The sequence below is a fragment of the Candidatus Chloroploca mongolica genome (assembly GCF_004762035.2).
In the GTDB taxonomy this organism is placed as follows: Bacteria; Chloroflexota; Chloroflexia; order Chloroflexales; family Chloroflexaceae; genus Chloroploca; species Chloroploca mongolica.
Window position 1 is genome coordinate 1 of the sequence record NZ_SIJK02000043.1, and the last position, 42,825, is coordinate 42,825.

A 42,825-nucleotide genomic window follows, 5' to 3' on the forward strand; every position below is an offset into this window, starting at 1 on the left:
TCGTAGCAGAAATGGTCATGACCCGCACATTATCTGAAAAACCTACCCCCAAAAGGGGCGCTTGCCCCATGCACATCTTTTCATAGTATACCATTTGCAGCAGCTGTGCGGTAGGGCGTTTTGCACCCTGAGGGTTGACAAAAGCGTCAAAAACGTGTACACTTTATAGTAGTTCGGGTTTGAACTACTATAAAAGATACGTAGAAGAGAATCTCCCATATGGCAACTGTACAGCTTCTGGATCAACTTGCAGCGCTCGGGTTGACTGAATATGAGTCGAAAGTCTACCTGGCGCTACTGAGTGAAAACCCGGCCACGGGCTATCAAATCAGCAAGCGTTCGGGCGTCCCGCGTTCGATGGTCTACGAGGCCTTGGGGCGGCTCGAGGCACGTGGGGCGGCGCTCAAATCTGAAGAGGAGAAGGCAACGCTGTACCGACCGGTTTCGCCGGCGCTGTTGCTTGACCGCTACGAGCGTGAAGCCCGCGAGCGTGCGGCCAATCTGCGTACTGAACTTTTGCCCCTGTACCATCAAGAAAAGACCGGGCGGCTCTGGAATTTCAGTGGGCGTAACGAGGCCTTGGCCTATGCCGGCGATCTGATTGATCGGGCCAAACGCGAACTGATGCTTGTCTTTACGGATGCCGACATTGAGGCTTTGCGTCATCGTCTCGAAGAAGCGCATGCCCGTGGGGTTGCGCTGGGGGTCATTCTCACCGGTGACATCTCTTTTGAGCTTGGTCAGGTGGTACGTCATCCCAAACGGGAAACTGAATTGCACCGCATGGAAGAGACGCTGATTGTGGTTGCCGACGAGTGTGAATTTCTCATTGCTAGCGGTCATATGGTCACCTCGGCCACCGTCACAACCAACCCGAATATGGTCTTGATTGCCCGTCAGTTTATCTGGATGGAACTCTTTGCCCAGCGCATTTTTGCTCGTCTGGGTCCTGAATTGCTTGAATTGCTGTCACCTGAAGATCGTCAGGTGTTACGTTAACGTGCTGGGCAGCAGGCCTGCGGCCCGTTGCGCAGCACGGTAGCCTCTGGTTGGGGGGCACACGCCTCCTAAAGGAACACCATATGATTACGTTATCAACCTCACGTCCTGAAACAAAGCCTGAACGTCGTCTTCAGTTTGATGCGACTTTTGTTGAACAATTGTTTGTTGTATTGACCCTGGTCGGCATTGTTGTCGGTGTTCTGCTAGAACGCGTAGAGGCGGCCCCCGGCCTGCTTTTGACGGTGCGGATGGCTACCTATTTTGTCGGTGGTTTCTTTGCCGTCATTGCGATCATCAAAGCCCTGCGCGAGCGCACGATTGAGGTCGATCTGCTGATGGTGCTCGCAGCGCTTGGAGCGGCCTATGTGGACGCCTGGACCGAGGGGGCGATCCTGCTTTTCCTCTTCTCGCTGAGCAATGTGTTGCAGAACTATGCGATGAATCGCACCCGCAGCGCGATCTCGTCACTGCTCGAGTTGCGCCCTGATACGGTGACGATCCGGCGTGATGGCGAGCTTGAAGAGGTGCCGCTTGAGGCAATTGTGCCTGGCGACCTGGTTGTGCTGCGCCCCGGTGATCGGGTGCCGCTTGATGGCGTGATTATGCAGGGTACCGGCAATTTCGATGAGTCGGCCATTACCGGTGAGTCAATGCCGGTGCAAAAGGGTGTCGGTGCGACGATCCTGGCCGGTACGCTCAATCAGAGTGGTGCCATTGATATGCAGGTTGCGAAGACAGCCGAAGAGAGCACCCTGGCCCGCATTATTGGTATGGTCAGCGATGCCCAGGCCCGCAAGGCGCAGACGCAGAGCTTTCTCGACCGCGCCGAGCAGTGGTATGCAATGGGTGTCATTGCAACTGTGGCCCTCTTTATTCTGCTGGTGCCACCAATCTTTGGGGTGAACTTCAGCGATAATTTCTATCGTGGCATGGTTTTGCTGACCGTCGCTTCACCGTGCGCCCTGGTGATCAGCGTGCCCGCTGCGCTGCTCAGCGCCATCGCCAACGCTGCGCGCAAAGGGGTACTCTTTAAGGGCGGTGCCCATCTTGAAGAGTTGAGCCGCGTGAAGGTCATTGCCTTTGATAAGACCGGGACGCTCACCTATGGTCGCCCTGAAGTGACTGATATCTTGCCCCAACCCGGCGTAACAGCGCATGCGTTGCTCGTGGCGGTGGCCCGCGCCGAGTACCAAAGCGAGCATCCGATCGCCAGGGCGATTCTGGCCTATGCCGAGGCGCAAGGTCTGGAGACCGACGAACCCGAAGCTTTCGAGGCGGTGACAGGGATGGGTGTGCGTGCAACCTGGGATGGCGAAGAGACCCTCGTTGGTGCGCCTAAACTCTTTGCGCATGCCGGTTTGTCGGTGCCCCAGGAACTGCTCGACGAAGTGGATCGTCTGGCGCTCGAAGGCCGTGGCACGGTGCTGCTGGCAGCCCGTGGTGGGCACTGGTTGGGTTTGATCACCGTGATGGATCGCGAGCGCCCCGATGCTGCCGCGCAACTGGCTGAGTTGCGCGCCGCAGGCATCGAACGCATTGTGATGCTCACCGGGGACAATGAGCGTGTCGCTGAAGCGTTGGGGCGTCGCCTTGGCATTGACGAAGTTCACGCCAGCCTGATGCCCGAAGATAAGCTGCGCATTGTTGAGGATCTGGGCCGTCGCTATGGCCCAACGGCAATGGTTGGCGACGGGGTCAACGATGCTCCGGCGCTGGCAGCTGCCGCCAGTGGCATTGCGATGGGCGCGGCGGGCACCGATGCGGCCCTCGAAACGGCTGATATCGTCTTGATGCGTGATGACCTCAGTGCCATTGCTTATGCCGTCAAGCTGAGCAAACGTACCCAGCGCATTGTCTGGCAGAATATCAGCTTTGCCCTCACTGTTGTTGTGGTGCTTGTGATCGCGACGCTCACCATCGGCATCCCGTTGCCCCTTGGCGTCGTCGGGCACGAGGGGAGTACGATTATCGTTGTGCTCAACGGCTTGCGCCTGTTAGCACATCGGTAGAATGAATGAGAGCTTTGCCTGGCTCATACTTGGGTGATGGATGGCGCTGCGTAGCAGCGCCATCCATCACCCAAATTCTGCTATAATCAGGGAGGTTTGCTCGCGTTGTGTCGTATGCGGAGAATGCCCGGGATGAAGAAGCCTCGCGTTGTTGTCGTGATGCCTGCCTATAATGCCGCTCGTACGCTCGAACGGACGTATCATGATATTCCGCCTGGTGTGGTTGACCACGTCATCCTGGTTGATGATGTTTCCCGCGATGAGACGGTTGAGATTGCACGGCAGCTCGGGATCGAGGTGGTGATCCATATCCAGAATCGGGGGTATGGGGGCAATCAAAAGACCTGCTACCTTGAGGCTCTGCGCGATGGAGCCGATATTGTGGTGATGCTGCACCCCGATTATCAGTATGATTCGACGCGCATTGTTGAGCTGATTCGTCCGATTGTTGCCGGTGAATACGATATGATGCTTGGTTCGCGTTTGAAGCGCCAGCCGGGCCAACGCGGCGTTCCTGCGCTCGCCGGCGGGATGCCGGTCTGGAAGTATGTCTCGAACCGGTTTCTGACGATCTGCGAAAATGTTGTGCTTGGCCTCAACCTCTCCGAGTTTCATACCGGGTTTCGTGCCTACAATCGTCGTTTGCTCGAGACCGTACCGTTTCTGCTCAACTCGGATGATTTTGTCTTTGATACCGAGATGATTGTGCAGGCGGTGCAGTACGGCTTTCGCATTGGCGAGATTGCGGTGCCAACCCGCTATTTTGAAGAGGCGTCGTCGGTGAATTTTCAGCGCTCGGTGGTCTATGGGCTCGCAACGCTCAATGTGCTGCGCCGCATGATGCTCCATCGCTCTGGAATGCGCCGTTATCCCCAGTTTAGCGCCCGTCTGGCTGATGTGATCAGTCCACATCATAGCGAAGCTATTCTTGGTGAGCGTCAGTAGTGGTGGCTGGCCGCGCTCTTCGCCAGGGTTTCGTTCATTCGCTCGTTCCTCTGCTGTTGCTCGGGCTTACCGTCCTGCTCCTGGTGCTGGCTCTCCGCACGGCCCCGCCGCTCCAGGTTGATGTTGGCGATACGGGCGATCTTCGTTTTCTCACCGGTTTTTACACACCTGAAACCGGCTTTGGCGAAAGCTTTCGCTGGAGTGGCCCCGAGGCGCGGTTTGTGTTGCACGGTGCCCCTGCGGCTCCTACGGTATTCTTGCTCCAGTTGAGTGGCGAACGCCTCCTTGCCCAGGGCGAACCCGAGGTGGCACTTGTCCAGGGTGCCAGCGAGGTGGCGCGCTTTGCGGTGCAGGCTGGCTGGCGCAGCTATGAGGTGCTGCTGCCCTCGGGGGCAGTGGCGACACCCGGCGGGAGTGCGCTTCCGCTCGCGCTAGTGACAGCGGTGAGCACGCCTGGAGCCAGCGATGCGGCACGTGATTTTCGCCCCCTTGGGCTGCCAGTATCGCATGTTGGCGTCGCTGCCCTTGAAGGGCCACACACGCCCGCGCTTATCCGGTCGCTCTGGCTCACCTGGTTGCTGGCGCTGGTTGCTGGCAGCCTGGCCTTGCTTGATGCACTGCTCTTGCCGCGCCGACGAGCAAGCCTGTGGCTACGGGCGAGTCTGGTGATCGGGTTTGGTGGAACAATCCTGATCCTCTGGGCCGCACGCGATCCCTTCGGGCTTGCCTGGGTCTTGCCGCCCACGCCGTGGATCCTGGGGACAGGCACGCTCTTGCTGGGGGTTGGGTTGGTTTTTGCGCTTGCGGGGGACGCGGAGCGAGATGATGCGCAAGCACCTGATGGTGGTGCGGGAAAACGCCCCTCCCCCCTCGTGGGAGCGGAGCGAGATGATGCGCAAGCACCTGAAGGCGGTGCGGGAAAACGCCCCTCTCCCCTCGTGGGAGCGGAGCGAGGTGATGCGCAAACGCCTAATGGCGGTGCGGGAAAACGCCCCTCCCCCCTCGTGGGAGCGGGGTTGGGGGTGGGGGGAGCGTCGGGGTTCGCACTGGTGGCGGGGATGGCGCTGCTTGCTGTGGCCGTTGGCTTGCTCAATACGCAAACGAGTGTGGCTGGTGGATTGATCCTGGCGCTCGTGGCCCTTATGCTAGTGGCCGGTGGCCCGTATGGGCTCGGCAAAGATGGGTGGGTACGCGGCGGCCCCGATCTTTCCCAGAAACATGCGCTGCTGCTGCTCGGCTTGATCCTGGTGCTCGCCGTCGGCTTGCGGCTCTTTCGACTTGATGAGATGCCGTTTGGCCTGTGGCGCGACGAAGCGCGTCACGGTCTTTTTGCCCAGCGCATTCGTGATTACCCTGATTACCGACCGATCTATATCGCCAACGAGAACCTTGATGCATCGCAACTCGACCTAAATGCCGCACCGCTCTCGATCCACTTGCCTGCGCTCGGACTCTACCCCTTTGCGCTCGCCTTGCACCTCTGGGGCGAAAATCTCTGGTCGATGCGCGTGATGAGTGGCCTCGGCGGGGCGCTGACGGTCGTGCCGCTCTACGGCTTCGCGACATGGCTCAGCGGGCGGCGGAGCATCGGGCTTGTTGCGGCTTTCTTGCTGGCGGTCTCAAGTTGGCATATTACCGTCAGTCGGCTCGTCTTTCCTACGATCTTTGACCCACTGCTGACCCTCAGTGGCCTCTGGTTGCTCGGGTTGGGGCTGAGCGGAGGGGGGCGAACAGCGCACGTGTACCCACCGATCCTGTCGCACACGACGGGCAGCCCGTTGGCGAGGGGAACTGATGCTCGCCCGGGGCACCACCGGTTCTTCTGGATGGCGTATTGTCTGCTCGGGGGCGCGAGCATTGGTCTGGCGATGCAGACGTATCACACGGGACGGCTGGCCCCTGTGGCGGCGGCGTGGCTGGCGCTGGTGCTCTTGTTGCGCGAGCCACGGGCGTGGCGCGGCTGGTTGCGTGGCAGTCTTGTGGCAAGCCTGGGGTTGTTGCTGACCGTGACACCGCTGCTGCTCTTTGCGCTCAACCAACCCGAAGCCTTCAACGACCGGGTGGGCCAGGTTTTTCTTTTGAGTGACGAGGCGCGGCAAGGCGCGGCGCCGCTAGAAATGCTTGATCAATCACTCCACCAGCACCTGCTGATGTTTCACGTGCAGGGCGACCTGAATGGGCGGCACCACGCCCCTGGACGACCGATGTTTGACTATGTCACTGGCATTGGCCTGCTGCTCGGCAGCGTCGTCTTGCTCCGATCGGCGCGTGATTGGCGCACCCTGATCGTGGCAGGCTTGTTTCTGCTGGGCCTGGCCCCGAGTGCGCTGGCGGTCGATGCCCCCCACGGCATGCGAAGCCTCAACGCCGCTGCGTATGGCGTGATCATTGCGGCCCTGGGCTGGAACGCACTGGGGTGGAGCCTGCGCCAGCGCGGGGTGCAGCTTGCGCGGGGCATGCGCCGCAGCATCGTGGCAATGCTGGCGAGCCTGGTGATCGTGCTCAACGCAACGGTCTATTTTGTGGTGATGCCACCGCAGCGCGAAGTCTTTCTCGTCTTCTACCCAGTGCAGAGCCAGATGGGGGCGTACATTCGTGCCGTCGCAAACGAAAACGGCGGCGAACTACCAAGGCAGATCTACGTCGCTGAAGGCCTGAAAAATGATCAGATCTTCATGTTTCTGACCTCAGGCCTGCACATCGAAACCTTTCGCGGGGCAAGCCTATCGGCGCCGCCGGAACCAGGGGCACTCTTTCTCTTTGGGGGCTACTTTGCCGACGAAGAGGCCGCTCTACTCGCTCCGATCCTTGGCCTCGACGCCGCACCGACGGGCAGTGGACCAGCGTTTCCTGACGGGCAAGGGGTGACGTTTTATATGTATGAGGTGGGTGTATTGCCGTGATGAGTAGTCTGTGAAGTGTATGTGCTGATGATTTGACGCAAAGACGCAAAAGCTGTGGGCCAGCAGCAGGATCTACCGGTTTTAGGCTTCTCTCCGACAGGATGCTAGGAGGCTATGAAGCTCCAGTTGGTGTAGATGCTGAAACCGCCCAGATCTCGTAACGGTCGTAGCCGTACTTAGCTTGAGCAATTTCAAGGATTCGCTTCAGGCGTTCGTCGCGGGTGACTAAACGCAAGTCATATTGCACAGCAACACTTACGATCCAAAGATCGTTTTCCTGGATACCAAGTTCGCGAGCACTCGTCGTATCACGCAACTCTTCAGGGCGCTTGGCTTTTATTCGTCCGCGCATATCGCGTGGCGCGTATCGCCGAAAAAGTTCGCCACGCAGGACGCTGTAGTACTGACTTGTATCTTTATCTACGGGCCAGACAAAATAGGTCTCCATGGCATCACGTACAGCTTGGTGCCGACTTGGATCGGCACCATCAGTGATGTTAAGGCCATAGGCTACTTCGCCAATGGAGATAGCGCAAACCGCAATGGTGCTTTCTCCGAGAGCGCTTAATCTCCCTCGAATCAGCGCATGATCCTTGTTGCCGCCATCCCACGCGATACTGGCAACGGAGGTATCGAGTAAGTAGGCGTCAGGCGTCGATGTCATAATCATCATCCGATGAGTCGTCGAGCTCGCGTACAGCAACTGAGATAACCGGATCGTTCAGCACTGGTAGACGGCTGATTGTAGAGCGGGCACCGGCATTTTGAAAACCTTGGGAAATGAAGATGCGCCACGGAATAGCTGGACGAAAATCGGTTGGATAGTAGCCTGTGAAATGCACTGGACCGGGGCGTTGATAACCGGCAAACGTGTCTAGCAGCTGTTTCTCTAATCGTGGAGGCAGTTCGTAAGCCGAGAGAACCTCAGCATCAATTTGTGCCAGTAGTTGCCGACATGTTTCTTCAAGTTCTTCAGCTTGGTCAGGATTTTGTAGCCACTGAGAGCGATATAACCTATATTGATTTACAAGAATGACAAGCGTTTGAGTTTGTGCCGTCGTGAAATCTGGAAAGGGTATGTCTTCAATAGCACGTATTTGATTGTCCCGCCCTCCTGCCGCCGGATTGGTATAAAGAAAAGCATTAGCTAGAGGGCTGTTGAGTACGGATGCGATTTCCTCCAGAGAGGTGTTTGCCTTGGCCCAAATTCCGTGAAACCTTTGATAACAAACTAGACCCTGATGATCTATAACTGCTGCAATTCGCCAGGGGCCGCGACTCAGGCGAGCCGCATTGACGATTACTTTTGGCCGATCCCACGGTAATTTGTAGGCCTCATACAGCATAACCGAAGCATCGGTATTTAAAAATGCGAATTTGCCCGTAAAGAACGGCTCAAAGTTGTCTTTTGCACTGACAAGACCAGCAGCAAATCCCGATCTCGGCTCACTGCTCACTAGTTCTGCTTTATGAGAGCTCATTGGAACGCGGTATTCGATACCGCGATGCACCTCCGCAACATCACCAAGCCGAGGTAGTCGACTAAGAGCTTCCCATACGCGCCAAAGCGGTGTACGCCAGAAGACCGGATAGTCAGCGGCATTTATCGACTCAGATGGCAACTCTTCCTGCCAAGTAGGAATGCCGGTCTGCAGGAAGCGATCATAATCCTGTTTGTTGACCGAAGCGGTACGGCGACGTGGACTACGCGTGCGTGGACTATGTGCAGTTAGTAGAACCGTCTCAACATCAGAATATTGAAAAACGGTATCAGGGAGTGTGACGACCGCTATCTCCTGATATGATGCTGCCAATTGTTTTCGCGCGTTGCGGTATTCCTGACCGCTCACAAAAGCCTTTGGCAAGACAAAACCAAGCTGTGCAGGCGGGTAGCGCATGACACGATTCAGTGCCTCAACCGCCCGTTTGGCCGCACCTGCTCGCAGGCGCGTTTGTGTTCCACGTGTTGGTACATCGCTGAAGGGCGGATTGCAGAGTACAATCCTGGCCTGTTGGAGGTACGTGTCGGTGTGTGGCGACGAAAAGACATCAGCCTGCCGGATATCCCAGCCATCAGGATTAGGGTAGTCAGCAAGGATCAGCGAATAGCGGGCCACTTCACGAGCAAACGCATCGAGTTCCATCCCACGTAACATGCGCACGAAATAGTCATGCCGCTGGTTCGTATCCATTGTGGAGGGAAGGAGGGTGCGAAGCCGTCCAAGCGCAGCAATGAGAAATGGCGCGTGTCCAGTGAAGGGCTCAAAGACACGCCGCTCATCTTGTGGCAATTCGTCAAAAGGCAGTTGTTGGACAATGTACTCGGCAAGTTGTGGCGGTGTGGCATGGGTGTCAAAGAGTTCGCGGTTACGCTCGCTGACGAGGGTGTTCTCGTACACGTATGCCAATGCTTCAACAGAGAGATTCTGAAAGAGGAACGCGGTGCGGATTGTATCCCAGGCGACACGTTGCACAAGTGGATCCTGCAACAACCCCTCATCGGGAGCCTGCCGAAAGTAAAATGCGTCGACGGCAGCAATTACCCGTTGGGGATCAGGGTGCAACCAGTCGTCACCGGGATAGCCACGATCCGCAAGCATTTTCGATGCGATAAAGCGGAAAATCAGTCGGAAGAGCGCCTGGTAATCAGGCTCGCTGTCGTGGTGTTCAGCATAAACCGCTTTGCAGGTAGCGAGCACATCGCGGAGCAGTTGGTCAAGTTTTTTGTGAGTTGTTCCCTCCAACGTGGGAAGCAATCCGGTATCAAAAAAGTCAAGTTGAACAGGTCCCCGAGCGAAACCGATGGACTTAGCTCGCAGAACTGCGTCAGGATTCCATTCGTTGCGATTCGCGTGAAAAGCAGTGCTGAGATGTTCCGGTGCAATCTCTTCGATAAACGTCGGCGCACCACTGGCGGTCATGCGCCACCGCCGCACAATGCCCTGTTCAGGGGAGAGCACCAGGATCTGGGGCGCACCCAGTGCGCGATACTGTTGGAGTGTGTCTGGGCCGTACTGATCAAGAATAGCCACCCCAAAGCATGCGCTCCGGTATGATGGTGGCTCTTGAGCGAAGGCAGCTAAATCGATCGTACGTGTCGGAGAAGAGTCGATGAGCACGTCAGCAAAAGAGTAGCGATGTCGGAGCAAGTCGTCACGATAGCCTAACTCCTGTAGGCCATTGTGCGTCAAGTCCAGCAATTGTGTCGCTGAAAAACGTGCTTCCACGGCGCCCCCTTCTCTTCATGCTGCATCGCCAAGAGTGCAGAGCGCTGGTTTTGCCTACCGCTCCTTCGCGAGAAAGATGGTCATCTTTAAATAATGTAAGCAGGCTCGGCGAATGATTTTCTGCCGTTCTGACGCCCAAAACGACTTATGTAGTATAGAACGCTTGGTTCATGGTGTCAATCTGATCAGAGGCATAAGCACGGCAAACGCACGTGCCCCATATTCCACGGCACCCAGGTCGCAGACACCCACACGTGAGGCATCACGTTGATCGGTGGCCTGGCAAGACGTTGGATCGCCGGCGTCAATCAGCGGGCTGCCAGGTTGTGGCAGTATGGTCTGCATCGGGAAGCGTCCGCCGTTATAGGTCAGATTGCCGAGCAACAGATCACCGGTGAAGGCATCCCGATCGGTGGCACCGCTTAATGACGCGCAACTGCCCTGGCTCAGGTTGTGACCGAGCGATTGAAACAGCCCGCCATCGCAGTTGACCGGATAGCCAAAGATGACCGTGTTCACAAGCTGCACTACGCCCGGATTGGCCGGGGTCTGCGGGGAATCTTCGTAGATCGCATTGCCGGCGATGGCGGCCTGGTTATTCGCCAGGGTAGCATTGGTCAACACGGCATAGCGCCCGTAGTGATAGAACCCTCCGCCCAGCCCGGAGGCCACATTGCCGGCAATCGTGACATTCGTCAAGGTCAGGTTGTCGTCGGAAGCTTGATAGATGCCACCACCGTTGTTGCCGGCAAAGTTGCCCTGGATGGTGGCATTAGTGACAAAGGCTGTGCCGCCCGCGTGGTACAGGCCGCCGCCATTCGGCGTGCCGCTGACCGCGTTGGCGTAATTGCTCACCAGATTGACCTCGCGCATCTCCAGCACGGTGCCATACGAATTGACACCACCGCCCTCATAGGCAAAATTATTGGAAAAGGTCGTCTTTTCGATGACGGCTGTACCATTAAGATTCCAGAGCCCGCCGCCACTGCCGGTTGTTTCGTTGCCATCAAACAGGCTGCTTGTCACGGTCAGCGCACCACTGTTTTCGATGCCGCCGCCGTAACCCGCCGTATTCTTGGCGAAGGTGACGGTTGCCAGATCGGCGCTGGCACCGCTGGCGTTGTAGAGGCCGCCACCATCCAGGGCGTAGTTGGTTGTGAAAGAGGTATTGCGCGCGATGATCGCACCGGTAATGGCGTTTTCGATCGCGCCGCCGCGCCCGGTTGCACCATTCGCCCGATTGTTGGCAAAGCTGGTATTGGCAATGTCCAGCCTACAGCCGTCGTTGTAGATCGCCCCGCCCGTTACGGCCTGGTTGCCTGCAATGACGCTGTCGCGGATGGTGAGTGAACCGTCGTAACAGTAGATTGCCCCGCCCGAGACAGCCGAGCGATTATTCCGTAGCTGCACGTTTTCTACTATCACCTGCGCCCCTGAGGCTTCGATTGCGCCGCCGCTGACGAGCGAGTCGCCGCCTTGCAGAATGATCTGTTGCAGGCGGAACGTGATTGGCCCGACAAAGAAGATCCGCTCGTTCGGCCCGCCGTTGAGGATGATCCGCCCGCCGCCGTTGATCGTCACATTGGCCAGATTCACCACTTTAGCCAGGCTAAGCTGGATGGTATGCACGGACGGGCCGCAGTTGAAGGTCATCACCCCACCGCCACTGCTGACCGTGGTGAGCGCCACGTCAAAGGCGGCCTCGGTGCAACTGGCTGGAGACCCATCACCCACTACCGCATCAGCGGCGCGGGCCGTCTGGTGAGTGCTAGCCAGAAGCACCACCACTGCGAACAACCATAGCGCAATACCACTTATTTTCTTCATCATCGGCATGCTTATTGCTCCTGGCAAATCCACTGCATCGTCAGATCCACTCGTGCGTTGGGGTCTGGCGCACTGACTTGCACCGAGGCAATTTCGACCAGGCCTGTTGCCTCAAGCATACCCGACCCATCGGCAGCGACCGTCACGCGGGCAGTCGAGCCTTCGCCAATGCCAAAGCTACGCGCGCCAACGTTCATTGCCGGGAACATGTCGGGAATGGCTCCACCTGTGGCAACCGACTGCAAGACATATTCGCCCGGCCCCGTATATGCGGCGATGCGCGTTAGGGCAACGGTAATCGGTGGTTCGCCTGAGTTCAACATCATCGGCACTTCGAGAATTCGTGCTGGCCCCTCTTCCGCCCACGCAGTACAATTATCTATATTGCCCCCCACTCCGCCTGTTGCCGAGGCGTTGACTGCCCCGCTGACAGTAGATGTGACGCAGAAGCGGAAATACTCCTCGCAGGCGACAGCTTGTGCGCTGCCTGGGTCAGGGCTTTCTGCGTTGCTCGTTGCCGCATCAGGGGGTTGTTCGCTCGATGTGCCCACCGCCGAGGGCACCATCGTCGGCGGATTGACCGTTGGCGCTGCTGGCGTGGTTGTGCCACACCCTACGCTCACCAGCAACAGCAGACCTAGCAAAGCCATGCGGAAGGATTTGGACGTCTTCATCATTTGGTCTGTCCTTTGTCGAGAACCGTTACGCTTGTCGTTTCAGGCAGTTCGATGGTCAGAATCAGGCATCGGATCTGCTTGGATGTAAAGGGTACTGGTTTTGCCGTGAGTAAAGGTGACATTTTGTGACAAAGTTGCCAACTCTACCCGCTTCGTTTGGCCCGGCCTTACGTTTTTTACGCAAGCGTGCCCACCTGACCCAGGACGAACTGGGGCGGCGCGTTGGCTACAGCCGGGAACAGATCGCCCGCCTGGAAAATGGCTCGCGCTTCCCCGACCTGACGGTGGTGGCGGCGCTCTTTGTGCCGGCGCTTTTGATGGAAGATGAAACGCCCCTGGTTGAACAATTGCTCAAGCTTGCGGGCAACACGCGTGCCACGCAGGTGACGCCTACCCGCACGCGGCACATGCGCGGGCAGCAGATCAGCAACCCCATAGTTACCCCCAGGCTGCGCGTCCACACCCCACCAACCCCGCTGCTCCCGTTGATTGGGCGTGAAGCCGAGGTCAGCGCTCTGCTTGACCTGCTTGCAAGCGAGCGTCTTGTCACCGTGCTTGGCGCGCCGGGCATCGGCAAGACGCGTCTGGCGCTGGAAGTAGCCCGAGCGGCGCGGCCCATCTTTGCGCATGGCGTGGCGTTTGTCTCACTGGTCGATGTCGTCAACCCTGCCGATGTACCGTATGCGGTCTTGCGCACTCTATCGCTCACCCCGGTAGCGCACCAGTCGGTTGACGATGCCATCGCCGATTATCTCGCCACTCGTCATCTGCTGCTCGTGCTGGATAACTGCGAACACATTCTCGATGGTGCCTCGTTCTTCACGGCCTGGCTCGAGTGCGCACCGCATCTCAAACTGCTCTGTACCAGTCGCGTACCGCTTGATGTGTACGGCGAACAGGAATGGCCGCTCGGTCCACTGGGTACCCCCGATCTCGCGCAACCACCTGATCTCGAAGTCTGGCGCAGCCGACCTGCCCTGCAATTGCTCTGTGCCCGTATTCGTGCCGCCGACCCCGCGTTCACCCTGACGCAAGCGAACCTGTTACCACTGGCAACGCTGTGCATCGCGTTGGATGGCTTGCCACTTGCGCTCGAATTGGCCGCTGTGCGCCTGCGCGATCTCGCCCCCGATGTGCTGGTGCAGCAACTATTGACACTGCGCAGCAACGGGCAACCTGCTTCGACCTGGTTGCAGCAAACCCGGCGCAACGTCGCCGAACGCCACCGTACCCTGCAAGCCGCCATCGCCTGGAGTGTGAAGCGACTGACGCCCGCCGAGCAGATTGCCTTTGCACGCCTGGGGATCTTTATTGGCGGTTGCAGCCTGGATGCCGCCCTGCAGGTTGCTGCTGCCGAACCAGAAATACTGGTATGCCTGGAGCGTACGAGCTTGATCAAGCTTCAGGACGAGCGCATCACGCTCCTGGAGACCTTACGCACCTACGCCTTCGAGCAACTCACGGCCAGTGGCAACCTGGCTGACTGCCAGGCTACCCATGCCGCGTATTACACCGCTTTTGCTCAGGATGTGTTCAACGGCCTTCAGGGCGAACAGCAGGCCTTCTGGATGGAACGCGCCCTGGCTGACCACGAAAATTGCCTGGTGGCGCTACGCTGGGCCCTGGCGAATAAACGTGGTGAAACTGCGATCACCATCGCCGACAGCCTGTGGTGGTTTTGGTATCGGCGCGGCTTGTTTACCCTGGCCCTAGAGTTGCTCACCGCTGCCCTGGGCCTTGCCACCTCGGATCAATCGACCCGGGCCTCCGCCCTCAACGGCCTCGCCTCGATCTACCTGGCGTTAGACGACTATACGGCAAGCCTGGACTGTCACCGCGAGGGGTTGAGCCTGCGTCGGCAGCTTGGCGATCACCGTGGTACGGCTACTGTGCTGCACAACATGGCCCTGACGGCCTATATGATGGGCGATTATACGCATGCCCTGGCCTGGCTTGATGAAAGCATCGCCGCTGACCCAACCGCCGACCCGATGCAAGCCTGGGCGCACAAGGGCATCATTGCCCTCCACATGCTCGACCTCGAACAGAGGCCCGTTCTTGGTTCGTGATCTAGCCCCAATAGCTTGCAAAGAAGGACGCGCAGCGACCTCACTGGTCTTGATGAAGGCATTCCAATGCCGACGCGCCGACCTGTGAGGTCTCGCCTTGTCTTGCCTTGCCGATCAAGGATTGCAAGGACGAGACCTAGGGCGATGGCATCATACGAAACCGGACACAAAAAGACGCGCGATCAGGGCACCCGCAAGGGGTGCCCCTACCGGCCGGGGCCCGGATCCGGTGTACGGGCACCCGCAAGGGGTGCCCTGGTACCGGCCGGGGGCCGGATCCGGTGTACGGGCACCCCTTGCGGGTGCCCTGATACCGGCCGGGGGCCGGATCCGGTGTACGGGCACCCCTTGCGGGTGCCCTGGCGGGGTGCATACACGGAAGATGCCATCGCCCTTGGACGAGACCTCACCGGTCTTCTCGCCCTGATGAGGTCTTCTTGGCAAAGTATTGGATGTAACACTACATGCCCGATCCGCAACTGGTGCGGCTGAACATCTTGCCCAGACTCAGACCAGGCGCCAGACCGTTAAACGCCCCCTGACTCCTCGTGAACAAGTGCGTTATACTACCTTGACGCAAGCCTTGTCGGGTAAGGAGCTAAATCTATGTCACAAACCAGTGAGCACCTCTTGCGACAGATGTTCAAACGGCTAAATCCTTTGATGCTATGGCATTGGCGCGTAGGCATGGGAGCGTACCTTAATTTTTGGCCGTCAGGAATCGGGCGTTTTCTTATCTTGATCCATACGGGTCGCAAAAGCGGGCGCCTCTATCGCACGCCAGTCAATTACGCCGAACGCGATGGTGACGTGTATGTTACGTCAGGATTTGGCCGCAGCGCCGATTGGTATCACAATCTTATGGCCCAGCCGCGCACTGAGGTGTGGCTCCCCGACGGACGCTGGCTCGTTGAGGTGGAGGATGTCACCGAGAGCGCGGGCAAGACGGTGATCATGCGTGATGTGCTCCAGGGAAGTGGCTTTGCCGCCTATCTGGCCGGGATAAACCCCGACCGGTTGAGCGATGCGGACCTGGATGCTGCCACTGCCTCTTACCGGCTGCTGCGTTTGCGTCGCGTTGCTCCTCTCGCTGGATCTGGTGGGCCAGGCGACTTGATTTGGCTCTGGCCGCTGCTGTTGCTCATAGCTTTCCTGCTGGGACGTGGTTGGCCCCGTCGCTAAACGAGAGAACAACTATGATAGCTTTGCCTCGTTTTCGTTTGCCGCAGGGCGTACACCTAGTGCCTTTGCTCGTATTGGTGCTGGTCGCCCTGCTGCTTGGACTGGCACTGCGTCTGGCACCGCCGCTTTTTGTTGACCTTGGTGCGCCTGGCGATAGCCGTTTTGTGAGTGGCTTTTATCAGCCCGAGGTTGGGGCCGGTGAAACCTTTCGCTGGAGTGGCCCCGAGGCTCGGTTGCTCTTGCACGGCGCTACGCCTGCGCCATCGTTCCTGCGTCTGCGCCTCAATGGTGAGCGCTTGCTTGCCGAGGGGATGCCGTCAGTGACGTTGCGCCAGGCTTCAATTGACGTTGTGCGCTTTGATGTGCAGGATGGCTGGCGTACCTATACGCTGCTTTTGCCCCCTGATACCGTTGCGACGGCATCGGGCGTGGCCCATCCACTCAATCTGGTCACACCCGTCAGCGATCCCGGTGTTACCGCCGATGATCTTGATTTTCGCCCCCTGGGCATTCCTGTCGCCGCTCTTCAACTTGAACGCATCGGTGGCATCCAGACGCCCGCGTTTCTCCGTGCAGCATGGCTGACCTGGATGCTCGCGGTCGTTGTTGCCGCGATTGCCTGGCTCGATGCACTGCTCTTGCCGCGCCAACGCAGGCATCTCTGGCGGCGGGCGAGTCTGGTGAGCGCGGTCGGCGGCGCACTCTTGCTTGTCTGGGCCTTCCGTGATCCTGCGGGCCTTGCCTGGGCGCTGCCCCCCACGCCGTGGATCCTCGGCACTGCCACCCTGTTGTTGGTTGTCGTCTCAGTCAGCACCTTCCCCCGCCTGGAAGCGCGAGCGTCCCGCCCACGCAATGCGTCCAATGACTCGTTGGCATCTGGTGCGCTAACCCTGATTGCAGCGATGGCGCTGCTTGCCGTGGCGGTTGGTCTGCTCAATACGCAACTCAGCGTCGCCGGCGGGTTGATCCTGGCGCTCGTGGCCCTTATGCTGATGACCGGTGGCCCGTATGGGCTCGGCAAGGATCTCTGGGCGCATGGAGGCCCCGATCTTTCCCGGAAATATGCCCTGCTGTTGCTCGGCCTGATCTTTCTGCTTGCCCTCGGGCTGCGCTTCTATCGACTTGATGAACTGCCCTTTGGCCTGTGGCGTGATGAGGCGCGTCACGGCATGTTTGCGCAGTTGATCCGTGACTACGCCGACTATCGCCCGATCTACATCGCTAGCAACCGCGTCAATATGCCGGCGCTCGGACTCTACCCCTTTGCGCTTGCCCTGCACTTCTGGGGCGAAAATCTCTGGTCGATGCGCGTTGTCAGTGGTCTCGCCGGGGCGCTGACGGTGTTGCCGCTCTATGGGTTTGCCACCTGGCTGAGTGACCGTCGCAGCATCGGGTTGCTCGCGGCGCTCTTCCTCGCTGTCTCTAGTTGGCACATCACCGTCAGTCGCCTCGCTTTTCCTACCGTCTTTGATCCCTTGTTGACGCTCAGCGGCCTCTGGTTGCTTGGCTGGGGGCTTTGCGCTCAGCCTTCCGCCGGTGCGGAGAAAGAGTTGACGAGCTTGTCGGTTGGGCAACGCATCCGTGCCTTGCTCGCCTGCTTGCTCGGTGGGATCTGCCTTGGCTTGGCGGTGCAGACCTACCACACGGGGCGGATGGCCCCGATCATTGCGGCGTGGCTGGCGTTGCTATTGCTGCTGCGTGCGCCACGCGCCTGGCGCGGGTGGTTGGTAGGCAGCCTGGCGGCGACGGTGGGCCTGATGCTCACCGTGACGCCGCTGGTGATCTATGCCGTCAATCAGCCCGAAGCCTTCAACGACCGGGTGAGCCAGGTCTTTCTCTTGAGTGAAGAAGCCCGGCGTGGCGAACCACCGCTGCGCATGCTTGATACAACCGTGCGGCAGCACCTGCTGATGTTTCACGGTGAAGGTGACGTAAACGGGCGTCATCACGCTCCGGGGCGCCCCATGCTCGACTATGTGACGGGCATCGGCATGCTGCTCGGGGTTGCCGGGTTGCTCCGTTCCCCGCTTGACTGGCGGAGCCTGATGCTTGCGGGGGCGCTGGCGATTGGTCTGGTGCCGAGTGCGCTTGCGGTCAATGGGCCACACGGCTTGCGTGGTTTTTCAGCGGCGGCCTTTGCCTTCATTATCGCAGCCGTGGGTTGGGTCGCCCTGTGGCAGAGCCTGAAGCAGCGCTGGCCTGCAGCAAGCAGACCGTGGTGGCTACCGCAGGGCGTTGGCGCAACGCTGGTCATCCTTGTGCTTGCGCTCAATGCAGCGGTCTATTTTGTGTTCATGCCGCCGCAGCGCGAAGTCTTTCTCGTCTTTTACCCGGTGCAGAGCCAGATGGGTGCGTATGTCCGTGAGCTTGCCGAAGCAAACGGTGGCACGCTCGCAACCCAGGTCTTTGTCCCCGAGGTTGTGCGCAGTGACCCAGTCTTTGCTTTTCTCACCACGGGCCTGGACGTGCAGAGCTTTGCGGGTGCCCAACTCTCAGCGCCTGCCGAGCCCGACGCGATCTTCCTGCTTTCGGGCTATGTTGCCGAGCAAGAAGCCGCCGCTCTTGCCCCAATCCTTGGTGTGAACGCGAAGCGGACAGCCGAGGGGCCGGCCTTTCCCGACGGCCAGGGCGTCACCTTTTATGTATACAAGATCGACCGCACCGCTCGAATATGGTCAGGCGTCGTCCGGCAGCACCCGCCGATAAGTTGTGCCCCGAGCGCATACCAGGTACGCGCCTGGGCCCCAAAATCGGCACTCGAGCACTCTCCCGACCACGACCGTGATGCGACCTCGTACTGTTCACCCGAATTTGGATAGACCAAAATGGGCCGCGTCGTCACGCGGCGGGCCGTACGGATCAACCCGTTGATATAGCGAGGATCTGTGCAATTGATGCCGAGAGCGGCAATTTGGGGATACGCTTCGAGCAGGGCTACACTATCGGCAAAAGACTCACCTTGCGCAATCGTCTTCTCGTCGCGTGCGGTAAAACTGAGCCAGGCCCACATCTCGGGAAATTCGGGCAAGAGGCGTGCCAGCGCACGTGCCTCGGTGAGACAGGGGATCGTCTCACAGGCAAAGAGGTCGGCCCCTGCGGACGCGAGCACCGCCATACGTGGACGATGAAACTCCATCAGGGCCTCTTCGCTTAACCCATAGTCACCATGATACTCAGCGCCATTGGCGAGAAACGCACCATATGGCCCAACCGACGCAGCCACGAGCGGCCGTGAACGGCCCACTCGGTTGGCCCGGTTGGCCCAGAAATGATCACGGGCCTCAAGCGCAAGGCTCACCGACTGCTGCATCAACGCCGCGGCCACCGCTCGTTCAAGCCCCCGGCTGGCAAAGCCCTCAAAGGTCGCCTGGTAACTCGCCGTAATTGCCACATCAGCCCCGGCCGCAAAATAGTCCGCGTGAACCTGCCGGATCAACTCGGGTGCCTCAAGCAAGATCTTGGCCGACCAGAGCGGATCATTGAGGTTGCAGCCGCGTCGCTCAAGTTCGGTTGCCATCGCTCCATCAAGCACCAGAAAAGGATGCAGTTGAAGCATGTGCGCAATAGGATCCATCCGTCTCTCCCCAAGAAAAACGCTGATGCTGGTGAACCAGCGGTGCCCCGCAGGGACTTATATCGCACAAACCCTTGCCCTTATTATAGTACGGATAGTACAAATCAAGTTCTTTGAAACCGGAGCGTGTATGCTGGAAGAGGACAGATCTTTATCTAATGAGTGTCGTTAGCCCAAGTAGGCAACGTGGTGAAGGCAACGTGGCATGCATCCGCAGGTTTGGTATGACCTACAGGCTGATCGGACCGCCCCCAAAACAAGCAAGCCCTGGTGGAGTGGAGAAGAGCCCCATGTCTGAAATAGAGCAAATCCGGGCAGCGCCAGGCCTGCAGCGTATATTCTTGCGCCATAAAATTGAAGAGGAGTTACTGCGCAATATTTTGCCCTTCTGGATGTACCGTGTCGTTGATCGTCCGCGTGGTGGTTTTTATGGTGCGGTCACCCGTGATCTGCGGTCACTGAACGAAGTTCCACGCGTGGCGTTGATCTGTGCGCAGATCCTCTGGATCTTTGCGGCTGCCTATCGTACCTACCGTCGCCCCGAATACCTCGAAATGGCCGGTCGAGCGTTCCGTTATCTGCGCCTCGCCTTCTGGGATGAAGAATATGGTGGGATCTTCTGGACAGTTGATATGTGGGGGCGACCGCTCGATACTCGCAAGACGACCGTTGCGCAGGCGATGGCAGTGTATGGTCTGGCCGAACATCATAGCGCCACCGGCGACCCTAATAGTTTGCAGCTTGCCAAAGAAATCTTCCAGTTGATCGAGGCGAGTATCTACAATCCGCTCTGTGACGGCTATAGTGAGGGCTCCAACCGTACCTGGCATGTGCCGGTCTGGGAAGATGAGCGCTACACCTCGAACTATGGCTATCTTTCGATGCCGACGCTGCTGCATTTGCTCGAAGCCTACACGAATCTCTTGCGCATCTGGGACGATAGCCTGCTGCGTGGGCGCCAGCGTGCGATGATCGAAAACATCCTTACGCGAGGCGTCAATCCAGCGACGGGCCATCTACGGCTCAGCTTTGATACGACCTGGCGGCCCCTGACTGGCAATATTTCGTACGGCCACGATAGTATGAGTAGCTGGTTTCTCGTTGAGGCTGCCGCTGTGCAGGGTAACCGCGACCTCCAGGCACGCGTGCGCGAAGTGGCCCTGGGGCTTGCTGCTGCTGTCTGCAAAGATGGCCTTGACCCTGATGGTGGGGTGCGCCCGGTCACCAATAGCGTTGAACGAAGCTGGTGGGCACAAGCCGAAACCATGATTGGTATGTATACCGCCTTTCAGCTCTCAGGCGAAGCAGGCTTCGCCGAAGCAGCGGCTAACATCTGGTTTTACATCGAAGACCATTTCATTGATCGAGTGCATGGTGACTGGTTCAAGTCTCTGGCGCTCGATGGCACCCCTCTGCCTGATCGCTATAAAGTGGGGATCTATGAACAGGCCTATCAACACCCTCGTGCCTGCATGGAATTATTGCGGCGCATGCGATAGGGTGAAGACCTTGGTGCTCGTTGCGCAGCAAACGCCAGCTTAGCTGGCGTTTGCTGCGCAATGAGCAAAAACTTTTGGGATCTGTTTATGGCGACGCAACAGGCTTCGCACGACGCCCAACCCCCAACCGACGGAAGATTGGATTTGACCCCGTTTGCAGGTGGTCAATAAAGCTGAGCAAGAAGAAGCCAATCATAGCCAGCAGCAGGGCGATCCAGAATTCCGGGCCTGCAAAATCGGGCAAGATATTGCGCTCGCGCAGCGGCACGATTTCACCGTGACGATCGAGCGTTGTTTCAAGTATCTCTTTCCAAGGCCAGATCTTGCGCAACGAACCAATCATAAAGCCGACCAGCACCGCTACGGTCACTCCGTGATAATGATTCAGCAACCAGCTCAAGACTCGCGCAAACCCCAGCAAACCGACAACTGCCCCGAGTCCCAGCGGAATGATCGCCAACAGGTTGAACTCTGAGATTGCATTGAGGACATACGTGTATTGTCCAAGAATAAGCAAAATAAAAGAACCTGAAATGCCTGGTAAAATCATTGCCATAATCGCAACAATGCCACTTAAAAAGAGCGTCAATGGATCATTCGGCATGTTGAGTGGCACCAGACCAACAATAAGGAAGGCTGCAACTGTACCAACCACCAGGGCCACCAGGCTTGTCGGGGTCCAGCGTACTGTTGCGCCAACAGCGATAATCGAGGCAAGAATCAAGCCAAAGAAAAAAGCAAAGAGGTAGACCGGGTAATTCTCGAGCAAAAAACGCATCGTACGTGCCATGGAAATAATGGCAACCCCGATGCCTAGACCGAGCGGAATCAGAAACATCCAGGGAATCTGTCCAAACGCCTCACGCCACTGACGCTGCCCTAAGAGTTGCAACAGGCGCACATTGAAGGATTTGATCGCATCGAGTAGTTGCTCGTAGATCCCAAGAATGAATGCCATTGTCCCACCCGACACCCCCGGGATCAGGTCGGCAATGCCCATCGCAAACCCGGTCAAAAAGAGGCGTAGCGCAGAAAAAGGACGATGCGGACTTGTATCTTCAGAATTCATATAGTTAACTCCATTATTTTAAAAACCGCTCCCCCAGCACCGGCAACTGATTCAACGGCCCTGTACGCACGCGGGTGTTTGGCAAGGAGTCGAGGAACTGCTGACCATATTTCTTGCTCAATAACCGGCGATCAAGCACGACCACAATCCCCCGATCTTCGCGACTCCGGATCAGACGCCCAAAGCCCTGCTTGAAGCGCAGAATCGTCTGCGGTACCGAAAATTCGCCAAACGGATCCTGAAAGCGCTCGCTACGGGCCGCAAAGATTGGATCGTTCGGTACGCTGAACGGGAGTTTTGTAATCACGAGCACCGAGAGCGCGTCGCCAACAACGTCTACTCCTTCCCAGAAACTGTTTGTGCCGAGCAAGACCGTGCGTGGAAATTCTTTGAAACGGTCGAGCAACGCTCGCCGACTGCCATCAATCCCCTGCGCCAGTACCGCAATCTCTTGGGCTTCTAGTGGTTCCTGGATCGCATGGTAGGTCTGTCGCAGTGCGTTATTCGCAGTAAAGAGGGCCAGGGTGCGTCCGCCTGTGACGGTGCAAAGTTCGATCAGCGCCTGCTCAATCGCCTGTTGGTACCCTCGCTGATTCGGTTCGGGAATATCACTCGGGATATAGACCAGCGCCTGTTTTTCGTAGTCGAAGGGAGATTCGAGTTCGAGCTCGTTGGCTTCGGGTAAGCCCAGGCGATCTTTGACAAACTCGAAGCTTGTCTCGATCGTCAGCGTTGCCGAGGCAAGCACACTCGTTGCTTTTTGCGCAAAGAGCTGGGCCTGCAACATGTCGGCAACACTGAGTGGTGCCGCCGTTAGGGTCAGGGTGTCGCGCTGCCGATCCAGCGTCAACCAGGCAATGATCGCTTCGTCACCAAAGATGATATGCCCGGTCTTGACCCGTACATCGACGGCAAACCGCCCCAGGTATTCGACCTGGATCAAGAGTTCCTCGTACCCGTCGACTTTGCTCGCATCCAGATTGCGCAGTTGCTCTTCGATCTGGGCCAGTCCTGTGCCAATGACCGTCAGGATGTCGGTCATGTTCGCCCAGATGACTTGCACTTCTTGCCACGCGGCCTTCTCACGGATGCCCGGGGTTAGGCGCAGACGTGGGTCGTACTGGTTATCCTGCACTTCGCGGATCACAAATGCATTCAACAGGTTGAAGCATTCGTAGACGGCTGTGCGCGCCCGTACTAGCGCCGGACGGATCAAGTCGCTTGCTTGCGCAATCTTTTTCGCCACAAGTTCGTCCACGCTCGCCTGCAATGCCGCTGGTAATTCACTCAGCAAGCCACTGACAACCTGCGCTCCTCCGGTCTGAAAGATATCATCGAGAAACTTCAACATTGCCGCCTGATCGACCTTGAAACTCAGTTGATCCGTGGCGACATCTTCCAGGTTGTGGGCTTCGTCAACGATCAGGTGCGCGTATGGCGGCAAGACATGCGATTGCGCGGCGAGATCGGCAATCAGCAGTGCGTGGTTGACCACCAAAATATGTGAGGCTTCGGCTTGACGCCGTGCCTTGAAAAAGAAACATTCGCGAAAATGGGGACACCGCGAGCCAATGCATGTCTCGGGCGTGACGTTGACCCGATTCCACGCGGCATTTTCCCGATCCATCAGTAGCAACTCGGCTTTATCCCCGTTCTCGGTCGTAGGAACCCAGAGTTGAACCTTGAGCAACATCCGTACCTCGTCCGGGTTCAGGTTCTCACTCCGCTGCACGTCGTAGTACCGTTTGAGACAGAGGTAGTTGCCGCGCCCTTTGAGCAATGAGGCGGTAAAGGGCGGCATGCCGCTCACCGCCATGATCGCTTGCAAGGCCGGGAGATCTTTGAAAAAGAGTTGATCTTGCAGGTTGATCGTATTGGTTGAAATGACAACCCGCTCTCCGCGGCGAGTGGCGAAAAAGACCGACGGTATCAGGTAACTCAACGATTTCCCGGTACCTGTGCCCGCTTCAACGAGCAATGGTTCGCTCAGGTTGAAGGCTTCGGCCACGGCCTGCGCCATGTGTACCTGGGGTGCCCGCGGCTCGTAGCCGGGAAATTGTTGCCCGAGGGGACCATCTGGGGCAAAGAAGGCTGCAATGTCATCATAGTCAAGCGGTCGTGCGTCACCCGTGGGTTTGAGTGGTTGTGGCTCACCTGGGCCTGGCGGCGGTGCCATCTCAAAGATCGTTGGGGGTGGCTGTGTCCGCCCTGGCATCGCTGGCTCAAAAAAGGCGTTCCGCGTCTTCTCCCGCAGCGTATGCTCAAAGAGATCGCGCATCGGGAAATCAATTTTGTTGATCAACCGCATGATCTCATTCAATGCATCGAGACCCAGCGCTTCGAGCAGGTCAAGCAAGTGGTTGAAAACATGCGCCGTGACAATCGCATCGTTGAGCGCACGGTGGGCATCAGGGTGAGGGACACCGATCCGCTCGGCGAGTGCGCTTAGTTTGTAGATTGGCGCCTGTGGCATCAGCAGCGTTGCTAGTTCAAATGTGTCATACGTCGGCTGCGTAAAGTTCATGCCTTGCGCACGGAGCATGCTCAGGTCAAAGTTTACCGAGTGCCCCACAATCGGGTAACTCTTGATAAAACGCGCAAAGTCCCCCCCAATCATATTGAAGAAGGGTGCCTCGGCTACATCCTCGGGCGCGATGCCCGTCAGACGGGTGATCTTGAGTGGCAGCGGCTGGCGCGGTTGCACAAGCTGGCTGTAGGTGTCGAGCAGTTCATTACGACGAAAGGTAACCGCCGCGACTTCGATCAGTTCATCCGTCCCCGGAACCAGCCCTGTTGTCTCAACATCAACCGCCACATAAATGCGCTCGTTCATAGCTAGCTTTCCGTCACCAGATCCTGTGCTTATGGCATAGAAATGCAGCCTGGACTTACCTGCAAAGAGGGGCAAGCCCAGGCTGCATTATACCCTAATCTACTATGCCCCAACGCTTCCGCTAGAGCACCTTGCAGGTTGCCTGCATATGGCTGCCTCTGACCGTGCCGCCCGGTCGGGTCCCAGCGCCGCCGTTGGGTCCCAGCGCCGCCGTTGGGGCCCGGCGCCGCCGTTGGGTCCCAGCGCCGCCGTTGGGTCCCAGCGCCGCCGTTGGGTCCCAGCGCCGCCGTGCCCTTATGCTGCCCGACGTGTCCCTTCAATATAGTCCAGCGATTGATGCCGAAAGTAGGTGTTGTACAGTTCGGCGTAGTGTCCGTTCGCTGCAATCAGTTGGTCGTGATTGCCTTCTTCGATGATTGCGCCTTTGCTCAGCACAATGATGCGATCCGCTGACCGTACCGTGCTCAGTCGGTGGGCAATCACAATGGAGGTCCGCCCCAACAGTACTTCGTCTAGCCCTTCCTGGATCAAGGTCTCGGTCAACGGGTCAATGCTCGCCGTTGCTTCATCAAGAATGCAGATCGCCGGGTCTTGCAACAACACCCGCGCTAGCGCGACAAGCTGCCGTTGCCCCATCGAGAGGCTCCCTCCCCGCTCGCCAACCTGACTCTCCAGGCCCTCTGGCAACCCTGCGATCCAGTCTCCCCCACCGACCCGCTCGGCCACTGCGCGCACCGCTTCGTCACTGGCTTCCGGTCGCCCATAGCGGATATTTTCGCGTACTGTTCCATCAAACAGAAACGGCGATTGGGTGACAATGCCCAAGCGTGTGCGGTATGCTGCCAGGTTTAGGGTGCGGATGTCTGTGCCGTCAACCGTGATGCTCCCCTCCTGAAATTCGTAGAAGCGCGCAACCAGTCGCGCAATGCTGCTCTTGCCCGACCCTGTGTGCCCGACCAGCGCAATCGTTTCGCCCGGACGGATCGTCAGGTTGAAGTCACGCAAGACCGGCTCGCCTGGACGGTACGCAAAGTTGACATGCGCAAAATCGATCGCTCCTTTCAGTTCCGGTAGCCGTACATCGCCTCGTTGCACAACCTCTGGCTCGGCATCAATCAGGGCAAAGACCCGCTCGCCTGCCGCCAGGCCAAGCTGGAATTGACTCCAAAATGAGGCAATGCTGGTCAGCGGAAACCAGAAGAGCGCCAAACCCTGAATAAAGAGAAACCATTCGCCTGGTGTCAGCCCGCCCCCCCGTACTTGCAAGCCCCCAAGATAGACAAGCAGCGCGGTGCCGATGCCAGCCAGGATGTTGAGCAGCGGGAAGATGCTGCTAAAGGTGTAGCGCGTGCGCATATTCACCCGCCGACTCTGATTGTTAACCCGCACAAACTCGTTGTAGATCGCTGGCTCTTGCCGAAAGGTCTTGGCGACCCCGATGCCGCTCACGGTCTCTTGCACATGGGCGCTGACGGTCGCATTCATCCGCCGCGATGCGGTGATCGTTTTCCGCGCTAGCGCTCGAAAACCCAGCGCTGCCCCGACAATGAAAGGGGCCAGGCCCAGCAAGACGAGCGTCAGTTGCAAGTTGATCGTTGCCAGATAGATCAGCAGCACCACAACGAGCAAGACCCGGCTCATCAAGTCCATCGTAAGCACCATCACCTGCGAGAAGGCTGCCGTATCCGACGTCACCCGACTGACGATCTTGCCGGTCGGGAACTGGTCGTAAAACGAGAGATCACGTCGTAACACGGCGTCGGCGGCGTCTTCCCGCAGCTTGAGTACCACTGCACCAACTGCCTGCGATGAGCGCGTCTGACGGATAAAGTTGAAGACCCACGACGTCGATGCCAGCGCGACCAGGCCCAGGGCAACTAGGCCAAGTTGCGTAAAGGGTGTGTCAGGCCGCAGACTATCAAGATTCCGCGCAATAAAGATCGGTATCACCGCATCAAGCAGCGCAGTTGCGATGATCATCCCGGCAGCAATGATCATCTTCGGCGCTTCAGGCCGAAAGTAGCTCAGAATCCGTTTGACCAGAATCTTGTCGCCATATTTACGGTCGTATTCTTCCGCATCCAGACCGTCAAAAATGAAACCCATGGATTCCTCCAGGATAAACGCCCTCCGGCGAGGTCTTAAGAACGCCGCTCCTCATCGTCGGGCGTATGTCAGCGGCAGGCCTTGCGTTACGCCAGGCCACGCCCGCCGCTCCCTCATCCTTTCCCGTGCGTGGGCGGCAGGCTTGCCTGCCGCCCACGCACTCCCCACCCCCCCCTCTTATGCTGCTCGCCGCACCGGCGTCGCTTCATCTTCGAGTGGCGGCAGATCAACTTCAAATCGGGCAAAGATCCGCCGGTAGTGATGTGAGCGCCGTAGCAGTTCATCGTGACTGCCTGCTGCCACTAGTCGCCCACTGTCAAGTACCAGGATCTGGTCGGCCCATCGGATCTGTGAGAGCCGGTGGGTGATCAAAAGCACGGTGCGACCCTCCTGCGCTTTGCGGATCGCTTGCTGAATCTGATCCTCGGTGGCACTATCAATCGCACTCGTGCTATCGTCCAGGATCAGAATGCGCGGATTACTCAGGAAGGCCCGCGCAAGCGCAATGCGCTGACGTTGCCCACCCGAAAGCGTGACGCCCCGTTCCCCAACAACCGTTGCGTAGCCATCGGGGAAACTCATGATAAACTCGTGAGCTTGGGCAGCGTGGGCGGCTTCTTCAATCTCGGCCTGTGTCGCTCCAGGTGCTCCGAACGCAATGTTTTCCCCGATGCTCCGCGAGAAGAGAAAAATGTCCTGCTCGATCTTGCCAATCTGCGACCGTAGCGCATCAAGACTCCAGTCACGCACATCTACCCCGTCAATTAGAACCCGCCCATTCGTCGCGTCATATGTACGGTTCACGAGTTGCGTAAGCGCACTCTTGCCACTGCCAGTCTGGCCCACAATGGCTACAGTCTGCCCCGGTACAACGTCAAACGATACCGCCTCAAGCGTGGCCGCGGGGGGGTGTGCCTCCGCCGATGGTGCTTCAATCGTGCCCGTCGCCCCTCGCCGCGCATACCCAAAACCCACATGTTCAAAGGTTATGGAACCACGCATTGGGGCCGCATATCCGGTTGCATTCTCATGCAGGTCAGTCTCGGCTTTGATAATGCTCAGAATGCGTCTGGCACTTGATAAACCAGCCTGAAAAATTGAAAACGCAAAGATCGAAATAAAGGTCGGAAACCGCAAAACATTCATCAGGCCGATCACTGTAATGACCGAGCCAAGATCAATCACACTCTGCCGATAGAGCCACATCGCATGGAGGAAGGTCAGGCCCACCGCAATGCCATAGACCAGCAGCGGCAGATAGCGTGCCTCGATAGCGCCTTGCTGCACAAAAAGATCGCGGAAGATTCGTGCGTTACGCCGAAATTTGCCTTGCTCAAAGATCTCGCGTGCGCTCGCTTTCACTACCTCGATCCCCGACAGACTCTCTTCCAGCCCCGCGTTAAGGGTGCCGTACTGCTCGCGTTGACGGTCAATCACCGGTTGCAAACGCCGAATATGGTTGCGCGCCAGCAGAATATAGGCCGCTACAAAGCCGAGGGGGATCAATGCCAGTTCAAGCCGTGTCAGCGCGATAAACGTGATCGGAATCAGGATCCCCAGGATTGTTTCAAAAATCAGACTCGATCCGGGCACGATCATGCTGCTCAATTGCTGTGTATCGTCGGTCGCCCGTGCCATAATGTCGCCAGCTCGCTGCCGATCATGAAACGCCTTATTCTTCCCCAGCAGACTCGCATAGAGCTCCTGGCGTGCATCGGCCTCAAAGTGCGATGCCACCGTCTCAGCGGCAAGCGTCCCAATCAGCATCGAAATGCCATCCAGCGCCAGCAGACCCATAATGATCAGCGCTAGCACCAGCAACGCCTGGGCGGCACTCGGCTGCAGAATCTCTTCGGCGGCGCGTCCGATGAAGACCTGCGCCCCTGCATAGGCAATCCATCCCAAAACATAACAGCCTATCGCTACCAGCGCTAGCCATTTGTACCGCACCACATGTGCGACAATCCATTGCCACCGACTTGTATGGTTGTACTGATAGGCATCTTTAATCGTAAACTCGCTCTGCTGATGCAAAATCTTCTCCTTATCTGCAAGAGCGCGACCGTCGCCTCGCCAAGCGCAACCGGGCCCATCATCTGCTCATCTCAGCCAGGGTAGCACACACGGGCGATCTAGCCATCAGCCAAAAGGCGTATGTTAGACAATGCCGTGCGAGGCCAACCATAAGTCGGCCTCGCACGGCATTATAAGCAGAAGTCGGCGTTTATTCGTAACGCAGTGCCACCAGCGGATCAAGTCGCGCCGCCCGCGCTGCCGGGTAGAGCCCCGCCACGATCCCGATCAGTGCGGCAAAGACGAGCGCTGCCAGCGCGAGCCACCACGGGGTCACAAAGAAGGTCGCCGCAATCGGCAGTTGCTCGCGCTCGATGTACCAGGCAATCACTTCGTTGAGCAACAAGCCAAGCAGCCATCCGCCGACAATGCCAAACGCCCCACCAAGCAACCCGATCAGCCCTGCCTCGATCATAAACAGGTTGCGAATATCCCCCCGTGACGCCCCAATCGCTTTCAGTGTGCCAATCTCGCGCGTGCGCTCGTAGATCGCCATAATCATGGTGTTGACGATCCCGAGGCTCGCCACAAAGAGCGCCAACCCGCCAACCGAGGCAAGCATGACATTGATCACCGCAAAAACCCGGTTCGCCTGTTCGAGGATGAGTTCCAGCGATTGTACCCGGTAGCCCTCTTCGCGAAAGGTGCGCACAAGCACCGCTGCCGCTGCGACGTCATTCGCCCGTACCACCGCTACATCGTACCCCTGGGTCTCCAGGTAGTCGGGTACATTGAACCACCACGATTTCATCGTTGCCATATCAGCGACGGCCGCCTGGACTTCGTTGTCAGGTAGATCGCTCACCCCGGCAACAACCAGCGGGAACCGCTCACTTTCACCGCGTGGACTGCGCAGCACAATCGTGATCGTTTGTTCGACAAGTTCTCCAGCCTCAACACCCTCTGGCACCGCACCCGCAGCCAGCACAACACGCCCTGCTTGTTGCACCGGGCTAATATCACCTGCCAGTGCCGCCGCTTCACTCCGAAACGGGTTGGCAAAGACTTCTTGCCCAGTCACGCGGATCGAGGTGAGATCGCCATTGGGAAACTCGATCAACGATGTCACATCATCAAGATTGATCTGGGCAACGACGCCCTGCACAGTTGGCAATGCTTCCCATTGTGCAACCACCTCAGGCGTGATTGGATTCGATCGGCTTGGTGTGCCAAACTGGTTAAAAAAATCATCGTTACGCTGGACACCAGGGTTGACAAAGACATTCTCAAGCCCTAAAGCCGCAAATTGTGCCCGTACCTCGCGTTGTACGCCAACACCGAGCGAAACCATTGTGACAATCGTCAAGATGCCCACAATGACCCCGGTTGACGTCAGAATCGTACGTACTTTGCGCCGCCCTAGATTCTCTAAGGCTGTACGCAGAATATCACCAAGTTCCATAGTTTAAAAACCGACTTCGATAATTGTTCGTGCCGTGCGATCCTGAAAGAAGCCGACCCCATCCTGGATCAACCCGACATAAAACCCCATCTGGGTCTCACGCTGCAAAATGCGAATCTGTCCAACAATCTCGACCTCTTCGCCCGGCATCAAGAAGTCTTCGACCCCTGGGATCGTCCACTCTTCGGCTGGCCGCGGCGAAATGGCCCAGCGGAATGGGTAGCGCCGCGGTCCACCCCCACTGTTGGCGTCCCAGTCCATGCCGACCCGCCAGAAGCCACCCGCCTGGGCCGTGTAACGTCCCTGCTCAACCGACGAAAAGACTTCGTCGGTCGTATAGGCGAAGCCGCTCGGTGGGCCATAGGTGCGGATCGGGACATCGCCGGTATTGCGCACCCGCATGGTTACTGTAATGATGTCTCCCAGCATAACGCGCTGCGGGGCGATATGCGCCGCGACAATGCGTGCCTCGGGTTGCCCGACATCTTCGAGTCCGAGTTGCCCCTGTTGCTGCACAATGTTGCCATATGCATCTTCCGCCCGCACTGTGTAGGTGTAGATTCCCGCCGACAAGAGCGATTGATTCGGTCGCTTGCCATTCCAGATGTGGTGCTGTTCGAATGGCCCTACCTCTTCGCGGGTGACCACCGGGATTACTTCGCCATCAGGTGCAGTCATCGTAATGTCAACGGTCGCTGTCACCGGCAGTCGGTAGGTGATTTCTGCAATGTCATCAATTGCATCGGCATTGGGCGAAATGATTGAGGGCGAGACCAGCAGGTTCTCGATTGTCGGCAACGCAATTTCCTCGCCGGTAATCGTCAGGTTGTGCTTCTGTTCACTCCGTTGCCCATCGTTCCCCTCGGCTGCAATCACCAGTTCATACGTCCCAGGTGGCAGCATCCGTCGCACAATGATACTATCATCAACAGGCACGGTTCCATCAAACCGCAAAATATAAGGTTCATTACTGCCAGGGCGCATGTCTCTGCGTCGCAGGTCAAACCGCTCACCACTACTATCATTGATGTAAATATCAACTGTTGCGTCACGGCCCACCGCATAACGAATATCCAGGGGCCGACTTGCTTCGGTTGGGTTAAACGACGTTGCACTCAGACTCACCTCGCCAAGCAGTGGTCGCGTTGTGCATCCGCTTAACACGATCATCGTAACACCGATCATCATCAAGCCGATGATGCTCACCATCAGTCGCATAGGTTTCACGTATCGCATAGCCTCCTCCATTAGGCTGAGGCATCGTACCAGGAGTCAAGCGCAGGCGCAAGTTGTCGTTGTCCCTCAGATCCGCATGAGGGGTGGGCCGCTACGCGGCCCACCCCTCATGCGGATCTAGGCGCAATACTTTTCAAAGAAGCTCGCGCGAAGGCGCGAAGCGTTGCTCACCGACGCGAAAAACGTTGCGCCTTTGCGCCTTTGCGTCAAAACAACCGCCTTCTTTGCACGGTATTGGATCGAGGCGTCTTATTCAGTGGCGAGAATAGCCAGGTATCCGAGCGTTGCGCGTTTTGCCTGCGGGTGCAACTGTCGCCATAGCCCAAGCAGTTGCACTTCGTCACTCGATAGTTCCTGCCCGCTTGGCTTTGCTCCTGCTACGTTAAGGTCGCCCCACGCAACAGCCGTTCCTCCGTCGCTTACCTCGGCTTCATTATTGATCGGGGCCACCATCTGGCCGTTCATCAGCACGATGCCTGCTTCGGCAAATTGGTTGGCAACAATGATCCGTGCGAGCTCAAGAGTCCCAACTCCTAGCACTTCGGCGAGCCGTTGTGACTGATCGGCATCCGGTAAGGTGCGATTACTTAGATAGTTGCGCATCGCACCATCACTGATCTTCGCCTCACGGTTCAACCGTGACCGCGAAAAACGCCCTTCCATCTGTGCCTTCAGCCATTCACCAAACGGTGGGGCCGCCTCTGGCTGACGCCCCATACGCTGCCGTATCTCTTCTATGGGTAGATCCAGCACGCTACTGAGCGCTTCCATGGTGCGTTCGCGTGGACGTGTCGTTTTGCCCAGCATAAATTGCCGCAATGAGATTGTTCCAATCCCTACTTCTTCCGCAAAATCACTTAGCGACTGGCCTCTGCTCATAGCTGTGTGAAATAACAAGACTGCAATAGGCTCTTCCATACCGATTATTCCTTGCATAGACATGTCGTCTCCTCTTGAAAGGTTTGTAGATTATGTTGGGATTATTGTGTCTGCAGGCTTTTAAGAAAGCCGCTCGTTTAAGAATTTGTTAGAGTAATCTGCTTAGATATTTAAAGGTTGTCTTTTCTGTTGCCATATATCTGTAGAATCCACAACAGGTTGAGTATAATCTGAATAAAATTACTTGTCAAGTTTGTTTTTGATGTTCAGGTAGTGACAGACGCTCAAGATATGGTACAATCGCACGCATAGGATCACTGTCCCATCGTAACTCTTGTGTAAGGATAGGTTCTGTGGATACTCAGCGCACTCCCATAACCGTTGAAGATCTCTATTCGCTTGGATCCCTTGAAGATGTTCGGATCAGTCCTGATGGACAGTCTATTGTGTCGGTTCATGTGACGATCGCGAAGCGCGAGAATCGTTACCATCGTCGCCTTCTGCTTACCTCTGTCGCAACTGGACACTCACGCCGCTTTACCCATGGGCTGTTCGATCATCAACCACGCTGGAACCCCGATGGTCAGAGTCTGGTCTTTGTTTCGCGCCGCGATGATCCTCATGGGCAACTCTATCGGATTCAACTCGCCGGCGGTGAGGCTCAGCAGCTCACGGCTATGCCCAACGGTGCCAGTGATCCAGTCTGGAGCCCTGATGGTCGCCAGATTGCTTTTCTTGCCCCTGTCAGCGAAGAAGAACGTGCCTCTGAGCACGATGAACCCTCGCCTGCGCCCGCTACCGCCTGGGACGCACAGCGGGCCGGCGAGCAGCGACGTCACGAAGAAGAGCAACGCATCGATCCGCGGGTGATCACCCGCCTACCCTATCGTAGCGACACCAGTTTCTTTGACCACCGCCGCCGCCACGTCTATGTCATTGATGTGCCGCTTGATGATGTCGAACAACTTCCCCGGCCACGTCGCCTCACCGATGGCGATATCCACTTTGGCGCACTCACCTGGATGCCCGATGGTCAGAGCCTGCTCACTACTGCGACCCGTGATCCCGAGGCTGACTCGCTCTTCGCTTTCTATGATGTGCTCCGCCTCCCCCTCAGTGGTGCTCAGCCTATCATTCTTACCAAACCCGGCTTCTCCTATTTTGATCCCCAACCTTCGCCCGATGGCACGAAGATCGCTTTTCTTTGCCTCGATGAGCAAAAACTCCTCGCCGATGGCAACCGTGTCGCTATCATTCCGGCTGAGGGCGGTGAACCAGAGGATTTGACCGCGCACACCGATCTCAATGTGGAACAGTTTCGCTGGCAACCCGATAGCCAGGGCATCATCTTTACGGCTGGCTGGCGCGGTGATCAGCATCTGTATAGCCTTGGCTTGCCTGATACGCCAACCTATCGCAATGGTATAACCCTTGTCCCCGGGTTGCGCATGGTCAATGGCTTTGATGTCGCCCGTGATGGCACGATCGCGTTTCTCGCTAGTAGCCCCGCGAATCCCGGTGAACTCTTCTTGCGTCACCTCGATGGTACCGAACGTCAGTTGACCACCCTCAATCAGGCCTACCTCGATCAGCGTATTGTGCTACCCCTCAACGAAATCCTCTACCTTGCCCCTGATGGTCAGGAAGTCCAGGGGTGGGCCATCTATCCGCCTGCCTGGCAACCCGATCAACCTCATCCGATGATTGTCTCGATTCACGGCGGTCCGCATACGATGTGGGGGCCGGCTTTCCGTTCTATGTGGCACGAATGGCAAACGATGGCCGCCGCAGGCTATGTCGTCTTCTTCTGCAATCCACGTGGCTCTGAAGGCTATGGCGAACAGTGGCGCGATGCCATCCGTGGCAATTGGGGCTATGCCGATGCCCCTGATATCGAGGCAGGTGTTGATGCCATGCTCTCCCGCGGGGGCATTGATCCTGCTCGCCTTGCCGTTACAGGTGGCTCCTATGGCGGCTATATGACAGCCTGGTTGTTGGCTCACACTGATCGTTTTGTCTGTGGAGTAGCCGCCCGCGGTGTCTACAATCTCATCTCTCACCCCTCTACATCCGATGCCCACGAGTTGATCGAAATTGAGTTCAATGGCTATCCCTGGGAAATGGCCGAAGAATTGTGGGTTCACTCACCTCTTGCCCACGCCCATAAAATAACTGCCCCCCTCTTGCTTTTGCATAGCGAGTGTGATTACCGTGTTCCCATCAGCGAGGCTGAACAACTCTTTTCTTTCCTCCGTCGCCAGAAGAAAGTTGTTGAACTCGTTCGCTACCCCCGTGAAGGCCACGAACTTACGCGCACCGGTGAACCGGCCCACCGCGTTGACCATATGCGCCGTGCCCTCGCCTGGTTTGACCGCTATTGTTAATCCGCCCGCGCACTCCCTACATCCCCCTTGCTTCACTCGAAAAACAGCCCCCTACGCGGGCTGTTTTTTGAGCAAAGAGCGATCCCTGGGGGCGTAGATCGCCAAATATGTGACATATCACACAAGTAATCCCCGAAAACCATCATATCTTCCCTAAACTCTTCTCTGGTCTAAAGTATTTGTGAAGGTACTGTGTGCTTGCTCGCGGCGTAGCCGCGAGCAAGCACGCAAATGCTTTTGCAAACTCGTTAGGTTTGCTCTAGTATGCTAAATCGATAATTGCAAAAAGAATAATTTCTCATGATACCTTTTGATGCTATCGTGTAGATAGATGCCCTCTCGTACTATTTGTACAATTTTTGTCTGAAAGTCATCATGGGGGCTTCTCAAAGTGATATGTATGTGGTACACTTTCCATATCTAACAGCGTCACGATGTCGCAAGAGCCTCCTTTGTAATGGGTTTCGTCTCCCTGAATGCATGTGCCTCCCTGACTGAGGTGCAGCCCGCGGCGTTTGCTTAGCTAGGCTATTGCACACGAACAATGAAGATCGTGTGTGTCGGCCTTTCCACCGAGTCGTTTCGTAAGGTTTGCCTGTTTTGACGACATTTCTCCACGAAGTGACTCAATGCATCGCTTCGACGTGTCGCCCGAATTGATGAACGCAGGGGCACTTGCCCTTGCCGGTGCAGTGTGTCACGGTGTAGCCTGGCACGCAGGAGTGGGATCGGAATGCAAGTAAAGCTCTTTGTCGGCAATCTCGCCTGGGGTATTGACGATCAGCAGCTCGAAGCTGTGTTTCGTGAGCATGGCTCGGTGCAGAGTGCTCGCGTTATTTATGATCGCGATACCGGTCGCTCGCGGGGGTTTGGTTTTGTTGAGATGGAAGTTGAGGATCTTGCCAAGGTGCTCCGTGATACCGATGGCCTTGAGATCGGGGGGCGTCCTATTCGGGTGAATGAAGCTGAAGATAAAGGTGGTCCGCGTGGCCCCCGTCAGGATAGTGGGGGCTTTGGCAATCGCCGCTATTAATCGAGCTTTCCCTCTACATTCAACCTGACGACGCACTGAAGGCCAGCATTGCTGGCCTTCAGTGCGTCTATGTGCCTTCTTCCCTCATGCCGTAGGCTCAAGTGCGTCCAGAAGCAATTCTGCAATGTCACGCCGCCGTAGGCTTTCATCCCGCCCAGTGTTCTTGGCTGCATCTTCAAACATCACCATGCAGAATGGGCAACTCATCGCCAGGGTCGCTGGTTGTGCCTCGGTCAATTGCTCTAGCCGGATGTAGTTGACCTGCTCTTTGCCCCAACCCTCTAGCCAGACATTGCCACCGCCACCACCACAACACATCGAGCGCTCACGATTGCGATCCGGCGCTTCGACTAGCTCAAGCCCCGGAATGCTCTTCAGTAGCTCACGAGGTGCATCATAGATGTCGTTGTAACGCCCGATGTAACACGGGTCGTGATACACGACCTTTTCGCCAAGCGGCTTCACTGGCTTCAGTTTGCCCTCGGCTACCAGCCGTGCCAGGAATTCGGTGTGGTGGATAACGTCATAGTCAACGCCCGCACCACCCCCGAACTGAGGATATTCGTTCTTGATTGTGTTGAAGCAGTGGGGACACGTCGTGACGATGGTCTTGAATTTGTATTGCTTCATTGTCTCGATGTTCTGCTCTACCTGGGCTTGATAGAGCAATTCTTCCCCCATGCGTCGCGCCGGATCGCCGTTGCACGTCTCTTCATCTCCAAGGATGGCAAAGTTCACGCCAGCTTGTTGCAATAGTTGCACAAAGGCCCGTGCCACCCGTTTGCTGCGTTCGTCGTAGCTCGGCGCACAGCCAACCCAGAAGAGTACGTCCGCCGCTTCTTGCTCGGCCATAATCGGGACATCCAATCCCTCTGCCCAGGCTGTCCGTTCACCGGCGGGCAAGCGCCACGGGTTGCCGGCGCGCTCGATGCCTTCAAGCACGCGCTTGACCCCTTGCGGTACTTCACTCGCAATCATCGTCAGGTGTCGCCGTGCGCCCACAATGTCGTCGACATGTTCGATCATCGCCGGACATTCATGCACACATGCATAACATGTTGTGCAACTCCACAGTTCATTCTCGGTAAAGAGGTTTTCGTACAGCGGTACCTGCTCGTTGTCAACCGCGACCACGCCCCCCTCTTTATCCTCTTGCTCTCCCATTTCAAGCTGCGTCACAAGCTTGATCGTGCCATCTTTGAAATGGATCGGCTCTTCGCGCATCAAGTCGTGCAACTTGGTAATAATGTACTTCGGTGAAAGATCGGCCCCCGATGCATGCGCCGGACAGACCGATTGACACCGCCCACAGCGCATACACGCATCAAGATCGAGTCGGTGCTTCCAGCTGAGATCGCCCAGCGTCGCAATCCCCAGACGGGGCTCGTCCTTCTCGATTTCCGCTTCCAGCGACGGAATGGTCTCAAGTGCACCGCGTGGCGCTGTATCCCGGAAGAAGGTGTTGAGCGGGGTGTAAAAGATGTGCTTGAATTTGCTGAACGGTAGCGTCGCAATGAATGCTCCCGTCGCTGCCGCATGGGTAAACCAGAGCAGAATGTGCAGGTTGAGCCCGATGGCACTGCCCTCCCCTAGCCCGATGGCCTTGAAGACGACGGCTAGCGCAAAGCCGACATATGCCAGGCGTGCCCACGCCTGCTCATAGACTGGAATGCCGCCAATTTCTTGATTGGCAATGCGCAGCCCCTCGATTAAAAAGCCGCCAATGCCAATGAAGAGCAAAACCCACAGCACCCATGCGTCGGTACGCCGATTATCAAGGCGCGGTTCTTTGATCCGATACCGTCGCCACGCAGCCCAGCTTAGACCTGCTACAAAAACAAGCCCTAGCGTATCCATAATGAATTCGTAGCTCTGATAAAACGTGCCGGCAAGAATCTTGCCGGCATCCTCGCCCATCATCGGCAAGGTGAAATCCTCTTCGACCGCAATAATGTCGGTACCAATAAAGAGGGTCAGAAAACCAAAAAAGATCAGGGCATGCATCATCCCTGGCCGACGATCACGCAGTACCTTCTTTTGACCAAAGACTTGAGCTAGAAACTCGACGGTACGTGCGGGAAGTTGGTCAATGCGTGCATCAGGACGCCCTTTGCGCCATCGTCCAATATCACGCAAAATACCCCAGGTCATCACAATTGATGTGACTAGGATCAGACCATAGAGAAAGATTGGGGCTAGTTTGCCAAAACGATCTACATTCCAGTAGATCTCACGGATCGCAACAATAATTGGTTCATCCATATCGCAGCCAGGCCTTTCTTCCCTTGGCAGCACGCAAATTTTGCTTATCATAACATTTGCACTATACTGCGTCAATGATTACTCTTGCAACAATTGGTAGTGGAAATTGTACGCTTTCCTCGTTTGACAACCCCCCCGCCAAATGGTATACTCCCTTATCGTCGTGCCATGGCACGCGCTGAATAGTCCTCTGTGTGTCAAGCCGGCCCACTCTAAGGCGTAGCTTCTGCTATGACCAGATACGGGGCTCGGATATTATTTTGTCTGAACATTGGATGTTGATGAGCGAGCTTTAGTCTGTAGGAGTGCTGGATGCCAACTATTAATCAGCTCGTACGGAAACCGCGTAAGCCGGTCGAGAAGAAGACCAAGGCTCCTGCACTGCGGTTCACGTACAATTCGTTGAAGGGCAAGTTGACCCGTGGCAAGGGTTCACCTCAGAAGCGTGGGGTGTGTACCAAGGTTGCAACGGTAACACCCAAGAAGCCGAATTCGGCTCTGCGCAAGATTGCCCGTGTCCGCCTGTCTAACCAGATCGAGGTGACAGCCTATATCCCAGGTGAGGGCCATAATCTGCAAGAGCACTCGGTGGTGCTGATCCGCGGTGGCCGTGTCAAAGACTTGCCAGGTGTGCGCTACCATATCGTGCGCGGTACCCTCGATACCCAGGGGGTTAATGGTCGTAAACAGGGCCGCTCGAAGTACGGTACCAAGAAGAATGCCCAGGCGATTGGCAAGAAGCGCTAATTGCTGTACGGCGCAAAGCAACAACTGTCGCTCTGTCAGCCTTCGTTGCTGCACAATCTGTAAGCTACAAGCATTGAGGAAATTCTATGCCCCGTCGTGGAAATATTGAAAAGCGGATCCCGCCACCTGATGCACGCTACAATAGTGTGCTGGTGCAGAAGTTCATCAATAAGGTGATGGAACGCGGTAAAAAGAGCGTCGCCGAGCGTATTGTCTATGATGCGCTGGATATTGCCGCTGAGCGTACCAGGAAGCCGCAACTTGAGGTGTTTGAGATTGCGCTACGCAATGCCAGTCCCGCTATTGAGGTTAAACCCAAGCGCGTTGGTGGCGCAACCTATCAGGTGCCTGTCGAAGTCAAGAGCGATCGCCGCTATGCCCTTGCAATGCGCTGGCTCTTGACTGCTGCTCGCTCTCGTAGTGGTCGCCCGATGCACGAGCGTCTCGCCAATGAAATTGTAGACGCCTATAACAATACCGGGACGACGATTAAACGTAAGGAAGATGTACATAAGATGGCTGAGGCAAATCGTGCCTTTGCCCATTATGGACGGCTCTAAGCGCTCAACAGAAGTTCTCCTGTTTGATGCTTGCTGTGAGTCCTATAAGAGGCGATATGCTCGCCTGACCTAGGAGTAGGGAACGGTATGCCACGCCAGTTCGAACTTGATAAAGTGCGAAATATTGGGATTATTGCCCACATTGATGCGGGCAAGACCACGACAACCGAGCGCATTCTTTTCTATACCGGGCGCACCTATAAGATCGGTGAGGTTCATGAAGGAACCGCGACGATGGACTGGATGCCCCAGGAGCAAGAGCGCGGGATTACGATTACCTCTGCTGCAACTACGGCTCAGTGGACGCTCGGTGATACAGTCTATCGGATTAATATTATTGATACTCCCGGCCACGTTGATTTTACGGTCGAGGTTGAGCGCTCGCTGCGTGTCCTCGATGGTGGCGTCGTGGTCTTTGATGGGGTCGCCGGGGTTGAGCCTCAGTCTGAGACGGTCTGGCGTCAGGCTGATAAGTATAGTGTGCCCCGTGTCTGCTTTGTCAATAAGATGGATCGCACCGGCGCAAGCTTTGAGCGCTGTGTTGATATGATTGTTGACCGCCTGGCTGCGAAGCCAGCTATTGTTCAGTTGCCCATCGGCGCTGAAGATACCTTCAAAGGCGTTATCGATCTCTTCACGATGCGCGCTACTATCTATGACGACGATCTTGGCAAGGACATTAAAGAAGTTGATGTTCCCGAAAACTTGCTTGCCGCAGCCCAGAAGTCACGTGCTGATCTCGTCGAGATGATTGCTGAGACCGATGATGAGTTGACCCTGCTCTATCTTGAGGGCGAGGATTTGAGCGTTGAAGAACTGAAGCGCGGTCTTCGTAAGGCTACGATTGAAGGTCGGCTCGTTCCTGTCCTCTGTGGCGCGGCACTCAAAAATAAGGGTGTGCAGAAATTGCTTGATGCTGTCGTCGAGTATCTGCCCTCGCCCCTTGACCGCCCTGCCATCCAGGGCGTCCTTCCCGGTCATGTGCCAAGTGAAGATGATGCCGAGTTGATCATCCGCCAGGTTACCGATGAGGCACCGTTTTCTGGCCTGGTCTTCAAGATCGTTGCCGATCCCTATGTTGGGAAGTTGGCCTATTTCCGGGTCTACTCTGGCACGATCGAGAAGGGGAGCTATGTCCTCAATAGTACCCGCGGTCAGCGCGAGCGCCTTGGGCGCATCTTGCAGATGCATGCAAACCATCGCGAAGATATTGATACGGTCTATGCCGGCGATATCGCGGCAATGGTTGGCCCCAAGCAGAGTTTTACCGGCGATACCATCTGCGATCCCGATAAGCCGATTGTGCTCGAGAGTATTCGCTTCCCCGAGCCGGTTGTTGAGTTGGCGATTGAACCCAAGACGAAGGCTGACCAGGATAAGATGGCAATTGCCTTGCATCGTCTCAGTGAGGAAGATCCGACCTTCCGCGTCTATACCGATCAGGAAACCGGTCAGACGATTATTAAGGGAATGGGTGAGCTTCACCTTGAGGTGATTGTTGACCGTATGCGCCGTGAGTATAAGGTCGAAGCTAATCAGGGTAAGCCCCAGGTTTCGTATCGCGAGACGATTACTGCGGCTTCTGATATCGAGACCCGCTTTGTTCGTCAGACTGGTGGTAAAGGCCAGTTTGCCCACGTGAAGATTAAGTTTCAACCACAAGAGCCTGGGGTTGGCTTTGAGTTTGTGAACCAGATTGTCGGTGGGACTGTTCCTCGTGAGTATATTCCCGCAGTTGAACAGGGGATCAAAGAGGCAATGCAGACCGGTGTCATGGCCGGGTTCCCTGTGGTTGACCTCAAAGCAATCCTCTATGATGGTTCATTCCACGAGGTTGACTCCTCCGAAATGGCTTTTAAGATTGCTGCTTCAATGTCCCTGAAGGACGGTGTTCGTAAGGGCCGCCCTCAGTTGCTTGAGCCAATTATGAAGGTCGAAACGACAACCCCCGAGGATTTCCTTGGAACCGTGCTCGGTGATTTGAACTCGCGCCGTGGTCGGGTTGAAGGGATGGAAGCACGTGGCAATGCGCAGATTGTCAAAGCCTATGTGCCCCTCGCAACGATGTTTGGCTATACCACCGATCTTCGTTCGGCGACCCAGGGCCGTGCAACCTCTTCGATGGAGTTCGATCACTACGAAGCGTTGCCCGACTCGCTAGCGAAAGAAATTATCGAAAAGCGAAGTGCGAGTTGAGTACGCATGTCTGAGTTGCATCTGCTGGCACCGCCACCCTGGCGGGAATATGCCCTCCTTGATACAGGTGGTGGTGCCAGGCTCGAACGTTTTGGTTCGTATACCCTAGTACGGCCCGATACCCAGGCGATCTGGCCGGTAACTTTGACGGAACAAGAGTGGTTGCGCGCTGATGCAACCTTTGCTAAAGCTCGCGGCGGCGATGATAACCCTGGTCACTGGGTTGCGCGCCGCCAGTTGCCTGAACAGTGGCCGTTGCACTATGACAATTTAGCGTTCTGGGTTCGCCCAACCCCGTTTCGCCATACCGGGATCTTCCCCGAGCATAGCGCTCATTGGCCCTGGCTCGCAGATGTGCTCGCCAGATGCCCTCGACCGTCGGTGCTTGTGCTCTTTGGTTATACCGGCTTGACGAGTATCTATGCCGCTGCTCACGGCGCCGCAGTGACCCACGTCGATGCGTCCAAGCCAGCTGTGCGGTGGGCTCAGGATAATCAACGCCTTTCTGGCCTCGAAGCAGCGCCAATTCGCTGGCTCGTTGATGATGTTGGTAAGTTTGTTGCACGCGAGATTCGTCGTGGACACCACTATGACTTGATTGTGATGGATCCTCCTGTCTTTGGCCGTGGCCCCAAAGGGGAGATCTGGCGCCTGAATGAGCATTTGCCTGAACTTGTTACGCAGTGTGTGCAGCTTTTGAGTGACCAACCCCTTGGGTTGTTGCTTAATGCTTATGCGACGAATGTGTCCGCGTTGACCTTGTACAATTTGGTGACGGCAGCTTTCAGTCGGCGTTCAGGTTCGACAAGCGCGGGGGAGTTGACTCTCCGTGAAGAACGCTCCGGGCGCTTGCTGCCCACTGCCCTCTATGCCTGCTGGTCGGATGTGCTCCATCCCCATCAGTTGCAGTCTGGCCTGTTGTAGTGGTCTGTCGGAAAAGGGTTTGTTCTTCACATCCTCGGGTGGGTGTGATTGGCTGATAAAGTGAGGGGTTTGGCCCCCTCTGGTCGAGATAAAGTGAAATAGCGTTGGGTGGTGACCAGCACTACCTCAAAACCTTGTGGAGTATCAAGCTTATGGCGAAGCAGAAATTCGAGCGGACGAAGCCGCACGTAAACATCGGCACGATTG

Annotated in this window: 27 protein-coding genes; 13 read left to right on the forward strand and 14 right to left on the reverse strand. The window is 56.9% G+C overall.

Going from position 1 to position 42,825, the window contains the following annotated elements:
* Positions 1 to 219: 219 nt before the first annotated feature.
* The 4 genes from EYB53_RS18935 (at position 220) to EYB53_RS26665 (ending at position 6,859) form a co-directional block, all read left to right on the forward strand.
* Positions 220 to 999, forward strand: coding sequence for a TrmB family transcriptional regulator (locus EYB53_RS18935; RefSeq protein ID WP_135479962.1), 780 nt, complete (start codon positions 220 to 222; stop codon positions 997 to 999).
* Between the two features lie 83 nt (positions 1,000 to 1,082).
* Entirely contained in the window at positions 1,083 to 3,011 is a 1,929-nt protein-coding gene (locus tag EYB53_RS18940; protein WP_135479963.1) for a heavy metal translocating P-type ATPase, read from the forward strand.
* A gap of 132 nt (positions 3,012 to 3,143) precedes the next feature.
* Positions 3,144 to 3,956 carry a glycosyltransferase family 2 protein gene (locus EYB53_RS18945; protein WP_205712687.1) on the forward strand — a complete coding sequence of 271 codons (813 nt, stop codon included), beginning with the start codon at positions 3,144 to 3,146 and terminating at the stop codon, positions 3,954 to 3,956.
* Between the two features lie 2 nt (positions 3,957 to 3,958).
* Positions 3,959 to 6,859 (forward strand): glycosyltransferase family protein, encoded by a 2,901-nt coding sequence (locus EYB53_RS26665; RefSeq protein WP_135479964.1) that lies wholly within the window; start codon positions 3,959 to 3,961, stop codon positions 6,857 to 6,859.
* 112 nt (positions 6,860 to 6,971) lie between these two features.
* Here the strand turns inward: EYB53_RS26665 and EYB53_RS18955 are convergent, their stop codons facing one another.
* The 4 genes from EYB53_RS18955 to EYB53_RS18970 all read right to left on the reverse strand — a co-directional run bounded on the left by EYB53_RS18955 (position 6,972) and on the right by EYB53_RS18970 (position 12,590).
* Positions 6,972 to 7,523 (reverse strand): type II toxin-antitoxin system VapC family toxin, encoded by a 552-nt coding sequence (locus EYB53_RS18955; protein ID WP_167857478.1) that lies wholly within the window; start codon positions 7,521 to 7,523, stop codon positions 6,972 to 6,974.
* Positions 7,507 to 10,086, reverse strand: coding sequence for an N-6 DNA methylase (locus EYB53_RS18960; RefSeq protein WP_135479966.1), 2,580 nt, complete (start codon positions 10,084 to 10,086; stop codon positions 7,507 to 7,509). The genes EYB53_RS18955 and EYB53_RS18960 overlap by 17 nt, the downstream gene beginning before the upstream one ends.
* A gap of 168 nt (positions 10,087 to 10,254) precedes the next feature.
* Positions 10,255 to 11,922 (reverse strand): choice-of-anchor Q domain-containing protein, encoded by a 1,668-nt coding sequence (locus tag EYB53_RS18965; RefSeq protein WP_135479967.1) that lies wholly within the window; start codon positions 11,920 to 11,922, stop codon positions 10,255 to 10,257.
* A 2-nt stretch (positions 11,923 to 11,924) separates the two neighbouring features.
* On the reverse strand, positions 11,925 to 12,590 hold the full coding sequence (locus EYB53_RS18970; protein ID WP_135479968.1) for a hypothetical protein: 666 nt from the start codon (positions 12,588 to 12,590) through the stop codon (positions 11,925 to 11,927).
* A 125-nt stretch (positions 12,591 to 12,715) separates the two neighbouring features.
* On the opposite strand from EYB53_RS18970, the gene EYB53_RS18975 reads away from it, so the two are divergent.
* A complete protein-coding gene (locus tag EYB53_RS18975) occupies positions 12,716 to 14,659 on the forward strand; it encodes an ATP-binding protein (protein WP_135479969.1) in 1,944 nt (647 codons plus the stop codon).
* Positions 14,660 to 15,265: 606 nt separating this feature from the next.
* Positions 15,266 to 15,841 (forward strand): nitroreductase family deazaflavin-dependent oxidoreductase, encoded by a 576-nt coding sequence (locus EYB53_RS18980; protein WP_135479970.1) that lies wholly within the window; start codon positions 15,266 to 15,268, stop codon positions 15,839 to 15,841.
* Between the two features lie 2,638 nt (positions 15,842 to 18,479).
* Here EYB53_RS18980 and mmuM read toward each other — a convergent pair.
* Entirely contained in the window at positions 18,480 to 19,415 is a 936-nt protein-coding gene (gene mmuM / locus EYB53_RS18985) for a homocysteine S-methyltransferase (protein WP_135479971.1), read from the reverse strand.
* 290 nt (positions 19,416 to 19,705) lie between these two features.
* Here mmuM and EYB53_RS18990 point away from each other — a divergent pair, with 290 nt between their 5' ends.
* Positions 19,706 to 20,914, forward strand: a complete 1,209-nt coding sequence (locus EYB53_RS18990) for an AGE family epimerase/isomerase (protein WP_167857479.1) — start codon at positions 19,706 to 19,708, stop codon at positions 20,912 to 20,914.
* A gap of 85 nt (positions 20,915 to 20,999) precedes the next feature.
* Here the strand turns inward: EYB53_RS18990 and EYB53_RS18995 are convergent, their stop codons facing one another.
* The 7 genes from EYB53_RS18995 to EYB53_RS19025 all read right to left on the reverse strand — a co-directional run bounded on the left by EYB53_RS18995 (position 21,000) and on the right by EYB53_RS19025 (position 32,551).
* Positions 21,000 to 21,983, reverse strand: coding sequence for a DUF368 domain-containing protein (locus tag EYB53_RS18995; RefSeq protein ID WP_135479973.1), 984 nt, complete (start codon positions 21,981 to 21,983; stop codon positions 21,000 to 21,002).
* 13 nt (positions 21,984 to 21,996) lie between these two features.
* Positions 21,997 to 24,816 carry a helicase C-terminal domain-containing protein gene (locus EYB53_RS19000; protein WP_135479974.1) on the reverse strand — a complete coding sequence of 940 codons (2,820 nt, stop codon included), beginning with the start codon at positions 24,814 to 24,816 and terminating at the stop codon, positions 21,997 to 21,999.
* Positions 24,817 to 25,110: 294 nt separating this feature from the next.
* Positions 25,111 to 26,922 (reverse strand): ABC transporter ATP-binding protein, encoded by a 1,812-nt coding sequence (locus EYB53_RS19005; RefSeq protein WP_135479975.1) that lies wholly within the window; start codon positions 26,920 to 26,922, stop codon positions 25,111 to 25,113.
* A gap of 177 nt (positions 26,923 to 27,099) precedes the next feature.
* The gene (locus tag EYB53_RS19010) at positions 27,100 to 28,956 is read right to left on the reverse strand and encodes an ABC transporter ATP-binding protein (protein WP_135479976.1); all 1,857 of its coding nucleotides are present in this window, start codon (positions 28,954 to 28,956) and stop codon (positions 27,100 to 27,102) included.
* A 190-nt stretch (positions 28,957 to 29,146) separates the two neighbouring features.
* Entirely contained in the window at positions 29,147 to 30,397 is a 1,251-nt protein-coding gene (locus EYB53_RS19015) for an ABC transporter permease (protein ID WP_135479977.1), read from the reverse strand.
* A 3-nt stretch (positions 30,398 to 30,400) separates the two neighbouring features.
* Positions 30,401 to 31,633 (reverse strand): hypothetical protein, encoded by a 1,233-nt coding sequence (locus EYB53_RS19020; protein WP_254151142.1) that lies wholly within the window; start codon positions 31,631 to 31,633, stop codon positions 30,401 to 30,403.
* 249 nt (positions 31,634 to 31,882) lie between these two features.
* Complete coding sequence (locus EYB53_RS19025; protein WP_135479979.1) at positions 31,883 to 32,551, reverse strand: helix-turn-helix domain-containing protein; 669 nt, start codon at positions 32,549 to 32,551, stop codon at positions 31,883 to 31,885.
* Positions 32,552 to 32,865: 314 nt separating this feature from the next.
* Here EYB53_RS19025 and EYB53_RS19030 point away from each other — a divergent pair, with 314 nt between their 5' ends.
* Together EYB53_RS19030 and EYB53_RS19035 are read left to right on the forward strand one after the other, a co-directional pair.
* A complete protein-coding gene (locus EYB53_RS19030; RefSeq protein ID WP_371879136.1) occupies positions 32,866 to 34,896 on the forward strand; it encodes a prolyl oligopeptidase family serine peptidase in 2,031 nt (676 codons plus the stop codon).
* Between the two features lie 733 nt (positions 34,897 to 35,629).
* Positions 35,630 to 35,929: an RNA recognition motif domain-containing protein gene (locus EYB53_RS19035; protein WP_135479981.1), complete on the forward strand. Its 300-nt coding sequence runs from the start codon at positions 35,630 to 35,632 to the stop codon at positions 35,927 to 35,929.
* 84 nt (positions 35,930 to 36,013) lie between these two features.
* Here the strand turns inward: EYB53_RS19035 and EYB53_RS19040 are convergent, their stop codons facing one another.
* On the reverse strand, positions 36,014 to 38,191 hold the full coding sequence (locus tag EYB53_RS19040) for a heterodisulfide reductase-related iron-sulfur binding cluster (RefSeq protein WP_135479982.1): 2,178 nt from the start codon (positions 38,189 to 38,191) through the stop codon (positions 36,014 to 36,016).
* 312 nt (positions 38,192 to 38,503) lie between these two features.
* Here EYB53_RS19040 and rpsL point away from each other — a divergent pair, with 312 nt between their 5' ends.
* The 4 genes from rpsL to EYB53_RS19060 all read left to right on the forward strand — a co-directional run bounded on the left by rpsL (position 38,504) and on the right by EYB53_RS19060 (position 42,618).
* On the forward strand, positions 38,504 to 38,938 hold the full coding sequence (rpsL, locus tag EYB53_RS19045; RefSeq protein WP_097653674.1) for a 30S ribosomal protein S12: 435 nt from the start codon (positions 38,504 to 38,506) through the stop codon (positions 38,936 to 38,938).
* Between the two features lie 86 nt (positions 38,939 to 39,024).
* Positions 39,025 to 39,498, forward strand: coding sequence for a 30S ribosomal protein S7 (gene rpsG, locus EYB53_RS19050; protein ID WP_135479983.1), 474 nt, complete (start codon positions 39,025 to 39,027; stop codon positions 39,496 to 39,498).
* A gap of 87 nt (positions 39,499 to 39,585) precedes the next feature.
* On the forward strand, positions 39,586 to 41,694 hold the full coding sequence (gene fusA, locus EYB53_RS19055) for an elongation factor G (RefSeq protein ID WP_135479984.1): 2,109 nt from the start codon (positions 39,586 to 39,588) through the stop codon (positions 41,692 to 41,694).
* Positions 41,695 to 41,700: 6 nt separating this feature from the next.
* Positions 41,701 to 42,618, forward strand: coding sequence for a class I SAM-dependent methyltransferase (locus EYB53_RS19060; RefSeq protein ID WP_135479985.1), 918 nt, complete (start codon positions 41,701 to 41,703; stop codon positions 42,616 to 42,618).
* 26 nt (positions 42,619 to 42,644) lie between these two features.
* Here EYB53_RS19060 and EYB53_RS19065 read toward each other — a convergent pair.
* The coding region (locus tag EYB53_RS19065; protein WP_205712688.1) for a hypothetical protein at positions 42,645 to 42,825 on the reverse strand (181 nt) is incomplete at its 5' end.

Coding starts and splice junctions, on each gene's coding strand:
- EYB53_RS19005 (WP_135479975.1), bottom strand. CDS start 26,922: ATGGGTTTCATTTTTGACGGTCTGGATGCGGAAGAATACGACCGTAAA.
- EYB53_RS19040 (WP_135479982.1), bottom strand. CDS start 38,191: ATGGATGAACCAATTATTGTTGCGATCCGTGAGATCTACTGGAATGTA.
- EYB53_RS18990 (WP_167857479.1), top strand. CDS start 19,706: ATGTCTGAAATAGAGCAAATCCGGGCAGCGCCAGGCCTGCAGCGTATA.
- EYB53_RS18945 (WP_205712687.1), top strand. CDS start 3,144: ATGAAGAAGCCTCGCGTTGTTGTCGTGATGCCTGCCTATAATGCCGCT.
- EYB53_RS18995 (WP_135479973.1), bottom strand. CDS start 21,983: ATGAATTCTGAAGATACAAGTCCGCATCGTCCTTTTTCTGCGCTACGC.
- EYB53_RS19000 (WP_135479974.1), bottom strand. CDS start 24,816: ATGAACGAGCGCATTTATGTGGCGGTTGATGTTGAGACAACAGGGCTG.
- fusA (WP_135479984.1), top strand. CDS start 39,586: ATGCCACGCCAGTTCGAACTTGATAAAGTGCGAAATATTGGGATTATT.
- EYB53_RS18955 (WP_167857478.1), bottom strand. CDS start 7,523: ATGACATCGACGCCTGACGCCTACTTACTCGATACCTCCGTTGCCAGT.
- EYB53_RS19015 (WP_135479977.1), bottom strand. CDS start 30,397: ATGGAACTTGGTGATATTCTGCGTACAGCCTTAGAGAATCTAGGGCGG.
- EYB53_RS18970 (WP_135479968.1), bottom strand. CDS start 12,590: ATGATGAAGACGTCCAAATCCTTCCGCATGGCTTTGCTAGGTCTGCTG.
- EYB53_RS19060 (WP_135479985.1), top strand. CDS start 41,701: ATGTCTGAGTTGCATCTGCTGGCACCGCCACCCTGGCGGGAATATGCC.
- EYB53_RS18980 (WP_135479970.1), top strand. CDS start 15,266: ATGTCACAAACCAGTGAGCACCTCTTGCGACAGATGTTCAAACGGCTA.
- EYB53_RS18965 (WP_135479967.1), bottom strand. CDS start 11,922: ATGCCGATGATGAAGAAAATAAGTGGTATTGCGCTATGGTTGTTCGCA.
- EYB53_RS19025 (WP_135479979.1), bottom strand. CDS start 32,551: ATGGAAGAGCCTATTGCAGTCTTGTTATTTCACACAGCTATGAGCAGA.
- mmuM (WP_135479971.1), bottom strand. CDS start 19,415: ATGGATCCTATTGCGCACATGCTTCAACTGCATCCTTTTCTGGTGCTT.
- rpsG (WP_135479983.1), top strand. CDS start 39,025: ATGCCCCGTCGTGGAAATATTGAAAAGCGGATCCCGCCACCTGATGCA.
- EYB53_RS18935 (WP_135479962.1), top strand. CDS start 220: ATGGCAACTGTACAGCTTCTGGATCAACTTGCAGCGCTCGGGTTGACT.
- EYB53_RS18940 (WP_135479963.1), top strand. CDS start 1,083: ATGATTACGTTATCAACCTCACGTCCTGAAACAAAGCCTGAACGTCGT.
- EYB53_RS19035 (WP_135479981.1), top strand. CDS start 35,630: ATGCAAGTAAAGCTCTTTGTCGGCAATCTCGCCTGGGGTATTGACGAT.
- rpsL (WP_097653674.1), top strand. CDS start 38,504: ATGCCAACTATTAATCAGCTCGTACGGAAACCGCGTAAGCCGGTCGAG.
- EYB53_RS19020 (WP_254151142.1), bottom strand. CDS start 31,633: ATGCGATACGTGAAACCTATGCGACTGATGGTGAGCATCATCGGCTTG.